Origin of the sequence: Brachybacterium sp. AOP42-C2-15, from assembly GCF_052377065.1 — a bacterium.
GTDB lineage: Bacteria > Actinomycetota > Actinomycetes > Actinomycetales > Dermabacteraceae > Brachybacterium.
This window is the reverse complement of sequence record NZ_JBQSWK010000004.1, coordinates 1-57,671: the sequence shown is the minus strand read 5'-3', so window position 1 is coordinate 57,671 and position 57,671 is coordinate 1. Positions and strand designations below refer to the sequence as shown.

The window sequence follows — 57,671 nt, the reverse complement described above, 5'->3', positions numbered from 1 at the left end:
GCTCCCCGTTATGCTCCTCCAGCCGCTGCTGCTGCTGGAAGAACGGATCCTGCTCATCCCCGTGCTCGGGCTGGGCCGCACTGTGGTCCGACCTGCCAGCGGTGTCCTGCGGCATCGACCCGTCCTGCACGCGCGAGTCCCGTCCGGCCAGGTGATCCTGGCGGACGTCCTGCTGAGCGCCCAGCTGGTCATGCTGACCGAACTGCTGGTCATCCTGATGGCGCTGGCCGTGCTGACCGTGCTGATCGCGCTGATCGTGCTGCCGGTCGTGCTGGCCGAACTGCTGATCGGCCGGCGGGGTCTGCTGTTCGCCGTACGTTCGCGAGTGCCCGAACTGCTGCTCCGCGGGCGGGGTCTGCTGCTCGTACGAGTGCTCGGCACCTGCGGAGTGCTCCTGGCGTCCCGTGCGGGACACGTCGGAGTGCTGCTCGAAACGGTCCTCGTTGACGGGGCGGCCGAAGCCTCCATCAGAACGCGGCTGGTCGTGGTCATGTTCTCCGGCCGCGCCAGCGCCCATGCCTGCGGCGGCTCCTGCGCCAGCACCTGCACCTGCTCCTGCACCAGCTCCTGCAGCGGGGCCGGCTCCAGCACCGGTGCTCGTATCAGACGAGGTCCGGGGATCGGTGCCTGCCCGGTTCCCATCCACCGCGTGAGTCTCAGGGGTCGATGCGGCGGCCGGAGTGCGGTCCGGTGCATCGCCGGTCAGCGGCTCCTCATGAGCCGGGCGCGCTGCGCGACGACCATGGTTCGCGCCGCGGGCACCGGCGTCGTCAGTCGCAGTGCCGTCCTCGTGATCGGCGGCTCCCGCAATACCCGCGCCAGCCGCACCGGCGCCGACAGCACCAGCTCCGACGGCGCCCGCTGTTGCAGCACCGGAGCCATGGCGATCATCGCTATCACGGCGGTCGTGCGCTGCATGATCGGGATCTCGCGTCGTACGACCATGGTCCGCAGTCCGGTCCTCGCGGACACCCTCGCGCCCATGGTCGGGCTGTCCGTTCACGCTCTCACGGTGCGCATCGCGGTCACGGCCCGCGCCGTGCTCGCTGTGCTCGCGGTGTTCGCGATGCTCGTGGTGATCACGGCCGTCACGGCTGTCACGGCTGTCACGGCTGTCACGGCTGTCATGACCGTCATGCCGGTCATGGTCTTCGCGAACGTTGCGGCCGTCGTGATCGTCGCGATGCTCACGGTGAGCGTCGGTCGCCACGGCGGAGCCGTCACGGTCGCGCCGGGCGGCGTCGTCGGGGGTGTCGGGATCAAGGCGGTCAGCCTCGGCGAGGCGCTCCTGCACGGTGCTGCGCTCCTGATCGACCTCGGCGCGCTCTCGCTCCACTTCCGAACGGCGGCGTTCGGCGGCCAGCTGCTCCTGCTCGGCCTCCTTGGCCTTCCGCTCGGCTTCCAGCCGCGCGCGGTCAGCCTCGAGCTCGGTCTCGCGCACCTTCAGATCGCGCTCCTGGACCAGCTGCTCCTGCTTCGAGGCCTCGTCCCGCAGCTGCGCGGCACGCCGCCGGTCCTCCTCCTGCTGCTGCGCCTTGCGACGCTTCGAGGCCATCACTCCCACCGCGATCAGCACGATCACGAGGATGATCGCCAGCACGACGATCCCGATGATGACGGGCGTGGACAGTTCCATGGTCGGCTCCTTGCGGTCGACTCCTCCGCACGGATGCACGAAGGTCTTCCAGCGTGTAGGTCGATTGCACCAGATCTGAGCCCGCCATGGGGGCATTTCCCGCCGACTGTCATGACGGGCGGCGCGGAATCGACGAATCCCGCCCCGGTAAGGTACGTGGTCGTGAGCAGCTCCGTAACCCGCACCGATGCCGACGTCCTCCCCCAGGCCGAAGCCGGCAGCCCTTCCGCCTCCGGCACCGCCTTGGTCGACGAGTCCCGACGGGTGCTCGTGCACCTGCTCCAAGGACCCTTCCTGGACGGTCGGCGGGACGCCAACCGCTACGCCCAGCTGTTGCGTGACCGCGCCGCGATCGAATCCCGGCTGGCGGACCTCTTCCTCGAGCTGATCGTCGACGATGACGCTCAGGTCGCCTTCGTGCGCCAGAGCGAGGACGATCCTGATGCGCCGAAGCTCCTGCGCCGCCTGACCGGCATGAATCGCCTGGACTCGGTGCTGCTGCTGGTGCTGCGCCAGATGCTGCTGACCCAGTCCTCGCGCGGGCAGCGCACCGTCGTCTCCGAGGCGGAGCTGCAGCAGGCGCTGGCCGCCTACCGCCGCACCACCTCCACCGACGAGGCTGGATTCGCGAAGGAGGTCCGGGCCTCGATCGCGAAGGTTCAGCGCACCGGTCTGCTGGACGAGCAGGGGGATGACTACGAGGTCTCTCCCGTGCTGCGCCTGATGATCGGCCCCGATACCGCGCGGGAGTTCATCGCCCTGTACCGCGAGGCAGGGGTGAGCGGTCTCGAGGACCCCAGCGATGACACCGAGGACGACCCCGAGGACGAGGCTGCCGAGACGAAGGCCTGACCCTTCGGTCGGCCGGTCGGCCGGTCACTCGGCCAGTCAGCCAGTCAGCCAGTCGGCCAGTCAGCCGGTCAGCCGGTCAGCCGGTCAGCCGGTCAGCCGGTCAGCCGGTCGGCCAGTCGGTCGGTCGGGCGTGTCGCGGCGGGGTGCCGCGCAGTGCCGGACCTCGAGTCGCTGGGTGCCACTGCCGAGCGGCTCGAGGGCGACCGTTCACGCCCTGTCGCCGCGCCGCGCGGGCCATGGTCCTCCCCGCTGCGCTCCTCTTCTTCCCGCCTCAGCCCGCCCGGCGTCTCCCCGCACTTCCCGGTGTCGCCCCGGCCCTCCCGCGCCTCTGCGCACCTCCCCGCGTCGCCCCGCGGGGCGCTCTTGCGCGCTCTTCTGCCGGGTCGACGATGAACAGCGGGTGTATATGAAAGGCCATTTCATAAAACCCTCTTGTTGAGCCGACTGCTTCGTGGAATAACTGTCGTAGCAGGTCAGTGGGGTGCCGCCGTGCCCGGTTGCGGGAAGGCGGGCCCTCGCGACGTGCTCCCCAAGGTCGCCATGCGGGTGAAGATCCTCGCCTCGGTCCGCGGCCTCACGGGAGCGCTCCCACGCCTGCTGATTCCCCGTGGAGAGACGCGTTCGGGAGACGAGCGCCGAGCAGGAGGCAGTCCAGTGAGAGGACCCGAACGATGACCGCGCCACCGGTGGCCGCAGCCACCGGAGCGCCGGAGGTGGAGCGGCCACCGGCTCCGGGGGGACCGGCGGTTGCGGCCCCGCGGAGGCGCCGTGTCCTGCGCGCTGTGCGCAACAGCTGGCAGCTCTATCTGCTGGTCGCTCCCGCCGTCGTTTTCTTCCTGATCTTCAACTACGTCCCGATGTACGGGGCGCAGATCGCCTTCCGCGATTTCATCGCCTCCGACGGGATCTGGGGGAGTCGCTGGGTGGGTCTCGAGCACTTCGAGCGCTTCTTCGACTCCTACTACTTCTGGCGCCTGCTGCGGAACACGCTGATCCTGAGCCTCTACCAGCTGGCCCTGTTCCCGCTCCCGATCATCCTGGCGCTCTCCCTCAACGAGGTGAAGAACCACCTCTTCAAGCGATTCGCGCAGACGCTCACCTACGCGCCGCATTTCGTCTCGCTGGTGGTCGTCGTCGGCATGCTGTTCGCGTTCCTCGATCCGCGCCTCGGGCTCGTCAACCACCTCATCGAGCTGGTCGGCCTCGCACCGATCCAGTTCATGCAGGATCCGGGCTGGTTCCGGCATCTCTACGTGTGGTCGGGGGTCTGGCAGTCCCTGGGCTGGAGCACGATCATCTACCTGGCGGCGCTCTCCGGTGTGAACCCTGAGCTCCATCAGGCCGCCCAGGTCGACGGCGCGAATCGTCTCCAGCGGATCCGACACGTCAACATCCCGGCGATCATGCCGACCGTCGTGATCCTGTTCATCCTCGACTTCGGCAGCTTCATGGCAGTGGGCTTCGAGAAGGCCCTGCTGATGAACAACTCGCTCAACGCCGAGGCCTCGGACATCATCCAGACCTTCGTCTACGAGACCGGGCTCCTGGAGGGGCAGTACAGCTACGCCGCGGCCGTCGGGCTCTTCGACTCCGTCATCAACATCCTCCTGCTGGTCGGCGTCAATCAGCTCGCCCGCCGTTTCTCAGAGAACAGCCTGTGGTGATCCCGTGACCTCCTCCCCTTCCCAGAGCCCGCAGGCCCTGCAGAGCCCTCAAACCGTGCAGAGCCCGCAGGCCGTGCGGAGCCCTCAGTCGTCAGGGCCCGGCCCCGCCTCGCGGCGCCCGAAGCGGCGCCCGCTCACCTCTCGCGAGGATCGCTGGTTCGACCGCCTCAACACCGTCTTCCTGCTCGCAGTGGTCGCCGTGATCGGGTATCCGCTGTGGTTCGTGCTCATCGCCTCGGTGAGCGATCCGCATGCCGTGCAGACGGGCCAGGTGTGGCTCTGGCCGGTCGACCTGAACCTGGACGGCTATGCGCGGGTGTTCTCCCAGGGGTCCATCTGGACCGGATACCGCAACACCGTCATCTACACGATCGTCGGAGTTGCCCTGCACCTGCTGATCGTGCTGCCCTGCTCCTACGCGCTCTCGCGGCGGAATATGGCGGGCCGCACCGGGGTGACCTGGTACATCCTGATCACGATGCTCTTCTCGGGCGGCATCATCCCCACCTACCTGGTCGTCAAGGACCTGGGCATGCTGGACACCATCTGGGCCGTGGTGGTGCCGGGGGCGGCCGGGGCCTGGTCGATCCTCGTCGGCCGAGCATTCTTCACCCAGAGTGTCCCTGAGGAGCTGGCCGAGGCGGCGACCGTCGACGGCGCGGGTGACATCCAGATCTTCCTGCGCATCGCGATTCCGCTCTCCGCACCGATCATCGCCACGCTCGCCCTGTTCCATGGGGTCGGGCTGTGGAATGAGTACTTCAAGGCGCTCATCTACCTCTCCGATCGGGACAAGTACACCCTCCAGCTGGTCCTGCGCGAGCTGCTGGTGGTCTCGCAGGAGACCTCCCAGGGCGGGGCGGGTGCGGCCGGCTCGCTGATCGAGCAGCAGCGACTGGCCGCCCTGATCAAGTACGCGGTGATGATCGTCGCTTCGCTCCCGCTGCTGGTGATCTACCCCTTCCTGCAGCGCTTCTTCACCCAGGGCGTGCTCGTCGGCTCGGTCAAGGGGTGAGGGCGCGATGCTGACCCGCCTCGACGGCGCCCTGCACTGGCTGGTGCGGCTGGTGTGGCTGAACACCTGCTGGCTCGGGCTCACAGCGGCCGGCGGGATCGTGCTCGGCGTCGGCCCCGCCACCTTCGCCGCGCTCGAAGTGGCGCAGCGCTGGATGCGCGGCGAGAGGGACCTGCCCATCGGCCGCGCCATGTGGCAGCAGTGGCGCCAGGGCTGGCGGCTCACCAACGCCGTCACCCTGCTCGCCCTCACGCTGTGCGGAGCCCTGATCGTCACCTGGTGGCTCTCGCGCGGCCTGCCGCCCGTCCCGGCCGCACTCACGCAGGGGCCTGCGCTGCTGGGCCTGCTCCTGATGGTCGCGCTGATGCCGCATCTGCTCTGGATCGCAGGGCGGGAGGTCGACGGTGCCCCGCCGCGCCTGGCCGTCGTGTTCACCGCGGCGCTCGCGGTCGGCCTCGGGCGCCCCGTGCTGACCCTCTGCCTGCTGGCTCCTCTGATCGCCTGGCCGATGGCGCTGATCGCCAGCGGCTGGCCGGGACTGCTGCCCGTCTGCGGGATCAGCATCCCTCTCGTGGCCGCCGCCTGGTGCCTGCGGCGCACCTTCCCCTGAACCTGCCACCCCTCGACCCCACAAACCCTGAACTGGTCACTCGCCTGGTTCAGTCACGTCCCGAAAGGATCCCTGCACCATGTCCCACCACCCCTTCACCCGCCGTGCCGCGCTGGCGTCAGGCGCCGCCCTCGCCTCCGCTGCGGTCCTCGCCTCCTGCGGCGACGACAGCGAAGAGATCGACACCCTCGACCAGATCGAGAACCCCGACGAGAACATCACCCCCGAGGGCATGCCGATCGCGAACGAACTGATCACGATCGACTTCCTCAGCGCCCGCCCCTCGACCACCGCAGAGGACTGGAACGAGGTCTCCGTCATCCAGGCGACCGAGGAGCTCACCAACGTCCACATCGACTTCGGCCTGGTCCCCCAGGATGGAGCGACCGAGCGCCGCAACCTCGTGCTGAGCAGCGGCGACTACCCCAGCGCGTTCTACCGCACGGGGGTCGGAACCGGGGACATCGCCACCTACGGGGAGCGAGGCACCTTCATCGCGCTGAACGATCTGCTCGAGAAGCACATGCCGAACCTGACCGCGCTGATGGAGAAGAGCCCCCAGATCCGCGAGGGGCTGACCTTCCCGGACGGGAACATCTACTCCACGCCCCAGATCTACGACCCGAGCTTCCTGGGCCTGCGATACATGTTCAAGCTCTGGGCCCGGCAGGACTGGCTGGACCAGTTCGGCATGGCCGTGCCCGAGACGACCGAGGAGTTCCAGGCCTATCTCGAGGAGTCCGTCAACACGATCGACGGCGCGATCGGCCTCACCGACCCCGTGAACCTGGGAGAGACCTACCCGACGCTCTACGGCGCCTTCGGGGTGGCGAACCAGGGCACCGCCGGGGGACAGATCGATCTGGATCCGGACACGGGGAAGGTGCGCTACTTCCCCATCACCGACGGCTACCGCGAGATGATGGAGTACCTCAACGGGCTCTACAGCAAGGGACTGATCCCGGCAGACATCTTCTCCTCGGACCGGGCGACCTTCACCGCCCAGGGCAGCGAGGGGATCGTGGCCGCCTGCGGGACGCCCGCCCCTGCCGGATACTTCGGCGAGGTGGGCGAGAAGTACGTCGTCGTGCCCCCGCTGACCCGCAATGCGGGGGAGACCCCGGTGTGGCATGCGGTGCGCTCCGAGCTCGCCTCGATCTGCCACTTCGTGATGACCGACCGCTGCGAGCATCCCGTGGCGCTCGCCCGCTGGATGGACTACTGGTACAGCGAGGAGGGTGCTCGTCAGTTCTTCCTCGGCAACCAGGGGGACAGCTGGGAAGAGGTGGGCGGCGAGTACAAGCTGCTGCCCGAGATCACCGAGGGGCAGTCCGTCGATGACGGCCTCAAGCCGCACTCGATCTTCATGGGCGGCAGCTACCCGGGCTGGGTGACCGAGCGCTGGTTCGGGGGTGTGGAGAGCATGCCGCAGGCCATGGAGAGCTCGAAGGCCATGGAGCCGTACGCGATCCCCGAGGTGTGGTCCGCCTTCACCTTCACCCCGGAGGAGTCCGACGTGCTCGGCACCGTCGGCACCGAGATCGGCAAGTACCTCGGCGAGGCGCGAGCAGGCTTCATCACCGGCCAGCTGCCGCTGTCCGAGTGGGGCACCTTCGTGGAGACCCTCGAGAGCATCGGGCTGAGCGAGTTCTTGGAGATCCAGCAGACGGCGTACGACCGCAGGCAGTGACCCGGCCCCCGGGCCTCCCTGCACAGGGCGGCCCGGGGTGCGCGGACGGAGCGGCCCCGGGGTCTGCGGCCAGCGTGATCTGGCTCGCTTTCCCGGGGTCGCCCCGTGCCTGAGCGGTCCCCAGCGGAGAGCTCTCGCCCCGGACGGCAATTGCGCACCATCGGCATTACGGAATAAGGTCAGGCTCGCCTAACCACCGGTTCCCGGTGGTCTCGAACCTGGAGGACCCGCTGTGAAGCTTTCCCGCCGTGCACTCGTCCTAGCGGCGCTCGCCGTCCCCGCGCTCGCCGCCTGCTCCGGGGAGGCAGGGACCAGCACGGCTCCCACCGCGGGCGGCGGCGCGGCCGACGGGTCCTTCCCCGTCACCCTCACCCACCTCTACGGCGAGACCGTGATCGAGGCGGAGCCCGTCACCATCGCGACCGTCTCCTGGGTCAACGCCGACACCCTGCTCGCGCTCGATGTGGTGCCGGCCGGGATTCCGACCGTCACCTGGGGCGGCAACGACAACGGCTCCACCGACTGGATCGATGCGAAGCTCACCGAGCTCGGTGCCGACTGGGGCACCGAGAACGCCCCCACCCAGTACGACGAGTCCGACGGCATCAACTACGACGAGATCGCGGCGCTGCTCCCGGACCTCATCATCGCCGCCTATTCCGGCCTCACCGAGGAGGAGTACACGCAGCTGAGCAAGATCGCGCCGACCATCGGCCCGCTGGCGGCGAACTACACCGCCGGCTGGGAGGACGTCCTGACCGCCGTCGGCACCGCCACCGGTCGCTCCGAGCAGGCCACGAGCCTCGTCGAGCAGATCACCGCGGATCTCGCCGCCGTCGGCGAGGAGAACCCGGCCGTCGCGGGCGCCACCTTCATCGCCGGCACCCTGGGCCTCGCGGACAACTCGATCAATCTCTACGTCGGCGAGGACACCCGCCCGCGCTTCTTCACCGCGCTGGGGATGACCCAGGCGGAGGTCATCGACGAGAACACCCCCGGGGCGGACAGCTTCTACCTCGAATGGTCCGCCGAGCGCGCCGACGAGCTGGTCTCAGACCTCTTCTACACCTGGGCCGCGCCCGGCACCACGGTCGAGGACTTCCAGGCGAATCCGCTGTTCGCGCAGATCCCCGCGGTGGCCTCCGGCGGGGTGGTGCTCACCGACGACGACCACCTCACGCTGTCGATCTCCGCAGCCAATGCGCTGAGCCTGCCCTGGGCGCTCGAGCACCTGGTGCCGTCCATCGTCGAGACCGCTCAGCACGTCCGGGGCTGAGCAGCCACGGTGCGACGCTCCACCCCGCTGGCGATCGCCGGAGGCCTCCTGGCCCTGGCGATCGCCAGCCTGCTCTCCCTCATGATCGGCGCCCGCACCGTCGCCCCGAGCACCGTGTGGGATGCGCTGACCGCCTACGACGCAGGCTTCGCGGACCACGCCGTGATCCATGCCCGGCTGCTGCGCACCGCCGCCGGGGTCGCCGTCGGTGCGGCGCTCGCCGTGGCCGGCGCCGCGATGCAGGGAGTGACCCGCAACCCGCTCGCGGACCCCGGCATCCTGGGGATCAACGCAGGCGCCACCACCAGCGTGGTGATCGGGGTGTTCCTCCTGGATGCATCCGCCGTCGCCGAGTTCATGGTGCTCGCCCTGATCGGCGCCGCCGTCGGCACCGTCGTCGTCTACGCCGTCGCCTCGCTCGGACGCGACGGCGCCACCCCGGTGAAGCTCGCGCTCGCCGGGGCGGCGGTCACCGCCGGTCTCGGCTCGGTGATCAACGCACTGGTGCTTCTCGACGACGCGTCCCTGGACCGGCTGCGGTTCTGGCAGGTGGGCACCCTCGGCGCCCGCAGCCTCTCCGATATCGCGGTCGTCGCGGCGCTGATGGCGATCGGGGCGGTGCTGATCACGGGGACCACCGGTGTGCTCAACGCCCTCGCCCTCGGCGACGACGCCGCGGTGGGCCTCGGCGTGAGGGTGGCACGGGCACGGATCGTGCTGGGGATCGCGATCATCCTGCTGTGCGGGGCGGCGGTCGCGCTCGCCGGGCCCGTCGGCTTCCTCGGCCTGGTGGTCCCGCATGCCGCACGGCTGCTGGTAGGCGGCGACTACCGGCGCATCGTCCCGCTGTGCCTGCTGGGCGGCCCGGTGCTGATCCTGCTGGCCGACACCGTGGGCAGGGTGGTCGCCCCGCCCGCCGAGGTGCAGGTCGGCGTGATGACCGCCCTGATCGGAGTGCCCGTCTTCGTGGTGCTGCTGCGCACCCGGCGGCAGGTGGGGCTGTGAACGCCGCTCCCGCTCCCGCTCCCGAGCCCGCGCCGCGCGCCTCCCGCCCGGGCCCCGGCTCCCGCCCGCGCTCTCCCGGCCGTTCCCGCCGCACTGCGCTGACCGCCCTGGTCGCCGGGGTGATCGTGCTGGCCCTGGTCGCGGCCCGCGTGCTGCTGGGCACCCCGATGGTGCCGCTGGACCAGGCGCTGCGGGTGATCGGCGGCGAGGCGATCCCCGGCATCTCCTTCATCGTGATGGAGAACCGCCTGCCCACCGCGGTGGTCGCGCTGCTGGCCGGCATCGCCTTCGGGCTCTCCGGCACCATCTTCCAGACCCTGCTGCGGAACCCGCTGGCCAGCCCTGACGTGATCGGGGTGACCCTCGGCGCCTCGGCCGGGGCGGTGATCGCGATGAGCTTCTTCGAGACCGACGGCCGCGCGCTGTTCTGGTTCACGCTGCTGGGCGGCGTGCTGACGGCGCTGCTGATCCTCGCGGTGGCCGGAGCGGGCCGCCCGGGCGCGACCGGCGCGGTGGACAACCGCTTCGTGCTGGTGGGCATCGGGGTCGCCGCGGCGCTCAGCGCCCTGGTCTCCTACCTGCTCACCCGGCTCACCCTGCAATCCGCCGGGGACGCGATGCACTGGCTGGTCGGCTCGCTGTCCACCTCCACCTGGGACCGAGTGGTGGTGCTCGCGATCGCTCTGGCGGTGCTGCTTCCGGTCCTCGCACTGCTGGTGCCCCGGCTGCGGATCCTGCAGCTGGGCGATGAGACCGCCACCGGGCTCGGCCTCGCGGTGCCCCGCACCCGGATCTGGCTGATCATGGTCGCGGTGATCCTCTGCGCGTTGACGGTCGCGGTCACCGGCCCGCTCTCCTTCGTGGCCTTCCTCGCCGGGCCGATCGCCCGGATGCTCGCCGGCCGGCCCAGCTTCGTGCTGTCCGCCGCCGTCGGCGCCGTGATCGTGCTGCTCGCCGACATCGCCGGCCAGAACCTCTTCGGCTCCACCGAGCTGCCCGCCGGAGTCATCACCGGCGCGCTCGGTGCCCCGTTCCTGCTGTGGATGCTCACCCGCACCACGTTCTCCGGACCCGGAAGGTGACCTCGCCACGATGGCACTGATCGAGACCCGCAACCTGCACCTGGCCTATGACCGTCGGGACATCGTCCGCGACCTCAGCCTGAGCCTGCCCGAAGGGCAGATCACGATCATCGTGGGCGCCAACGGCAGCGGGAAGTCGACCCTGCTGCGCGGGATGTCACGCCTGCTCACTCCGCGCAGCGGCACCGTGCTGCTGGACGGCCGTGATCTCCATTCCCTGCGCGGCAAGGAGCTCGCCCGCCGCCTCGGCCTGCTCCCGCAGACTCCGATCGCCCCCGACGGCGTCACCGTGAGGGAGCTGGTCACCCGCGGCCGCTTCCCCCACCAGGGCCTGTTCCCGCAATGGTCCGACCAGGACGAGCTGGCGGTGGCCGAGGCGCTCGCCGCCACTCGCACCGACGCGCTGCAGGACCGGCTGCTCGAGGAGCTCTCCGGCGGGCAGCGCCAGCGGGTCTGGATCGCGATGGCGCTCGCCCAGCAGACGGAGGTGCTGCTGCTGGACGAACCCACCACCTACCTCGATGTCACCCACCAGCTCGAGGTGCTCGACGTGGTCAGGGACCTGCAGCGGGAGCGCGGCACCACCGTGGGGATCGTGCTGCATGACCTGAACCTCGCCGCGCGCTACGCCGATCACCTGGTCGCCATGCGCTCCGGCGAGATCCATTCCCAGGGCACGCCGGCCGAGGTCATCACCCGCCAGATGGCGCATGAGGTCTTCGCCCTGGATGCCCACATCGCCCCCGATCCGGTCACCGGCACCCCGATGGTGCTGCCGCTGGGCCGTGACCGCACCGCCCCCGGTGCACACCACCACCACGAGGAGGACCCCATCTCGACCACCGCCGAGACCGCCCCGACCGAGACCGCCTTGAGCGCGACTGCCCCTACCGCGACTGCCCCGACCGAGGCTGCCCCGACCGAGACTCCCGCTGCGACCGACACGCGCGTCTCCGCCCTGGACCACAGCTCGATGCTCGCCTTCGAGCTGGAGGTCGCCGCACGCCGCAGCCTCGGCCCCTCGCTGGTGCGCTTCACCCTGACCGGCCCTGAGCTCGAGCACTTCGGCACCAACTCCCATGTGCTGGACCTGCGGATCAAGCTGATCATCCCCGGGCCTGCCGCGAGCGCAGACCACTTCGCCCCGGTGCGTCCCGGTGCGCTGCTCGACCCCGTCATCCACTCCGACTGGTACCGCAGCTGGCTGCAGATCGATCCCACCGACCGCGGCTGGATGCGCACCTACACGGTGCGTGAGCATCGCGCCGCCGGCCATCCCGGGAACCACACCGCGAACCCCGAGATCGACATCGACGTGGTCCTGCACCTCGACCCCGTCGAGGTCCCCGGCCAGGGCGTCGCCGCCCGCTGGGCCCGGGATGCGAGGGTCGGTGACACGCTCACGATGCTCGGTCCCAACCGGCATCTGGTGGGCCCCGAGTACGGCGGCATCGAGTTCCGGCCCGGCACCGCCCGCACCGTGCTGCTGGTGGGCGACGAGACCGCGCTGCCGGCCGTCGGCTCGATCCTCGAGGCGCTGCCCGCCTCGATCAGCGGTCACGCTCTGCTCGAGGTGCCCGAGGCCGGTGACCAGCAGCAGCTGCTGACCCGCTCCGGGGTGCAGGTGACCTGGCTGCCCCGCGAGGGCCGCCCGCACGGCGAGCTGCTCGACGCCGCGGTGCGGGAGCTGATGAGCGCGAACGCCCAGGCATTCCGGGGCACGGCGGGGGATGATCCCGCAGCGCCTGAGGGCTCCGCGGGGGCCGATGGCTTCGCAGGGGCCGACGGGTCCGCTGCAGCCGCGTCACCGGAGCTCGAGGACGTCGACGTCGACGAGACCATGCTGTGGGAGACGACCACCGGGCACGGCGCCTTCTACGCCTGGCTGGCGGGGGAGGCCGGGGTGATCAAGACCCTGCGCCGACACCTGGTCAGCGAGCTGGGGCTGGACCGGAAGCAGGTCTCCTTCATGGGGTACTGGCGCCTGGGCCGGCCCGAGCACTGAGCGGAGCGGACGCGAAGAAGACGCAAGAAGACCCGGCGAAGAGGCGGCGAAGACGCGGAGGGGACGCAGAGCGGAGACGGAGCGGACGCGGGCTGCCCTGGCCGCACCGGCCGCACCAGCACCCGCCTCACTGCCGCACGATGATGTTCTCCGAATCGATGTAGGCGCCCACCGGGGAGGTCAGCGCGCCGATCACCTCGGCGACATGCTCGGGCTGCATGATCGTGCGCGGATCCTCGTCCGGGGCGAGCACGCGCCGCAGCTCGGTCGCGGTGCGCCCGGGGGAGATGCACGCGACCCGGGTGCCGTAGATCGAGAGCTCCTCCCGCATCACCTCGCTCATGGTGATCAGCGCGGACTTCGACGCCGAATAGGTCAGCCAGCCCGAACGCCCGGTGACCCCGGCGGTGGAGGCCACGTTCACGATCAGGTCGAAGACGTTGCCGCGATTGAGGAGAGTCTTCACCAGCAGGAACGGTGCATAGAGGTTCACCTCCATGGTGCGCTCGAAGTCCGGCATCCTGACCTGCTGCAGCGGCACCGGGTTCGTGTAACCGGCGTTGTTCACCAGCAGATGGATGTGGCCCACCTCGTCGTAGAGCCGCTTCGCGGCGCGCTTGAGGGCGGAGCGGTCGCCGACGTCGAGCACGCAGGACAGGAAGCGGGTGCTGCCGTCATCCTCCTCGCGCAGCAGCCCGGCGGCCTGGTCGAGGTCCTCGGCGCTGCGGGAGACGAGGATGATCGTGGAGATGTCCGGCTCCTGCGCGAGCCGGCGGGCGGTCGCCAGTCCGATCCCGCGGGAGGCGCCGGTGATCAGGGCGGTGCGGCCGGGAAGCTCTGGCTGAGCACTGCGCGCGGTGGTCTGCTCAGACATCTCGATCCCTCTCTCCCTGCAGCAGCACGGTGGCCATGCGGACGTCGGTCGGGGAGGTCACCTTGAGGTTGGTGTCGCTGCCATCGAGGAAGTGCACCGGGAAGCCGGCGTCGGCGACCAGGGTCGCGTCCTCCGTGTACTCGATGCCCTCGGACAGGGCCTTCTCGTGGGCGGCGACCAGATCGGTGCGCCGGAACTTCTGGGGCAGCTGCACATTGCGCAGCCGGTCCCGGTCCAGCGAGCCGGTGACCTGGTGGGTCTCGGGATCCACGGGCGCGACGGTGAAGGGGATCGGTGACATCAGCGCGACGTTCTGCCAGGGCGAGTCGATCAGGCGCGTGAAGTCCGCGGCGGTCGCCAGCGGGCGGGCGGACTCGTGCAGGAGGATCTGGTCGTACTCGCAGTGCGGGAGCATCTCGCGCACCGAGGAATGACGCGTCGGCGCTCCCGGCACCAGCGTGATCGGGGTGGAGATCGCGTAGGCCTCGAGCACCTCCTCGATCTCCTTCCGCCAGCCCTCGGGGAAGTTCACCACGATCTGCCCTACCTGCGGCAGGCGATCCGCGGTGACCAGGGTGTACACGAGGATCGGGATGCCGCGCAGCTTGAGCAGCTGCTTGGGCTGTCCCGCTCCGACCCGGGCCCCCACCCCGCCGTTGAGCAGGACCAGCGAGAACGTCGCAGCGGCCGTCGTCATGGGTGTCTCCTCTCTGCTGGTGTCATCTCTTCTGGTCTCATCGCCGACTCAGGATTCCTTCTCGTAGGCGGTGAGCACCTCGCGGATCGGTCCGTCCTGGACCAGCTGTCCCTGGCGCAGGTAGAGCCCTCGGGTGCAGAAGCGGCGCAGGTCGTTGTCCTTGTGGGAGACCAGGAAGAGGGTGCGGTTCGCGGCCAGCAGCTCCTCGATCCGCATGTAGCACTTGGTGCGGAAGGCCTTGTCGCCGACCGCGAGCACCTCGTCGACCAGGATGATCGGCTCATCGAGCTGCGAGATCACGGAGAACGCGAGCCGGACCTTCATCCCGGAGGAGAAGTGCCGGAACGGCGTGTCCAGGAACTTCTCCATCTCCGCGAAGTCGACGATCTCGTCGAACTTCGCCGCGATGGTCTCCTTCCGCATCCCGTGCAGGCCGGCGGCGAGATGGATGTTCTCCCGCCCGGTGAGGTCCGGGGCGAAACCGCCGGTGATCTCGATCAGCGGTGCCACGCCGCCGGTCACCGAGACCCGGCCCGCATCGGGCAGCAGCACCCCCGCCACCACCTTCAGCAGCGTGGACTTGCCCTGCCCGTTGCGGCCCACGACGCCGACCGCCTCGCCCTGACCCACCTCGAAGGAGATGTCCTTGAGGCCCCAGAAGGCGTCGCCGTCGGGGCCCTTGTCGCGGCGGAAGAGCATCGAGCGCAGGCTCAGGTCGCGACGCTTGCGGGAGAACTCGACTCCCACCCCGTCCAGCGAGATCACGGGGGCGGCAGGGCTCCCGGCGGGCCCCCCGGTGGGGGAGTCGGCAGCGGGGAGAATGTTCGTGTCGTTCATCAGACCTCCTTCAGCACCTGACGCTCCATGCGACCGAACACCGTCCAGCCGATCACCAGAATGGCGGCAGAGATGGTGGCGGCCACGAGGATCGCGTCCCAGTGCACCGGACCGGGGAAGAGCCCGGCGCGATAGCACTCCAGGATCCCGGTGAGCGGATTGAACTTGTAGAGCCCGACGACCACCGGCGGCAGTGACGTGACCACCACGTCGTTCAGGCTGTAGATGATCGGGGAGGCGTAGAACAGCGCACGCGTGGCCACCCGGATCAGCGGCTCCACGTCCCGCACCAGCATGGTGATCGGGGAGAACAGGAGGGCGAGTCCCAGCAGCAGCATCAGCTGGATCAGGATGCCGACGGGGAAGAGCACCAGCTGCAGATCGAACTGCGGCCGGTAGAACACCGCGAAGACGGCGAGCACCGGGATCGACAGCAGGAACTCCACGCCCTTCGCGCCGGTGCTGCGCAGCACCCAGATCTGGCGCGGCAGGGAGGTCGAGGCGATCAGCCGCCGCTGGGAGGCCAGCGACTGGATGCCCTCGTTGATCCCGTTGGTGAACCACATGAACGGCAGCAGCCCGGAGAGCAGGAAGATGATGTACGGCTCCGCGCCCACCGTGCGATGGAAGATCACCGTGAACACGAACCAGTAGATCGAGCCCATCATCAGCGGCTCGAGCACGGTCCAGACATAGCCGAGCATCGAATCGGCGTAGCGCAGCTTGAGGTCGCGCCGGATCAGCACCGCGAGGATCTTCCGGGTGCGCACCAGCTCCCGGAGGGTCTGCGCGGTCGAGGTGCGGGTCCCGGCGGTGTAGGGGACGGGCCGGCTCACGGGGTCGTGACCCGGCTGCTCGGAGCGGACGGCGCCTCGTCCGTCGGCGGAGCGGGAGCGGGCGGGTCGGGCGGGCTCGGATCGGGCCCGCCGATCCGCGCCCACTGCTCGTCCCGCTGCGCTGCGAGGTCGCGGCAGGTGGTGAGGAAGCGGTCGAGGGACGCCCCCGGGGTGGTGTCCCCGAGGTAGTACTCGCTCAGGCGCAGTCGCTCCTCACGGCCCGGATCGCGGGAGATCGCCTCCATGGCGAGCCGCCCGGCGGCCGACGCCTCCTGAACGGTGAGACGGGGGAGCACATCGAGCATCCGGGTACCGGCCTCCTGAGCAGTTCCTTCGGCGGGGGTGGTGATGATCAGCGGCTTGCCGGTGGCGAGCCAGTCGTTCGCGACGGCGGAGACGTCGCAGATCAGCAGATCCGCCTCCGCGACGTCGAGCGACAGCGGGCGGTCGTCGGAGATGGTGTGCCCGCCCTCGGCGAGCAGCTCCCGCACCGTCCGGTCCGCTTCGCCGAACTCCGGCACCCGCACCCCGGTCAGCGGATGGGGGCGATAGATGATCCGGGCCCCCTCCTCCTGCACGGCGCGCAGCAGCGTCTCGGCGTGGGTGCGCAGCGAGCTGTAGGCGACAGAGGCCTGGCCGCCCTCCCAGGTGGGCGCGTAGAGCACGACCGGTCGTTCATCCCGGCGCTCCGGGACGGCGACCGCCTCCCGGTCGGTGTCCAGGGCGGGGCGGCCGACGGGGAGGCAGCGGGCGGCGGCGTCGAACAGGGAGGTGTACCGCGCATAGCGGTCGATCGCCGCCTGCCCCGCCACGAAGGAGTAGTCGTAGGCCTTCACCTGGTTGGAGACCGAGACGCCCTTGTCCGAGTCCCCGTGCAGCAGGGACACGTGGATGACCGATCGGGAGCGCAGCGGCGCCGTGTTCATCGGGTTGTAGTTCACGTACAGGATCAGCTTGGTGTCGCTGCGGGCGATCAGCCCGTCGAGGGTGGCGTCCAGGGCGACCGTCACCACCGGCATGTCCATCTCGTCCCGCAGCACCTCCGCGACCCGGGAGTCCATGCACACCACGGTCACGCCCAGCTCCGCATGGAGTGCTCGGAGCGGGCCGTACCAGCCGCGCAGCTGGTAGATGCTCTCTATGGTGTCGGCGAAGTAGACGATGACGTCGCCGTGCAGGGACTGGTCCTGGAGGTCCTCGTCGTCGCCGAGGCCGTCGGGCATTCCGCCGGGCAGCAGGTGGTAGCGGCGCAGGAGCCGCCCGCCCATGCTGCGCAGTCGGCGGTTCAGGGTGTTCTCTCGAGGCTGCAAGGCCTGCTCCCTTCGCGGGGCGAGGTGGTCGGGTCGGTGCAGTCGAACAGCTGCGACCAGGCCTGGGTGGTGGTGGTCAGGGGCAGGGCACGGCGATAGCTGCGGCGCAGGGGCCCCCAGCGCAAGGCCATCCGCAGGTGGCGCCGCGCCGTGCCGAGCAGGAGGCGGCGTCCTGTCGAGCCGCGCACCGGGTGGGCCATCAGGGCCCGGCCGGTCGCGTCGGTGATCACGATCGCGTCCGCCCCGAGGGCGGTGCGCCAGGTCAGGCGGTCCTCCCGCACACCCATCACCAGGCGCGGCGGCCGGTCCGGGCGCAGCAGGCGCAGCGTCGCGCGGGTGAGGGCGCGCAGCAGCGGCAGCGGGCGGTGGCGGGTGATCGCGAGGGGCTCGGCTGCGCGATCGGCATCCGTCCGGGCCGTCCAGTCGGCGCCCGCCTGCGTCGTCCAGTCGGCACCCGCCTGCATCGTCCACTCGGCGATCACTTTCCCGCCGTCGGCCCGGGCCCGTGCGAGGTCCCGTCCGAGCCAGGAGTCGGGGCCGGCGAGGAAGGACCCGATGCCGTCGTCCCACAGCGCGGTGGTCAGGTGCAGCCCGGAGAGGATGTGCTTGCCCTGGTGCAGCAGGGAGGAGGCGATCACGCCGCGGCCGGAGCCGTGCGCGGCGGCGGTCGCCAGCCGGTTGCGGTGCAGCACCCGTGCGGTCCAGGTCATCTGGGTGCGGTACATGGTCCAGGGCGGGTGATGGACGCTGGTCCCGGGCAGCACCACGTGGTGGTACCCGTGCTCGGTGGCCCGCAGCCCGTACTCGGCGTCGTCCCATTTCAGGAAGTAGGGGGCCGGCAGTCCCAGCTCCGCTGCCGTGCCGGGCGGGAACAGGGTCGCCCACCAGCCGGTGTAGTTGGCCTCGCCATGGGCGCGCAGGAAGCTCCACTGCTCGGGGGTGGTGCCCGACAGCTCGACGGGCCGCCGGATGCCGTCCGTGGCATGCCACTGGAAGTCCCCGCCCCGCACCGCCTCCGACACGGCGATCAGGCGGTCCGGCTGCTCGGAGGAGAACAGCGGGGTGCCCAGGATGGTGGGGACCGCGCACAGCGCCTGGAAGGTGACCATGCGGCGCAGGGACTCCTCGGACAGCACCGCATCATCGTCGGAGAACAGCACCGCGTGGCCGGGGGAGGCGGCGGTCTCGAGCATCCCGCGGGCATAGCCGCCGGAACCACCGAGGTTCGGCTGGGTGATCAGCCGGATCTCCGGCCGCTCGGCGAGCAGCCGGGTGACGGCGGGCAGCTGGGCGAGGGTGTGGCCCTGATCGACGACGATCACCTCATCGACGCAGTGCATCCGGGCGAAGCGCTCGGCCTGGGTGATCGCATCCTGCTCGCGGCCCCGGGTGGGCATCACCACCGTGACGGGCGGCAGCTCGACCGCACGCTCGACGCTCCAGGTGACGGTGCCGACCGGCCCCTCGATCCAGAGCCACTGCGGCCCTCGGGCGGAGAGCCGCACCTGGTGGCCGCCGACGATATCGACGGCGAGCGGCCAGCGCTGCCCGGAACGGGCCGCCCACAGGGTGGCGGGCCCGCCCTCGAACTCGAGGGTCACCGCCGCATCGCCCAGCACGGTCCGCCAGACCGAGGCCGGCAATGCCTGCCCCCAGAGGGGAGCGCCGGCGGCGGCGGAATCGGGAGCCCGCCAGGTGCCCAGGATCAGGGAAGCGCGGTGGGCCGTGCTCATGCCCGCCCCGGGATCTCGAAGGAGCTGGCATCGGGGAAGCGGCGCCGCAGGAAGGCGCGCACCTGGGCGTCGATCACCGCAGCATCGAGCTCCTGGGTGGACTCGTTGAGGCAGAAGGTCTCCAGCACGTCCCGGTCCTGCTCGAGGCCGGCCAGCCGCTCGGCCGCGTCGGGAGCGCCGACGTTCACGTAGCGGTAGCGGATGCCGCGGGTGACCGCACGCCCGGTGGCGTGGGCGTAGTTCATGTGCAGGGCGCCGGAGAGCGTCACGTCGTCGATGCGGCGGAACTGGGCGTCGCGGGTCGCGGCGACGACCTCCGGCCAGCGCTCCTCGATCTCCTGCGAGATCGTGCGGCGCAGGGCGAACGGGGTGTGGAAGAGCTTGCGGGAGACCCGCTTCCCGGTCGCCTCGTGCACGAGCGCCCGGGCGTTCTTCCCGGCGGAGTCGGAGGCGGGCTCTCCCTGGGCCGGCGCGCCGGGGGCGACATGCGCGCGGGACATGTACATCGACGCGATCCCGTTGGGGTTGAAGAAGAGCTCGGGGGCGACGGGGGAGGAGAGGAAGACGTCGTCGTTGAAGTACAGGAAGTGCTCGCTGAGCCCTTCGATCCGGTGCAGGTTCGCCTCGATCGCCTGCGAGTTGAAGGTCGGCAGCCTGGTCCCGGCCGGAGCGATGTCCGCGTGGTCGACGACCGTGAGCCGCGGATGGTCCGTTCGCAGCCAGGTGGGGCGCTGGCGGTCCGTGACCAGGTAGACGTGGCGCACCCACGGTGCGTACTGCTCGAGGGAGCGCAGGGAATGGCGCAGCTCATCGTGCGCCACGAAGCGCAGATCGGCGGCGGCATGCTCGGTCATCCCGTGCCCCGTATCGGCCTCGAGGGCCGTGCGCTTGCGGGCCAGCCAGTCCGGGTCGGTGCCGTCGACCCAGGTGTAGACCACGTCGATCGGGAAGCCGACCTCGAGCAGCGCGGTCTGCTGCAGCGGGGCGAGCGCGTCCTGCGCGGTGGTCCCGAGTGCGGGCGAGGGGGTCGCCGAGGGGACGCCGGGCGGGGCGGGGAGGTCTGCTGCCGCCGTCGCCGGCTGGAAGGCCTCCTCCTCGAGGAGCTCCGTGAACTTGTTCCAGACGGCGGCGGTGAAGCGGCCGCCGTCGGCCCGGTCCCAGCGCTCGAGGCGCACGGCCGTCTCGAAGCCGTAGCGGGCGATGACGCGGCCCTCGTGGAGCGTGACGGCGGGGGCCAGGAGATGGAGGGTGGAGGCGCCCTCGACATCTTCGGTGGGGGGTGCGGCGCTGTAGACGGCGCAGCCCGCGGCAGCATCACCGCTGCCCAGCAGCACGTGGTCGAGATCGCGGGTGAGGACCGCGGCCGCGCGCCCCCAGTCCTCCCGGCGCACGCCCAGCACAGCGGAGGCGGCAGTGGGCGACCGGACGGCGACCGCGGTGATCCCTTCCGCGCCGAGGGCCTCTCGCACGTGCCCCAGCAGCTCGTGCGCGTGCTCCTGTGAGGAGCGCAGGGGGACTGCCCGCACCGGAAGGTCTCGCGCACGGAAGGGAAGAGGGGCGTCCAGCACGGCTCGTGCGGCGCTCCCTGAGGCGGAGCTCTCTGACAAGGTGAGCGCGCTGTCGAGGGTGCGCATCCGCCGCTTCGTCCGATCGCGACGGGCTGTCTCCGCCACCAGGCTCTCCAGGTGGCGAATACGGCGCCAGACGGTGCGCAGCGGCATGGCCTGGTGGGCTCCCTCCGGGACGGGGACAGGGACGATGGCGTCATCAGCGCATAGGGACGAGCTGCCGGACGACGACGCCGTCCAAGGGTCAGAACCCGAGAACGGCGAGTTCCCGGACTATAGCAATGTGAACCGCCGATGAACGCGAGGTGTACTGCGATGGGCGCGTCTGACCGTACACTCGGCGACCGTGGGAGAGACCCGGCGCATCGCAGCGAAACTGCATCGAGGGGATGTGGTCCGTCAGCTGAGGCTGTCGGGCCGTGGCCTCCTGCCCGCGGCAGCGCCGGGGAACGTCTGGACAGGCCTGCGCGCGCGGCCGCGCCAGGCCCGCCTGGTCGCCGCCCCGGACCTGCACCGACTTCGCGGCGAGCTGCTGGAGGGCGTGCTCGCGACGATCTCCCCGATCGTGCCTCTCCTCGCCCCTCCCGTCCCGCGCCATCCGTGGCGACTCGCCATCCGCGCGCAGGACGCAGCCGCCCTGCTCGACGCGCTGCAGGATCTGCCGCCGCACTGGGAGGTCACGCCCGCCCGCAACGGCAGGTCAGTGGCCCTGCGAGAACGGTTCGCCGTCGCCGGCCGCGAGCTGGAGCGCACGGCCGACCTCGAGCTGAGGGTGGATGTGCTGCGGCGGGAGGGGGAGACGCACCGCGGCGCCGCCCCCGGCACCCCGGGAAGGATCCCCGCCGCGACCTGGGAGGAGATGGCTCTCGAGAGCCTCTCGGCCTCACATCGCGAGCCGGGTCCTCCCGCGATCAGGGGACCGATCGACGTGGTCTACACCTGGGTCGACGGCGGCGATGCGGGATGGCGGGCGCGTCGCGACGCCGCGCTGGCGGCGACAGCGGGCGTGGACGGCACGACCGCCCGGCACCCCTCGGCGAGCGACGAGGGCCGGTTCGAGAACTCCGATGAGCTGCGCTACTCCCTGCGCTCTCTGCACCGCTGCGCGAACTGGGTGCGCCGCATCCACCTGGTCACCGACGGCCAGGTCCCGGACTGGCTGCGTCCGGACGACCCGCGGATCCAGGTCGTGGATCACCGTGAGCTGCTCGGCGGCAGCCGGTTCAACTCCCATGCGATCGAATCAGCGCTGCACCGCATCCCCGACCTCACCGAGCACTACCTCTACCTCAACGATGACGTGCTCTTCGGCCGGATCGCGCACCCGGGCGACTTCTTCGCGGCGGAGGGGGTCGCCCGTTTCTTCCCCTCGGACCTGCCGATCGACCCCGGGCCCCCGACGCCCGCCGATCCACCGCTCATGGCGTCTGCCAAGAACGGTCGGGAGCTGCTGGCAGACCGCTTCGGGATCGAGGTGCGCACGAAGATCCGTCACACCGTCCATCCGCAGCTGCGCAGCGTGGCCGCCCAGATCGAGGCGGAGAACCCCGAGGCGATCGCCCGGACCCGTGCGGCGCTGTTCCGTTCCCCGCAGGACCTCTCGGTGGCGTCCTCCCTCCATCACTGGTACGCGCATGCGCAGGGACGGTCCGTGCCGTCGACCCCGAACTACCTGTATCTCGACCTGTCGGCCCCGCATGCGCCACAGGCGCTCGACGCCCTGGGGTCGCTGCGCCGCTACGACACCTTCTGCCTGAACACCGAGGAGAGAGCACTGACCCCGACCATGCGCACCGAGCTGAGCAGCTTCCTGGAGGGCTATTACCCCGATCCCGCGCCCTGGGAGGTCGGTTCCCCGGAGGTGCCGGGACGGACGCCGACCGAGCGCCCCGAGCGGAGGGCGCCGTGACGGCGCGCTCCGCGCTCCGTACCCTGCTGGTCCGCGGTTCTCGATCCCCGCGCGCCGTGCTTCGTCGTGTCCGCGCCCTGGTGCGGGACGCCCGTCGCGCGAGCGCCGTCCCGGTGCAGATCACCCTGGACGGCCACGACCTCCTGAACTGGCGTTCGCCCGATCCCTCCGTGCTGGGACTCGTGCTGTGCGACAGGCGGGGAGCGGCCGTGAGCAGCGAAGCCCTCGCCGCAGCGGGGCCGCCGCACGGAGTGCATGCCCTGAACGGCCTCGAGCAGGACACCTATGAGCTCCGGACCCGCACCGCCCGCGGAGAGCGTGAGGTCCGGCTGCTCACCGCAGGCGACGGCACCCTCAACGAGGCGCGCACCTCGGAGGCCGGGGTGTGGCGATTGGAGACTGAGCCGACCCCGCGGCTCGTCCACCGCCCCGCGGAGGCGGAGCCCCCCGGACTGCTTGCCCTCGAGGCCGCGCACGGACTCGTCGCGCTCGACATCGGTCCCGTTCAGGGGGCGTGGGACCTCACCGTGGAACGCAGGGGCGGGACCCGACGGATTCCGGTGGAGCCACGCCCGGACCGGACCGGGGCCGTGCGCGTCTATCGGCTGGGCCGCGCGCAGTGGGGTGCCGCGGGGCTCCCCCTGACCGGGGAGACCACGATCTGGGATGTGATCCTGCGCCCCGGCGCGGAGCCGGATCGTCGGGTGCGGGTGGCCTGGCGCGGAAGCGGCATCGCACGCCCCCGGGATGCGATCCGCCTGCGCGCCGTGGTGTCGTACTCCGTCGCCGGTCAGCGGATCGTCGTGCGTCCGTACTGGACGAAGGACCAGCATCTCGCCCTCGAACTGACAGCGACCCCCAGCATCGGAGGAGACCCCGGATGAAGCTCACCTACCTGCTGACCACCGCCGATGCGCGCGCCGGTACGGAGAAGGCCTTCGCGGACCAGACCAGGGCCATGGCCGCCCGCGGGCACCGGGTCGAGGTGCTGAGCCTCTACCGGCTGCCGGAACCCGGGTTCGACTTCGGTGACGGCGTGCGGATCGTGCACCTCACGGACCTCGCCGGTCCCGAGGGCGCGCCCAGCCTGATCATCCCCGCCGAATGGGACGACCAGTTCTGCGAGAGCGCGGACTCGGCACTGATGACCTGGCTGGGACGGTGCGATGCCGATGTGGTGATCACCTCGACCCCTGCGCTCACGGTGATGGCGCTGCTCGCCTGCCCCGACCGGGTGCGCATCGTCGAGCAGGAGCACCGGGCCTCGATGCGCCGCGGGATCACCGCCGCCCCGCTGCTCCGCCACGGACCGAGGGTCGACGCGCTGGTCTCCCTGACGGCGCGGAACGCCGAATGGCTGCGCGAGCAGTGGGGAGCGCGCTCGCCGCGGATGGAGGTCATCCCCAATGCGCTGCCGGCGACGGGACGGCCTGTCAGCGGCGGTGGCCAGAAGGTCGTGATGTCTGCTGGACGCATGGTGCGCTCCAAGGGCTTCGGTGACCTGATCCGCGCTTTCGCACAGGTCGCGAACGAATTCCCGGAGTGGCGACTGCGGATCTTCGGTGACGGCCCGCAGCGGGGCGAGCTGCTGCGCACGGCCCGGGATCTCGGGATCGCCGGTCGGGTCGAGCTGATGCCGCCCACCACCGACATCGAGGCCGAATGGGCGCGCGCCTCGCTCGGTGCGCTCGCCTCGAGCAGCGAGGGGCTGCCACTGGTGCTGCTCGAAGCCCGCGGTGCGGGCCTGCCGGTGATCGCCTACGACTGCGAGACCGGACCGCGGGAGGTCATCGAGAGCGGGAAGGACGGGTTCCTGGTCCCAGTCGGGCACGTGCAGGGCCTCGCGTCGTCCCTGCGTCTGCTGATGGGGGACGAGGGGCGCCGTGAGGCGATGAGCGCACGAGCCGCCGAGTCGCTGCGCCGCTTCTCCCCGGACGTCGTGGCGGAGCAGTGGCACACGCTGCTGGAGGATCTCGTCGGAGAAGGCCCCTCGGCCCGTCGGCGCGAGGGAGGCGCGGGAGCTCACGGCGCGGTCGGGGCCGGTGACGGGGCGCTCGACGGCGCGGAGCGCCTCGAACGGCAGGAGAGCCTCGGCTCCGCAGGGGGCGAGGACCACCGCGGTCCCGAGGAAGGAGCTGACGGTGAGGACCGGACCGAGGACGGCATTCTCCGCGTCGGCCCGGAGGACGTGCTCCCGCACCGGGCGCGGGAGCGCAATCGCACGGCGCTGGCGGAGCTGTTCTCCTCCTGCCCCGTCCGCTGCCGGCCGCTGCGCTCCGCAGGGGCGACGTCCTGGGCGGTCCCGAGCTCGGACCGCGAGCACGTGCTCCAGTACCTGGTCGACCACCACGAGGACCTCGGCGCGCTCGAGGTCCGGCTGTACGGCGGGGCGGCTCGACTCGACGAGGACGGCCGCTCCTGGTGCCGGGACCTCGAGGAGGTCGCCTGGTCCGATGTCACCCGCGCCTATCTCTTCCAGCACTTCGAGGTGGGCGGCACCGGGGTGCACATCGGCTACGCCGCCGGGATCACCCTCGAGTTCTGGGACGAGGACGAGCGCCGCCCGGGCCTGATGAGATCCCGGCATGTCAACGACGAGGTCGAGGTGCTGGCTCCCGAGCAGTTCGACAGCCCCCTCTTCGGGCCGTGGACCCCGATGCGCGGGCGGACGCTGTGGTCCTCGATCGAATTCCCCATCGACGTCGTCTACACGTGGGTGGACGGCGCGGACCCTGCCTGGCGGCGCAAGCGCGCCGCGGTCGAGGCGGGCGGCGAGGGGCAGGTCGATGCCGCCGGCCTGGCCCGCGCCGAACTCGCCGCCGGGGAGATCCGCTTCTTGAACCGGGACGAACTGCGGTTCTCGCTGCGCTCCCTGGCCGCGCATCTGCCCTGGGTACGGCGCATCCATCTGGTCACCGACGCCCAGCGCCCCGGGTGGCTGGTGGAGGACGAGCGGCTGCGGATCGTGGACCACCGGGAACTGTTCCCTGACGCCTCGGTGCTGCCGGTCTTCAACTCCCACGCGATCGAGACCGTGCTGCACCGGATCCCCGGCCTCTCCGAGCACTTCCTCTATCTCAACGACGATGGGTTCTTCCTGCGTGAGCAGACGCCGCAGCAGTACTTCACCGCCGCCGGTGCGGCGCGGTTCTTCCCCTCGCCGACCAAGATCAATGATCTCGGAGACCGGGCCGAGCCGCACGAGGCGGCGGCGATGAACAACCGCGACCTGCTCGAGGAGCGCTTCGGCGTGACGATCACCCAGGGGATGCTGCATTCGCCCCATCCGCATCGTCGCAGCTATCTCGAGGAGCTCACGGAGCGTCACGCACCTCAGATCGGCCGCACCCGGGCCGCGCGCTTCCGCAGCCCCGCAGACGTCTCCCTGGTCTCCTCTCTCGCCCAGCACTCCGGGCATCTCGACGGCAGGTATGTGCAGTCCGGGCTCCGGGTCGCCTTCGTCCCCCTCGGCGCCCCGGACAGCGCCGCCCGGCTCACCCGGGTCCGTGCCGGTGCGCTGGACTACCTGACCCTCGGGGAGGCGGGGGACGATCCCGACCCCGAGTACACGGTGGAGCTGATGACCAACTATCTCGCGAAGCGGTTCCCGATCCCGTCCCCCTGGGAGCGCCGCTGAGCGCCACCTGCCGGGGTCACGGAGCAGGAGCACGTGGAAGGCGCCCGGACTCGGTACCCTGACCGGGTGCCTTCGACGACTGAGACCGTGACCCCGCAGCGGCAGGATGGACTGGATCTGCCCGGCGTCCCGACCGAGCCCGCGCCCGCGGGGACGGTCACCGACCCCGACCACCCCCATCCGGGGCAGTGGCGGCTGGTCGCTGTCCAAGTCTCCAACTGGGGGACCTTCCACGGCACGCACGATCTGAAGATCTCGCCCAAGGGCTACTTCCTCACCGGCGGTCCGGGCACCGGCAAGTCGACCCTGCTGGACGCGATCAGCGCGCTGCTGACCCCGCCCCGCACCCTGCAGTTCAACGCCGCGGCCTCGGACGCCGGGCCGCAGCGCTCGAAGTACCGCCGCACCGTGGCCAGCTATGTGCGCGGCGCCTGGGCGATGCACTACGACCAGGCCACCGGGGAGTTCAGCCAGGAGGTGCTGCGGGAGAAGACCACTCTGTCGGTGCTGACCCTGCGCTACAGCGACGGCCAGGGCGGCACCGTCCAGCTCTCGCGCCTGCTCCTGCTGCACGCCGGGCACTCCGCGGACTCCGACGTCAAGAGCCTGTACATCATCGCGCGGACCCCGCTGGACGTCACCGACCTGCGCCAGTTCGTCTCCACCCAGATCGAGGGCAAGGCCCTCGAGGCAGCGCATCCGGGCACCCAGACCTTCCGCCAGTTCCGCGAGTACCGCGCCGCGTTCAGCCAGCTGCTGGGGATCCCGGACGAGAAGGCGCTGGGCCTGCTGCACAAGATCCAGTCCGCCAAGGAGCTCGGGGACGTCAACGGGCTGCTGCGCGACTACATGCTCGACGCGCCGCGCACCTTCGAACTGGCCGATCAGGCGCTCGCGAACTTCCACAACCTCTCCGAGGTGTACGAGGCGCTGGTGACCGCCCGCGAGCAGCGGGATCTGCTGCGCGGCCTGCGCGGGAACCACGAGGACTGGACCGCGATGCGCTCCCGGGGCGGAGAGCTGGTGGACCGCCGCGCCGATATCGACGTCTTCGCCGCCCAGCACCTGGTGCGGCTGCTCGGCGACGAGACCGACCGGCTCCAGCTCGAGCGCGACCGGCTCGCCGCGCAGCAGCGCCGCCTCGGCCAGGACGTCACCGAGGCCCGCTCCGACCTCGCCCAGCTCAAGGAGCAGCGCAAGCGCGCCGGCGGCGGGGAGATCGACGACTGGAAGCAGCAGATCGCGGGCCTCGAGGTCGAACGCGAGCGGCGGCGCGAGCGCGGCACCGAGTTCGCCGCCCAGCTGGCGACCGTCGAGCTGCGCACCCCGGCGGGGGAGGACATGTTCCTGGCCCTGCAGCGAGAGGTCCTGGCGCTGCGTGAGAATCTCGAGACCGAGGAGAAGGGCGCCGACGCGGCCCGCTGGGAGGCCGAGGCGGCCGTCCGCGAGCTCGGTCAGACCCTCGCCCGTACCCGCGAGGAGCTCGCCTCCCTCACCTCCCGCGCCTCGAACCTCCACTCCGAGGATGTGGCCCTGCGCGACCACATCGCCGCCGAGGTGGGCATCTCGCCCGCGGAGCTGCCCTTCGCCGCCGAGCTGCTGCAGGTGCGCACCGGTGAGGAGGAGTGGACCGCCGCGGCCGAGCAGGCACTGCGCGGCCTGGCCCGCTCCATCCTGGTCCCGGACCGGGTGTACCGAGAGGTCGCCACGGTCATCGACCGCACGAAGCTGCGCCGTCGGATCTCCTACAACCGGGTCAACACCGACCTGCGCCGCCCGGCGAAGAGCATCGACGAGCGCTCCCTCGCCGCGAAGCTCGACGTCAAGGACGGTGAGTTCCATGTGTGGCTGTCCCACGAGATCGCCTCCCGCATGGACTACACCTGCGCGGAGACCCTCGAGGAGTTCACCCGCCTGAACCGGGCGGTGCTGCGCTCGGGGCAGATCAAGCATTCCTCCACGCGGCACGAGAAGAACGCCGACAGGCAGATCAACGACCGCTCCCAGTGGGTGCTCGGCTTCGATAACCGCGCCAAGCGGGCGGTCTTCGAGTCCGAGCGCACCCGGGCCGAGCAGGCGCTCTTCGAGGCGCAGGCCCGACGCAAGGATGTCGAGGGTGAGCGGGAGCGGCGCCAGGAGCGCCTCTACGCGCTGCAGCTGATCAGCGCCGTCACCTGGGACGACATCGACGCGGCGTCGGTGGCCCGGCGGGTGGCGAACCTGCGCGACATGGTGCGCGCCGCTGAGGACGGCTCGTCCGCGCTCACCGAGCTGGCCCACCAGATCGACGAGGTCGAGCGGTCCATCGCGGACAGCGACGAGGAGCTGCTGGAGGTGGTGCGCACCGCCGGCAAGCTCGCCGAGCAGGCAGAACGCGCCGAGGAGCGCCTCACCGCGGCGCGCGAGCGGGTCGCCGATTCCGCGCTCGATCCCGAGGTCGAGCAGGAGCTGGCCGAGCGCTTCGCCGCGATCGCCCCCACTCTGGTGCTGTCCACGATCGACCAGGTCACCAAGGACGCCTCCGCGACCCTGGATGCGGAGCTGATGGACCTCACCCGCCGCACCTCCCGCGCCGAGGAGGACATGCGCACCGCCATGCGCGAGTTCTCCCGCCGCTGGCCCGCCCGGGCCGGCGACACGGCGCCCACGCTCGAGGGGGCCGACGACTACCTCGCGATCCTGCAGCGGATCGAGGAGGAGAAGCTGCCCGAGGTCGAGGACCGCTTCTTCGAGTTCTTCACCGGCAACACCCTCGGCGACGTGCAGGCCCTCGCCACCGCGATCGCCCGTGAGCCCGCGGAGATCCGCAAGCGCCTGCAGCGGATCAACGCCCTGCTCGCGCAGGTCGAGTTCCACTCCGGCCGCTATCTGCAGCTGTCGATGCGCCCTGTGCACCTGGCAGCGCTGGACGAGTTCAAGCGTGCGCTCGAGGAGGCGGTGGCCGGCTCCGCACTGCATGACATCTCCCGCGACCGCGAGCTGGCCGAGGAGCGCTTCCTCTCGCTGCGGCACCTGATGGACATGATCGGCTCGGCCCGCACCCGCGACGACCAGGTCTCCCGGGTGATCCTCGATGTGCGCCGGCACGTGCACTTCCACGCCGAGGAGGTCGACGCCGAGGGCACGGTGGTCCACGCCCACGAATCCGGCGGTCCGCTCTCGGGCGGTCAGAACGAGCGGCTGGCCACCTTCTGCCTGGCGGCGGCTCTGCGCTACCAGCTGGCTGGTACCGGTCAGGAGGCGCCGCGCTACGCCCCGATCATCATCGACGAGGCCTTCTCCAAGGGCGCCGGCAAGTTCATCACCGCGGCCATGGAGTCCTTCCGTCACTTCGGCTTCCAGGTGATCCTCGCCAACCCTGGCAAGAACCCGCAGGCCCTGGCCCCGTTCATCGGCGGTGTGGGTGTGGTCTCGATCCGTCAGGATCGCTATTCCTCCGTGGCCCCGGTGGAGTTCGTGCCCGTCTCGGAGTGAGGGACGGGGCGGGGTCGATCTGGGCTGCTCGCGTCGACCGGGGTGCTGACCAGACGACGGGGCGGATCAACCCTCGTTACCATTCAGTAGCGTCTGAGTGCATGGGGAGTTCTCCCCATCGGCAGCGGGGCCCGGGATCGGTACCCTGGTCGCCAACCGTTCCAGTCCGGCGGTGCAATGGCACGTCGTCGCCGAGGCGGCACGACAGGGGAGGGTGGGCGATGATGTCAGCGCTCCCGGTGCACTCTTCGGACTCGATCCCGGGCCAGGACGAGACCCACGGACGGATCCACGAGCTGCTCAGCGCGGTCACCACCGCAGTGCTCGAGCAGCAGCCGGGGCTGATCACCTTCGGGGATCACCGTCCCCAGCGCGACCGCTCCTCCGGGAACTCCTGGCATGGCCTCCAGACTCTCTGCCACGTCAGTGCTCTGCTGACCAGCTCGGGCCTGCCGGAGGACTCCGCAGCCGCCGCCACGGAGCTGCTGGACGCCGCCGACACCATCGCCCGGTCCCGCGGCATGCGTCGCCGCTCCGAGCAGCAGGGATGCGGGATCATCGGGCGCACCTGGATCGATGCGACCGGGGATCTGCTCGAGGTGATCGTCGGGGTGCGGGTGGCCGTGCGCGCGATCAGCGCGCCGTTCCTGCCAGGCTCCCTGTCCCCGAGGGCCACCACCAGTCCGACCTCGGCGCTCAGCCCGCTGACCCCGCCTCCGCGCCTGGTGCGCTGATCCGCTCGAGCGCCGCCAGCGGGATCGGCAGCCAGTCGGGGCGGTTCCGCGCCTCGTACAGCGCCTCGTAGACGGCTTTGTCCGCCTCGAATGCGGCCAGCAGCACCGGTGCTGCGGAGTCCTCGCCATCCTCTCCCGCGGCCTGCGCATAGCCCTCGAGGAAGGCGGCGCGGGCGTCTGCTGCCCAGGCGGTGGCATCTGTCCCGTGCTCGGCGTGCACCGCTCCCACCACGTAGTCGAGGCTGCGCAGCATCCCCGCCACGTCCCGCAGCGGCGAGTCGGGAAGGTTGCGCTGGGCCAGCGGGCGCAGCGGCTCGCCCTCGAAGTCCACCAGCACCCAGCCCCGGTCGGGCACCAGCAGCACCTGGCCCAGGTGCAGGTCACCGTGGATGCGCTGCAGCGCGGGCCACGGCACCTCGGCGGCGGCCGCCAGCAGACTCGCGATCCGCTCATGATGGACGGCCACCTGGGGGACCTCGGCGGAGATCTCGGAGAGCCGCCTCCGCATCTGCTCGATGGTCTCCCGCACCAGGGAGTCATCTGCGGGAGTGGTGCCGAGCGAATCGGCGAGATCTCGGTGGACCTCCGCCACGGCGGCGCCCAGCTGGCGGGCGGCCTCCCGGAAGTCCTCTCCGGCGGCTGCCAGGCGCAGCGCCACCCGCCAGGCGTCCTCGACCCCGGGCAGGAACTCCTGGGCGAACAGGGAGTGGGTGCGGAGCCCCGCCACCGCCACCGTCGCGGATCCCACCATCGCCGGCACCCGTCGGCTGCCAGCGGCGGTCAGCGCACCCTGCAGCACCACGTCGGGGTTCTGACCGTCCTGGAGCACCCTGAACAGCTTGAGGATCAGCGGCGAGGCACCCTCCGTCTCGACGATCAGCGAGGTGTTGGACTGCTCCCCGGAGAGCAGGCGGCTGCGCATCGCGCGGCCCAGCGGGAGCGGGGCATCGGGGGCGGTGCGGTGGGAGGCGAGGCTCAGCGAAGGCCCGAGCGCGCCCTCCCCGGAGACCAGGGTCGCGATGATCGCCGCGCGGCCATCGGCATCTCGGGCGGCGTCATCCACCCGCAGCGGCCCGCCGGGCACCGCGAGCACCCCCACCTCGGATCCCTCGTCCCGCGCCCCGGAGGGCGCTCCGGGCCGTCGCAGCACCAACGGGACCTGATAGAGGGCTTCGGCGTCACGGGGGAGGGAGACTGCGACCGCGACCAGCGCCACCACGTGATCCGGAGCCACCCGCAGCGGCGCCCACCCGCGGATCGAGACCCGGGGGGCCCCGGCACCCTTGTGCGCGTACCAGCGCTGGGCCAGCATCCAGGCCGCCAGCTGCTCGGTGAGCTGCTCGAGCACCTCGCCCAGCGGCGGCAGCGCAGAGACGTCCAGCAACGGGGAGACGTCGAGCGGGGGAGAGCCGTCGAGCAGGGCAGAGCCGACGTCCTGCGCGGCGGCTCCTGAGCCGTCAGGTACCGCCTCGGCATCCGGAGCAGGAGAGGAGGTGGTGTGCGTCTCATCCATGCGCTCACTCTACGGTCGCGAGCCCGAGACCGCGCGGGATCACCGGGTTCCCGGCAGGCGTTGCTACCCTGGCCCGATGCCTGAGCTGTGGTCGCGTCGCCCCTCGCGCGCGCATCCGGGGATCCTGGTCGCGCGCGTCTCCGCGCTGTGCGCCGCCGGGATGCTCGCGCTCTCGACGGCGCTGCCCGCCGCCGCCCTGGGCGAGGACGGTCCGTTCGCCTTCCCGGCCGAGACCCGCACGCTGGACATGGTCCCTGGCGCGGTCACCCGGATCCCGCTGATCGCGCTGATCGAGGACGATCTCGAACCCCAGGTCTCTCTCGGATCGGCGCGCCTGGCCGTGCCCCAGGACGCCGATGAGGGGCTGCGCGCCCAGATGGCGCTGGGGGAGGACTCCCGGAGCATCGTGATCGCGGGGGAGGGCACCTGGACCCTGCTCGGCGATGACCTGGTGTTCCAGCCCCAGATCGGGGTCGACGCGCCGAGCACCCCGATCGCGCTGACCATCGGCGGCTTCCACGACAGCCGCTCGCTCCCGGTGGTCCTCACCCCGGAGGCTCTCGAGCTCGAGGAGGTCGGGGCGCACGGCTCGGCGGGGGTGCCGATCCGGATCGACGTCGAGGGATCCGTCCCGGCCGACGGGTCCGTGCGGCTCGAGCTGGCCGGGCTCCCGGCCGGTTCCACGGTGCTGTCCGACGGCAGCCGGGCCACCGTTCCCGATCAGGGCGTCTGGCAGCTCTCGGCCGACGGCGACGCGCTGACGCACACTCCGTCCGGGGTCGGGCTCGGCCGTCAGCTCGATCCGATCCGCTTCGTCGTCGAGGACGGGGAGGGGGCAGCGGTACGGGCGGGACAGGTGATGCTCACCGTGCCGATCATCTCCGACCTCAGCTGGTCCGCGCCCTATGGCGAGGACATCCTGTTCGTGGTGGGCGAGGGACAGCAGTTCGTGGACCCGTCGACCCTGCGCCTGCAGCCGCTGGGAGACCCGGCATCCTATGAGACCTCTGCGGATGGCGCGCGGGTGCTGGTGCCGGGAGAGGGCACCTGGGTGCTGGACCGGGCCGCGGCCACGGTGCGCTTCTCGCCGGAGAGTGCGGAGGTGCGCAAGACCGCGCCGATGGGGATCACCGGCGGTGACGGCGAAGGCGCGACGGCCGCGACCGCACTGCTCAGCACCGCCTATCCGATCCTGCTGTCGCGAGCCCAGGCCGGCCTGCCGGGGGAGCCGATCAGCTTCGACCTCGGCAGCGGGATCCGGGACGTCCGCTCCGACTCCCTGCAGTTCGATCCGGGGCTGATTCCCGAGCAGGCCCGGGACTCGGCCGACGGCACCACGCTCACGATCCCCGGTCAGGGGATCTGGCAGATCGACGTGGCCTCCGGCATCGTGGTGATGACTCCCGAGGAAGGATTCGCCGGGGCGGCGATCCCGGTGGACGTCACCGCTCGAGGTGTCTACGCCGACAACCCGGTCGACGCCACCCTCGAGGCAGTCTTCTCCCCGGTCATCGCGACCCTGCGAGATGACGAGTCGCGCACCGCCCCGCAGTCTCCGGTCACCGTGGATGTGCTGGGCAACGACACCGCCGGCAGCAGCTCCCAGCCCCTGGTGCCGGAGTCGGTCCAGATCAGCTCGCTGGCGGCCACGAATCTCTCCCAGCTCGAGGAAAGTCGCGGCACGCGGCTGCTGATCCCCGGGGAGGGCGAGTACACCGTCGCGGGCAACGGCGCGGTGACCTTCGTTCCCGAGGAGGGGTTCACCGGCCGCACCACTGTGATCACCTACCACGTGGTCGACAGCGAGGGGATCCCGGTGCAGGCGAATCTGGTGATCGACGTGGATCCGGATCTCACTGCGGCAGCGGAGGCGGGGTCGGAGGTCAGCGGCATCAACAGCCTGCTGATCGGTCTGATGCCGTCCTCTCCGAGCACCGCGGCAGTGTTCGGCACCGTGGTGATGCTGCTGATCTTCGGCGGAGGGGTCAGCCTGTGGATCGGCATGCGCATGGAGGCCGACCGCCGCGCCTGGGAGGACTGAATTCCCGGGCCGACCGAGCGTCGGGACCGGGAGAGCAACCGCCTGGGCTGAGCCCGAGCGGCGATCCGCTCAGCAGCCTTCGGGCGTTTCCACCGGCTGCTCACGAGCTGCTGCGGCCGCCGACTCGTCCTCGAGACCGGTGAAGCCGTCACCGATCAGCAGAGCCACGGAGGTGCCTTCACGGGCCTCGTCCAGAAGCAGCTGGGATCCCTGGACCTGGATCCGGACCGACTGCGCGGCGAGGTACCCGGCGGGGCCGTGGACGATCGTGGCGGGACCGTTGGCCTTGCGGGTGTTGCCCGCGCTCTCGAGCGTGAAGCCGCGTGCGGCGAGGTCATCTGAGACCTCCCCGGCCAGTCCGCCGCGGGTGGTCCCGTTCAGCACCGTCACGGTGACCTCGCCAGGCGGCAGGGGGACCGCACCGGGCTCAGGGCAGACGAGGGCGACGGGATCCGGTCCGAAGGACTTCGGGGCGATCTGGCCCGGCTCGGCAGCAGGTTCCCGCAGCTCGCCGACGGCATAGACTCCGATCCCGATCAGCACCACTGCGAGGATCGAGAAGATCGTCAGCTGGGTCGCGCGCATCCTCCGGGTGCGGCGGAGGCGCTGGTCGCGGCGGCGGACGTCATCGGCGGAACGCCCGTAGGGGTGGGCATCGCGGTGGGAGGAGCTCATCTCAGTCCAAAGGGCGGTAGCGGATGCCGAAGGCGTCCAGGCGGGGGAGATGGGCACGCAGCCGCTCCTCGAACTCCTCCCAGCTCTGCTCCGGGGAGCCCCAGGCGCGCTCGGCGAGGGCGCACAGGCGGGGGAAGGCCATGTACTGGAAGCTCGCGGCATCGGGCAGGTATTCGGACCAGAGCTGGGCCTGGATGCCGAGCAGCAGCGCGCGCTTCTCCTCCGTGAGCCTGGCGGGCTCGAGCCGAGCGGTGTAGACGTTCTTGAGCGTGTTCGGGCGGCCCAGCGCCACCGGCTCGTCCTTCGGATCAGCCTGGTAGTAGTTCAGGTAGGTCTGATCGTGGGTGGAGATGATGGTCTGGAACCCACGGTCCACCGACGTCTTCACCCCGGCGGAATCGCGCCAGTTCATGATGATGGTGTCGTCGGGCAGGTGGGTCTCGAGCACCTCGTCCCAGGCGATCACCCGCTTGCCCTGCTCGCGCAGCACGTCCGAGGCGAACTGGGTGAAGTGGCCCTGGATCTCGGAGACCCGGGTCAGCCCCCATTCGTTGAGCCGGACGCGGGCGGCCGAGGAACGCTCCCACTCCACCCGCGGGCACTCGTCGCCGCCGATGTGCACATAGGGGGCGGGGAAGATCGCAGCGACCTGGCTCAGCACATCCCGCAGGAAGTCGAAGACGGTGTCGGAGACTCCCAGGACGTGATCGGAAATGCCCCACACCTCACGCACCCCGACCTGCTTCTCGGGGAAGTTCCCGAGCTCGGGGTACGCGGCGATCGCGGCCTGCATGTGTCCGGGCAGGTCCACCTCGGGAACGATCATGATGCCGCGCCGTCGCGCGTAGTCGACCAGTCCCTTCAGCTCGTCCTGAGTGTAGTGGCCGCCGTGGCGGGTCCCATCGAACGTCCAGGTCTCCTCCGGGCTCTGCATCGAGCCGACCAGGGTCTGCTCCCGCCAGCCACCGACCTCGGTGAGACGCGGGTAGCCCTTGATCTCGACGCGCCATCCCTGGTCATCGGTGAGATGGAGGTGCAGCACGTTCAGCCGGTGCAGGGCCATCGCATCGATGAAGGTCTCGATCTCCTCCACCGGGAGGAAATGACGGGCCACGTCGAGGTGGAGACCGCGCCAGGCGTACTTCGGATGATCCGAGATGGTCACGCAGGGAATCTCTCCGCCCGCGCCGGTCACGATCTGGGCGAAGGTGTTGCGGCCGTCGGCCAGCGCTGCCTCGCTGCCGGCGCTGAGCGCCGCGCCGGCCGGGGAGATCGACAGCGCATACTCCGTCGGTGCCAGGGAGTCGTTCAGACCGACGGACAGCCCCTCCCAGGGATCGTTCGTCGTCCACACGCCTTCCGACCACACGACGGACTGGGGCAGGGGGACGAGGGCGATGGGGTCGGACATGGACTCTCCTGGAACGACGACGGCGATCGTGGTCTGCACCAGTTTGCCACGGAGACCTGGCTCACGGCGCCACCCGGTGGATGCGCAGGGGTGGATGCGCAGGGGCCCGGTCGGCGATGCCGACCGGGCCCCTTCACGTCGCCCTGCTCCTTCCCGTGGACGCTTTCGCGTCGAGCAGGCCGTCGTGGCCTTATATCCGTCTGCTGCCTACTGAGCGGGTGCTCAGCGGTAGGTGACGAACACGTGCGGTGCGTTCCAGAGGGAGCGCTCGACGACCTGCTGGCGTGAGCCGGAGGCGTCGATGATCTTCCCGTTGCCCACATAGACGCCTATGTGGCCGTAGTTGTTGCCGGTGAAGGCGACGAGGTCGCCGGGCTTCGCCTCCGACTGGGAGATGATCCGGCCGCCGAAGGTGTAGCCCTTCGCCGTCTTGCGCGGCAGGTTCACCCCGGCCTGGTTGTAGGCGTGGTACACCAGCCCTGAGCAGTCGAAGCCGCTGGCCGGCGAGGAGCCGCCCCACTTGTACCGGGTCCCGATCTGGGCCCGAGCCGCGCTGATCACGGCCTGGCCGTTGATCGAGGTGCCGCTGCTGGAGCCGCGGTCCTCGTCACGGCTGCCCGCGTTGTCGGAGATGCGGACGTTGCTGCCCAGCGCGCTCCAGGTCTTGGGCCCGACCACGCCGTCCACGCCGATCCCGGCGGCGGACTGCAGCGAGCGCACTGCCGAGTAGGTGGCAGATCCGAAGACCCCGTCGGCCTTGACTGATGCGCCGGCGGAGCGGAGCTGGTTCTGCAGGGTGGTCACGGACGAGCCGCGATCACCGGAGCGGAGCTTGGGCTGCGAGCTGCCTGTGGACGGCTTCGCCGGCGCAGCAGCGGCACCCGTCAGGGAGCTCCAGGTCTTCGGCCCGACCACGCCGTCCACTCCGATCCCGGCGCCGGACTGCTGGCTCTTCACGGCCCGCAGGGTCGCGGATCCGAAGACGCCGTCGACCCCGATCGAGGCGCCGTGGGAGTTCAGCTGCTGCTGGAGGTAGCTCACGGCCGCGCCGCGAGCGCCGAGGCGCAGCTTGACGGAGGTGTACTGGGACTGGGACGCCGGGGCGACGCTCGGGGCGGTGGCGCGCACGGTCCCGAAGACGGGAGCGGCGGGTGCCTGGGCAGTGGCCGAGGCTCCACCGGCGAGTGCGGCGGTCGCGGAGACGGCGCCGATCACGGCGGCACCTCCGACACCCCGGCCCACCGGGGCGGCGAGGCCTCGGTAGTCGATCACGGCACGGCCGGCGGCCCGGTGCGTGCCTCGTGGAACTGTGCGGAACATCGTGGGGCAATCACTTTCTCCGTCGCCACGCAGAGATCCCGAGCGGCGGCGTGGACGGCGCGCGCGCGAGGCCTGCACCCGTCACCCAGGGAAGTGGAGGAAGCGACCGGGCCGGTGACGGGAAGGCGGCAGCCCGGTGAGCACCACCCGACCAGGGCGGTACCGTCCGCCACTGTATGTGCAGGTCATGCCGGGCCCACAGGGGAGTTTGCCTGCCAGCTTCAAGGCTTTTGCCAAGATTTTGCTAAAAACCATGAAATTGCCCCGTGTTCCCGCCGGGAATGAAGATTCCACTGTGGTAGTTACACGACTGTTATTCGGCGGGGTGCCTTCATGTCCCGCGCTTCCGGCGGCACTCGGGGTGCCGGATGGCTGGTCAGGGCCCGATCGGTATGTCTGTATTGTCCATTTCTCGACGAATATGTCGGGCGGAACAATCGTCGCGGGAATGCGCGGAACACCTCCGGATCTCGACGACGAGAAGGGCCGTGAGATCTCGCGATCTCACGGCCCTTCTCTCCGGTCGGGGTGACAGGATTTGAACCTGCGACCTCCTCGTCCCGAACGAGGCGCGCTACCAAGCTGCGCCACACCCCGGAGGTGCCGCACCGAAGTGGAGCACCGAGGAGAAACTTTAGCAGGCCTCGAGCGTGCTCACTTCCTCGGAGCGGGCTTCGGTGCGCGCAACGTGAGCAAGGTCGCCTCCGGAGGGGTCAGGAACCGGTAGTCCGAATAGGGGCTCGCGCCCATGCCGGCGCTCACATGCAACGGGACGCCCTGCCACGCGGACAGGCCGCGCGCCTGCTGACGCGGAAGATCGCAGTTGGTCACCAGGGCGCCGATCCCCGGCAGTCGCAGCTGCCCGCCGTGGGTGTGCCCGGCCAGGATCAGGTCGGCACCGTCGGCCACGAAGGAGTCCAGCACCCTCCGGTACGGGGCGTGCGCGACCCCCAGGCGCAGCACATTGCCGTGCTCGGGCAGAGCCGGGGGCACGGCGGCCGGAGCCGGCATCTCATCGCGCTCGAGATGCGGGTCATCGACACCCACCAGGCGGATCTCGAGCCCGCCGAGCTCGATGCTCGCGCGGCTGTTGGTGAGGTCCTTCCACCCGTGGGCGGAGAGCCTCTGCGCGAGCTCCGCGGTGGGCAGCGTGAGCTCCTTGGGGGCGGTCATGCCCTCGGGGCGCGGGTCCGGCAGCAGGTACCGCGCGGGGTTCTTCGGGCCGGGCTCGAACATGTCGTTGGAGCCCATCACGAAGGCGCCGGGACGCCGTAGCAGCGGCTCGAGCGCCTCGGCCAGCACCGGCACCGCTGCTGCGGAGGCGATGTTGTCCCCGGTGTCGATGACGAGGTGCGGCCGGAGCATCCCCAGGTGCTCGAGGAAATCCAGCTTGCGCTTCTGGTCAGGCAGCAGATGGATGTCGCTGATGTGCAGCACCCTGATGGTGCGGCTGCCGGGCGGCAGGATCCGCAGCTCCAGCTCGCGCAGCGTGTACCGGTGGATCTCGACGTGGCGGGCCCAGATGTGCGCCGCCGCTCCGGCCCCGAGGCCCAGGGCCCCCAGGGCTCCGATGGTCCAACCGGCAGCGGATTCCAGCCGCATCTCAGCCCTCACCGGAGGACTGGCGGATGACCACGGTCTCGTTCTCCGGCAGCTTGGTGCCGGGGGCGGGGTCGGTGCCGATCACGTACCACTTGCCGACGTCCGAGCTCGACTGGTTGCGCACCTCGACTTTGTAGCCGGCTGACTCCACCGTGGCCTGCGCCTGGCTGAGCACCATGCCCGAGACGTCGGGCACGACGCCCTTCTGGACGATGTCCGAGGTGGGCTTCGACGGGGGCTTCGGTGCGGCCGGGAACGGCTCGCTGGGCAGCCCCTGGTGAACGCGGTTCATGTACTCCTGCCAGGTGGGCAGGGAGACCGTGTTGCCCCAGACGCTGCCGCTGCGGAGCATCTGACCGTCGACATCGAAGCCGCCCGGACGGATGTTCGCCTGCGGATGCCCGAACCAGACCGCCGTGGACATCTGGCGGGTGAAGCCGACGTACCAGGTGTGGAACTGCTCGCCCGAGGTTCCCGTCTTGCCGCCGGCGGGATGGCCGTCGATGATCTTGCCCTTGCCGGTGGCCTTCGGATCCTCGAGGTCCTGCTGGAGGGTCCACGCCATCGCGTCGGCGACATCTTTCTCGACCGCCTGGTGGCACTCGGCGCCGGAGATCTCCATCGGATCGCCGTTGCGGTCCTTGACCTCGGTGATCGCCTGCGGCTTGCAGTAGGTGCCGCCCGAGGCGTAGGTCGCGTAGGCGCTCGCCATGTCCAGCGCCGAGATCCGCAGCTCGCCGAGGACCAGCACCGCCGGAGCGAGCTCGGTGCCGTACATGTCCTCGATCGGCATCTCCCAGGTGGCGGAATCGTACGGGTTGAAGGTCGCCGGGACGACCCCGATATTGCGGGCGGTGTTCGCGATGTTGCACAGGTCCAGCTGGCTGGCCATGTCCGTGTAGCCGGTGTTGATCGAGAACTTGGTCGAGTTCAGGACCGTCTCCATCGGGGCGATCTTCACCGAGACCGCGTTATCGGGGTTCCACCCCTTGCTCTCGCGCCAGGCCCCGCCGCCGAGGCACTTCGCGGGGGCGTACGTGATCGGTTTGCGGACCGTGCTGACCCTGTCGTAGATCGACCGGTCGTTCTCGAGCCACTCCTGGAGCACGAAGGGCTTGAAGGTCGAGCCGACGGGGAAGCCGCTGCCGCCGCCGAGCGCCTGGGGAACGTTGTAGTTGATCGCGGTCTCGCCCGGGCCCACCTCCTGGTGGGGGTTGAAGGAGCGGTTCTCCGCCATCGTGAGGATCTTCCCGGTGCCCGGCTCGACCGTCACGATCGAGTGGCCGAAGCCGTGCTGGGCATCGGCCGGAACCTTGCGCTGCAGGATCTCGCTGGCCGCAGCCTGGGTGCTCGGATCCAGGGTGGTGCGGATCGTGAGCCCGCCGCCGTAGAGCAGCTTGCGCCGCTCCTCATAGGTGGGGGCGAAGGATGGATCATTCAGCAGTGAACGGGTCACGTAATCGCAGAAGAAACCGCTGGTGCCCGCATCGGCGCAGCCCGCGCGCACGTTCTGGATCTTCAGCATCTCGCCGACCGGCTGGGCGGTGTACTGCTCGTACTCCGCATCGGTGATGTACCCCTCGCGGCGCATATCGCCCAGCACCTCGTTGCGACGCTTCTGGCCGGCTTCGGGGTGCGAGACGGGATCGTACTGGTTGGGGCCGTTGGTGATGCCGGCCAGCAGCGCGGCCTCACCCGGGTTGAGGTCTACTGCGCTCTTCGAGAAGTAATGCCGGGCGCCGGTCTCGACCCCGTACTGGGAGGGCCCGAACTGCGCCACGTTCAGGTAGGCGTTGAGGATCTGCTCCTTGGACCACTGTTTCTCGAGCGACAGTGCGAGCTTCGCCTCGCGCAGCTTGCGGCCGTAGGTCTGCTCCGTGGCGGTGCTGATGTCCTCCTGGTCGCCCCGCTGGACCGCGTCCATCAGCAGCGCGTTCTTCACGTACTGCTGGGTGAGGGTCGATCCGCCCTGGGTGGCCCCGCCGGCCGCGTTCGAGGCGAAGGCACGGAACATGCCCTTGGGATCCACGCCTCCGTGCTCGAAGAAGCGGCGGTCCTCGACCGCGACCACGGCATGCTGGATGTGCGGCGAGATCTCCTCGAGCGGCACCATGATGCGGTTCTCGGTGTAGAACGTGGCCAGCAGCGACCCGTCGGCCGCTTCGATGCGACTGGCCTCATTCAGCGGCTCGACCTCGAGCTCGGTCGGGTACGACTCGAACAGATCCACCCCGTCCTTGGCGACGGCCGAACCTGCAGAGACCATCGGCAGGAAGAAGGCGGCCAGCAGCACACCGGCGAGGGCTGAGACGGCGAGCATCCCCAGCAGCAGGTAGACGGTCTGCAGCAGTGCAACGGGGAGTGAGCGTCCGGACGCGGACGCAGGCGTGGTGCGGGGCATGGTCACACAGTACGGGGCGGTCCGGCGCGGGGGCCATGAGGCATGCCACGCATGCGGGATCTTCACCAACCCGATGCGTCCTCGAGACCTGCGCGACCCGGCGGAGCAGCTGCGGTGGGCCTGGCGGATCGCGAACGCCTTATCACAGTCTGGCTCGCAAGGCTCGGAACATCTCCGGTTTTGCCATGTGGCGACGGTCTCCATACAGTTGGGCACATGTACGAATCAACGTCGATTCGGGACCTGGGAAGGGGACGAGGATGACTATTGCGGCAACGCCGATCACCGAAGACTCAAGTTGGGCGACACGAGGTGCCTGCGTGAGCATGGATCCCGATGGGTTCTTCGTGCAGGGCGCCGAGCAGCATGCGGTCAAGCTCGCCTGCGGTGCGTGCCCGGTGCGCACCGAGTGCCTGGCCGACGCTCTGGACAATCGAGTCGACTTCGGGGTGTGGGGCGGCATGACGGAACGGGAGCGGCGACGCATGCTGCGCCGCCATCCCGATGTGCGCGACTGGTCGGAGGCGCTGCGCCGGGCCCAGCGCCAGGCCGTGGGCAGCTGACCAGGCCGTGGGCAGCTGACCAGGCCGTGGGCAGCTGAGAGGGGCAGACCAGCGCTATCGGCGCGGCCGGACTGCTCCGCCGTCGCCGACCCCTCGGGACGAGGGGGCATCTCACGGCCGCGCTGCCACCGGTAGGCTCGCGCCATGAGCACTTACACCCGCTGGGAGTACCTGACCGTCCCGCTGCTGATCCACGCGACCAAGCAGATCCTCGACAACTACGGCGAGGAGGGGTGGGAGCTGGTCCAGGTCGTGCCCGGCCCGAACCCGGAGAACCTGGTCGCGTACCTCAAGCGTCCGTTGGGCGAGGGCTGAGCCGATGACGGTCGCCTCGGGCCGCAGCGCTCGCATCCGTGCCCGGCTCGATGAGCTCGGGCTGTCTCTGCCGGCCGTTGCCGCGCCGGTCGCGGCCTATGTGCCAGCCGTCGCGAGCGGTCGCCACGTGCACACCTCCGGACAGCTGCCCTTCGTCGACGGGACGCTGCCGCTGACCGGCAAGGTCGGCGCAGAGGTCACCGCGGAGCAGGCCTCCGAGCTCGCCGCCACCTGCTGCCTCAACGCGCTGGCGGCCATCGAGGCGCTCGTGGGGGACCTGGATCGGGTGGTGCGCGTGGTCAAGCTGACCGGTTATGTCGCCTCGGACCCGTCCTTCACCGCCCAGCCCGCCGTGATCAACGGGGCGAGCACCCTGCTCGGCGAGATCTTCGGCGAGGCTGGCCAGCACGCTCGTGCCGCCGTCGGCGTCGCGGTGCTCCCGATGGATGCACCGGTCGAGCTCGACCTGCTGGTGGAGCTCGACGACGCCGAGCTCCCGAACGCCTGAGCGGCACGCCGTGAGTGAGCACGTCCCGCAGCGGGACCCGGCGGCCCCTGCCGTCGAGCTGATCACGGTCCGCGCCGACAACCCGGGGCCGATGACCCTCGCCGGCACCAACAGCTATCTGGTGCGCGACGGGGACGAGGTCTGGATCGTCGATCCCGGGCCGAAGGATCCCGAGCATCTCGCCGAGCTCCTGCTGAGCTGCGGCGACGGTGCGCGCCCCCGGGGGGTGCTGGTGACTCACCGGCATCAGGATCACACCGCCGGTGCCGCCACCCTGGCGAGACAGCTGGCCGCCCGCAGCGGGCACGAGGTGCCGTTGTGGGCCGCGGACCAGTCCGGGGTACCCGGCTCACGTCCGCTGCCCTCCACCCTCGAGAGCGACCAGGGGACCGTGGGGCACGTGATCCACCTGCCCGGGCACACCTCCGACTCCGTCGGGGTGCTGATCGACGGCGGTCGGCTGCTCAGCGGCGACACCCTGCTGGGCGGCTCCTCGACCGTGATCATCCCGGACGACGGAGGCTCGCTCACCGACTACCTCCAGTCGCTCGCGATCCTGCGCGCGATGACGGTGGACGGGCGGATCGGCTCGATCCATCCCGGCCACGGGCCCGCCTACGACTCGCCGCTCGACGTGCTCGAGGCGCTCGACGAGGCGATCGCCCACCGCCGCGAACGCATCGAGCAGGTGCGCCGGGCACGGACAGCGGGAGTGCTGACCATGGACCGGCTGCTGCGGGTGATCTACGGTGCAGAGCTTCCCGCGCAGCTGCAGAATGCAGCCCGCTGGAACCTCCGCGCCGCGCTCGACCACCTCGCCGAAGGGCATTGAGCCGGGGTGTTCGGCCGCGCCGCGGGGAGTCCGTGCTGCCCCCAAGCGAGGACTGCACGCCCCGACACGCGAGCTTGACCCGGCCTGACCCGACCCGACACGTGGGCCTGACCCGGCCTGACCCGACCTGACCCGGCACGTGGACCTGGCCTGACCCGACACGCGGGCCTGCAACGCCGAGACCACTGATCCCTTCCATATTCGGAAGGGATCAGTGGTCTCGATGCGCGTGTTTCGCCACGGCGGGCGCCGGCCGACCTAGCGCAGGCCCGAACGGGCGCGGGCCCGACCTAGCGCAGGCCCGACCAAGCGGGGACGACTCAGCGGGCGCGGCGGCGCAGACGCTCGACGTCTGAGATCAGGACCGCGCGGGCCTCGAGGCGGATCCAGCCGCGAGAGGCGAAGTCCGCGAGCGCCTTGTTGACCGTCTCACGGGAGGCGCCGACCAGCTGGGCGAGCTCCTCCTGGGTGAGGCCGTGGGCGACCATCACGCCGTCGTCCGTCTGGCGACCGAAGCGCTGGGCGAGGTCGAGGACGTTCTTGGCGACGCGGCCGGGGACGTCCGCGAAGACCAGGTCGGCGAGCGACTCGTTGGTCTTGCGCAGGCGGCGGGCCAGTGAGGCGAGCAGATGGCGGGCGACCTCCGGACGCTGGGCGAGGACCCGGTAGAGGTCCTGCTGCGAGAGCGAGAAGAGGGTCGACTCGGCGACCACGGTGGCGGTCGCGTTGCGCGGCGCCGGGTCGAAGAGGGACAGCTCGCCGAGCGTCTCGCCCGGGCCGAGCACCGCGAGCAGGTTCTCGCGGCCATCGCCCGAGGCGTGGCCCACCTTCACCTTGCCCGAACCGATGATGAACAGACGGTCGCCCGGATCCCCCTCACGGAAGATGATGGCGCTGCGGTGGTAGTCCTCCTGCTTCATCGACGCCAGCACGGCCTGCTTGCCGTCCTCGTCGAGCGCAGCGAACAACGGTGATGACCGTACGATGTTCTCGTCCACGGAACCTCCTGAGTGTGGGGCCCCGACTGCCGGGGCCGTGCTGTGAGACGCCTGTAACGGACGCCACGAAGACCGGTGGCGACTGTCACATGATGGTCAAACACTATCGTGCTCGCGGCGCAGAGGCCCGCCACCGGCCTGAGGAGGTGCTGTTCAGATGTCGAGGTCGGTTCTTCATGCGGACGACGGAGGCGACGCCGTGGCCGCTGCTGCCCGGGCTGACGGGGCGCTCGTCGCGGCCGCTCTGCAGGATCTCTACCCGGGGGCCCGCACTGAGCTCGACCACCGAGACGCACTGGAACTGCTGGTCGCGACGGTGCTTTCGGCACAGACCACCGACGTCCGCGTCAATCAGATCACCCCGGAGCTGTTCTCGCGCTGGCCCGATGCGACGGCACTCGCCGAAGCGGACGAGGCGGCGCTCACCGAGGTGGTGCGCCCGCTCGGAATGGGTGCGACACGGGCGCGTCGCCTGATCGGGCTGGGCCGGGGACTGGTCGAGCGGCATGACGGCGAGGTCCCTGACGACCAGACCGCGCTCGAGGAGCTGCCCGGTGTGGGCCGCAAGACCGCCCACGTGGTGCGCGGTGCGTGGTTCGGCCACTCGCTGCTGGCCGTCGACACGCATGTGGGTCGGCTCGCCCGGCGCCTGGGATGGTCCACGGCCGACAATCCGCGCAAGGTCGAGGAGGATCTGGTGGCTCACCTCGAGGCAGACGGCACCGGCGCCGAGGCCGAGGACCTGACCGTCCTCGGACTGCGCCTGATCCTCCACGGCCGCCGGGTCTGCATCGCACGGGCGCCCCGCTGCGGGGACTGCACCCTGCTCGAGCTCTGCCCCCAGGTGGGGGTCGCATGAGCGGCGCACCCCGTTCTGCTCTCCATCTCCCGGGAGATGCGCAGTTCCTCGCCCCTCTCGCGGCGCGCGCCGCGGCGGGCGAAGTGCTGGTCAGCCGCGACCCGGACCCGCGGGACCCGGACCCCCGCGGGCGAGCGGTGCGCCGCAGCGCCGTGCTGATACACATCGCCGGCACGGGGCTCGACGATGCCCGAGTGGTGCTCGAGGAGCGCGGGCATGCGCTGCGCTCGCAGCCCGGGCAGTTCTCACTGCCCGGCGGGGGCCGTGACCCCGGGGACCGTGACGACGTCCACACCGCACTGCGGGAGGCGCAGGAGGAGACCGGACTGGATCCGGCCGACGCGCACGTGCTCGGCGCCTTCGCCCCGATCCCGATGCCCTGGCGCATCCAGCGCGTCACCCCGGTGCTGAGCTGGTCGCGGTCGGTGCCGCAGCTGGGCGTGCAGGACCCGCTCGAGGTCGAACGGCTGGTCTGGGCGCCGCTGACCGGCCCGGGCTCTCTGACCGATCCGGCGCACCGGCTCCGCGGACTGCTGGGCGGCCAGCGGGTGGGGCCGGCCTTCGATCTCCCCGGCGATGCGTTCGTCTGGGGCTTCACCGCGATGATCCTGGAGAAGGTGCTCACCGGGCTCGGGCTGGACCCGGTCTCCGACACCGCCCCGACCCGCGAGATCCCGCCCGAACGGCGCCGCTGACCCCGACGGCGGTGGCTGTCGTCACCTCGCGAGAATCCGCTCGCCAACCGCGGGTCAGGGCACGATAGACTCGAGTGTTGCCGGACGGTCTCCGGCAGCACCTCGGGGTGCAGCAGGAGCGGCCGGCACGGACGCTCCGCGGGCCCCGGACACCAGTACCAGCAGACCGATGAGCAGCAGACAAGGAATGGGATCCACGTGCCACGCGGCAAGGTGAAGTTCTACGACGCCGAGAAGGGGTTCGGCTTCATCCTCGACGACGAGGATGGTCAGAGTGTCTACGTGCACGCCTCGAATCTGCCCGAAGGGGTCAGCGCCCTCCGGCCCGGCGCCCGGGTCGACTTCGACATGGTCGATGGCCGCCGTGGCCCGCAGGTGCTCTCGATGCAGCTGCTCGAGCCGGCCCCTTCCGTCAGCCGCGCACGGCGCCAGAAGCCCGAGGAGATGGCGGGGATGGTGGAGGACCTGATCCGCCTGCTCGACGACGCCTCCAACGGGCTGCGTCAGGGTCGTTACCCCGATCGCGGGCATTCCCAGAAGATCGCCACCGTCCTCCGTGCCGTTGCCGACAACTTCGAGGCCTGAGAAATGACGTCACCGACCACCGCCCCACGCCGCGCCCGCACCGCTCGGCCGAAGCTGGACGCGATCGCGTCCGCTGCCATCGAGCTCGCGCATGAGGCGCTGCTCGAGGTCACCGAGCCCGGCCAGGTCGGCGAGCACCTGCGGGCCGAGGCGAGCGGGGAACGGCTGGTCACCCACGTCTTCGAGTGCACCATGCCCGGCTACCGCGGCTGGTCCTGGGTGGTGGTGCTGACCCGCGCCTCCCGCGCCAAGGCCGCGACCGTCGCCGAGACCGCGCTGCTGCCCGGCGAGGATGCGATCCTCGCTCCGGACTGGGAGCCCTGGTCCGAGCGGCTGAAGCCCTCGGATGTCGGTGCGGATGATCTGCTTCCCTACCGTGATGACGATGAGCGGCTCGAACAGGGCTACGAGGCCACCGGGGACGAGGACGCCGATCGTGTCGCCCTGTGGGAGCTGGGCCTGGGTCGTACCCGGGTGCTCTCCTCAGGGGGTCGCAGCGAGGCCGCTGAGCGGTGGATCGAGGGCGACTTCGGGCCGCGGGAGACCTCCGGTCGTGGCCGTCGTGGGACCGTGGCGGCCAACTGCACCAGCTGCGGCTTCCTCTCCAAGCTCTCCGGTTCGCTGCGCGGCGAGTTCGGCGTCTGCACGAACGAGTGGTCCCCGGCGGACGGTCGCGTCGTGCACCTCAACTTCGGATGCGGTGCACATTCCGAGACCGGTCAGCAGGAAGAGGACCGGGAGATCCCCCGCAGCAGCGGTGTGATCGTCGACGAGCTCGACGTCGAATTCCAGCACGTCGCACCGGCCGGTCAGGACGCACCGGCCGACGCCGCGGCGCCGGTGGTTGCTGAAGTCGCCGAGGTCACTGAGGCTGCTGAGGTGGACTCCCCCGAAGCGCCCGCGACTCCCGACGCGGACTCGCCCGAGGACTGACCCGCACTCGCGGTCCGTCCTTGCAGTCATGTGCGCTTCTGTTCCACGTCCTGGAACGGAAGCGCACATGACTGCGTGGTGGCCGGGCCTGTGGGTGGTCTGAACCTGTGCGGTGGCCGGGCCTGATCGGCAGCACGGAGCTGGCGCCGGTGTGGGCGGCGTCTTAGAGCCTGTCGCCGTCAGTGCAGGGAGACGGCGACGCGGGCCAGGAGGGCCTCGATCGCGAGCAGCGGAGGCACGTTCCCGCTGATGCGCTCCCGTGCTTCCTGCACCGCCTCGAGCAGACCCAGCGTGATCCGCCCGGAGCCCCGCGCGGCAGCCTGCTCGATCTCGGAGGTCACGTCGATATTGACCAGCTCCGAGCCGGTGCCCAGCTGACGGCTCAGCACATCGCGGAGCACGGAGTGTGCATCCAGCAGGTAGCGGTCCAGCACATCGCGGACCAGACGGGTCTGCCGCCGCTTGGCATCTTCTTCGAGCTGACGCAACTGTGAGCGCAGGGACGGTGGCACCTTGCCATCCTCGATCCCGGCCGAGTGCAGGAAGCGCTCCTTCTCCTCCGCGGCGACCAGGTCCGCATGCTCCTTCGCCTCGGCGGTGGCGCGGTCCACCAGCGTCTGGGCAGCGAGCACCGCCTGACCGGCACCGCGCAGGGAGAGTAGGGTGCGCGCGGACTCCTCGCGGGCCGCCAGCGCGCCCTGCTGGGTGGCGTAGCGCAGCGCCAGCCCGATGTGCCCCTGGGCGGCGCGCGCAGCGCGCACCGCAAGGGCCTCGTCGACACCGTCACGGCGTCGCAGGAGCTCGGCGACCACAGCCGAGGACGGCACCGAGAGCGACACCAGGCGGCAGCGGGAACGGATGGTGGGCGCGAGGTCCTCGGCGGAGGGGGCGCACAGCATCCACACGGTCGACGGCGGCGGCTCCTCGATGGATTTGAGCAGCACGTTGAAGGTGCCGGCGGTCATCCGGTCGGCGTCCTCCACGATCAGCACCCGATGGCGACCGGTGGCGGGAGATCGCTGGGCGGTCATCACCAGCGCGCGCACCTCCTCCTTCGCGATCGAGAGCTTGTCGGTGGCGACCACAGTGACGTCCGGGTGGGTACCGGCGAGGGTGGTGCGGCAGGCGCGGCACTGCCCGCAGCCGCTGCCCTGCTCGCACTGCAGGGTGGCTGCGAAGGCGCGGGCGGCGGTCGAACGGCCCGAGCCAGGGGGCCCGGTCACCAGCCAGGCCTGCGCGAGGGAACCCTCGGGAGAGGCGGCACGACGGAACTGGGCGACGGCAGCTTCCTGCCCCACGACGTCGGCCCACACCCCACCGCGAGTGCCGAAACCGGTCGCGGTCACTGCTCGTCCCGGTGCCGGGTGGGCGGAGCCGGTTCGAAGGTGGGATCGAACAGGCCCAGCACCTCGGCGACGGCCGTGAGCACACGTGCATGGACCTCGTCGCGCGGGAGCGTCCCATCGATCACCGCGTAGCGTGTCGGATCCGCGGCGGCGAGGTCGAGGAACTCCTGGCGCACCGACTCGTGGAAGGCCAGGCCAGCCTCCTCGAGCCGGTCCAGGGTGGCCGGGTCACGACGCTCATCGAGGGTCTGGGTCGGCACATCCAGCAGGATCGTGCGGTGGGGGAGCAGACCCTCGACCGCCCAGAGCGACAGCGAGGTGATCTCGTCGGCATCCAGGTCACGCCCGGCACCCTGGTACGCGACCGAGGAGTCGAGATAGCGATCGCTGAGCACCAGCCCACCGCGCGCCAGATGCGGACGCACCACGGTGGAGATGTGGTGTGCACGGTCCGCGGCGTACAGCAGCGCCTCCGCACGGGGCTCCACATGCTCGCCGTGCAGCAGCAGCTCACGGATGCTCTCGCCGAGCGGAGTGCCGCCCGGCTCCCGGGTGGTGAGGATGAGGTCCTCAGCGACGGAGCGCTCGGTGACCAGGTGGTCCCGCAGCATCTGCATCTGGGTGGACTTCCCGGCGCCGTCACCTCCCTCGAAGGAGATGAACACTCCGCGCCGTGGCGGATGCGGTGAAGGGATGCGCAGGCCACGCACCGGTTCCAGGAGGCTCATGCGGTCACCTCGCCGGGATAGACCACTCCCAGCTCCGTTCGCATCGCGTCCATCGTGGACATCACGCTGAGGGTGTCCGCCCAGCTCATCAGCGGGGATTCGAGCTCGCCGGCGGTGATCCGACGGGCCGCCTCGGCGATCTCGTAGGCCATGCCGTCTCCGCGCGCACCGGGATGTTCGAATTGGGCCGAGCGCCCGTCATGGAGGGACACTGTCAGGGTGCCGGGAGCGAAGAACGGACCGGACAGCCGGGCCGTTCCCGCGGTGCCGCTGACGAAGGCCTCGGTGGGGGTGCGGGCCAGCAACGTCGCGGACAGGCGCGCGCGGCCGCTCTGCTGGCCCTGGGCGAGGACCGCGATGTAGGCGTCGACTGCGGTGTCGGTGAGGTGGCCGCGCACGGCGAGGTCGGAGAGATCACCGAGCACCATCTGCGCGAAGGAGACCGGGTAGACACCGAGATCGAGCAGAGCACCGCCGCCGAGCTCGGGAGCGAACATGCGATGCGTGGGATCCGCGGGGAAGGTCTGTCCGTGGTCCGCGGTGACCTCGATGATCTCGCCGAGCAGACCGGAAGCGATCACCTGACGGAGCACGTCGTACTGCGGCAGGAAGCGAGCCCACATCGCCTCCATCGCGAACACTCCGCGCTCACGGGCGAGGTCCAGCAGATCGCGGGCCTCGCCCACGTTGAGGGTGAAGGCCTTCTCCACGAGCACGGGGATGCCCGCCTCGAGCACCGGCCGGGTCAGGGCATGGTGCTGGGCATGGGGGGAGGCGACGTAGACGGCATCCAGCCCGCCCGCGGCGAGCATCTCCTCGACGGAGTCGAAGGCTCGCTCGATGCCGTGCTTCTGCGCGAACTCCTCGGCGCGCTGCGAAGAGCGGGAGACGACGGAGACCACCCGGGAGGCGGTGGCACGGTACGCGGTGGCCGTGAACTGGTCAGCGATATGGCCCGGAGAGATCACGCCCCAGCGCAGACCCGGCGCGGCGGCCGGGTCGAGGACGGTGGTGGGCGGCAGCGTCAGCGAGGGTGCTGCCGCAGGCGCTTCGGATGCGTCGGTCTCGGTCATGGGTCCAATCTATCGGTCGGGCTGGCACCCGGTCCGCTCTCGGCGAATCCACAGGTGATGGGGTCTGTGGAGGGAGCGCAGTCGGTGCTCGATCGGTACCTGAACCCCTCCCGGATGCTCCTACACTGGTGACATCGAGCACACGTGGTGCTCGCGTCAGAACAAAGGAGTTTCGGCATGCTCAACAGCACTTCTCGTCCTCTCGCCTCGCGGCGCACGGTCCTCGCCGCCGGCGGCGTGACGACGGCGGCCGCGGCGCTGGCCGCGTGTTCCGGTGGGTCCTCCGATGGTGGTGGCGGCGGTGGCGATGCGCCCGCCGCGGACTTCGAGGAGCGGGGCCCGATCACCCTGGCCAAGGGCAAGGACACCACGGGCAAGCTCGCCGAGTTCCTGGAGACCTGGAACTCGGAGCACCCGGATGAGGAGGTGACGCTCATCGAGCTGCCCGAGTCCTCCGACGAGCAGCGCCGTCAGATGATCAACAACGCGCAGGCGAAATCCGATGCGTACACCGTGCTCGGGCTGGACGTGGTCTGGACCGCCGAGTTCGCGGCGAACCAGTGGGTTGTCGAGCTGCCGCAGGACAAGTTCCCGCTCGATGACCTGATCCCCGCCACGGTGACGACCGCCACCTACTTCGACAAGCTCTACGGGGTCCCCTTCATCACGAACGCGGAGCTGCTGTTCTCCCGCACCGACCTGCTCGAGCAGGCAGGGCTCGACGGCCCTCCCGAGACCTTCGAAGAGATGTACGCCGCGATCGAGACGCTCCAGAAGGAGGATCCGGAACTGCTCGGCTTCGGCTCCCAGTACTCCAAGTACGAGGGGCTGACCGTCCAGGCGGCCGGACTCGTGGCGTCGGCGGGTGGCGAGCTCTTCGACGCCGAGGGCAAGCCCCACGCCGATTCGGCGGAGGCGCTCACCGGGATCCAGACCGTCCGTGACGGTTTCGATAAGGGCTTCATCCCCCAGGAGGCGCTGACCTACAAGGAGGAGGAGTCCCGCGCGGCCTACCAGGACGGCCGCCTCGCCTTCTTGCAGAACTGGCCGTACGTCTGGGCGCTGGGCCAGGCAGAGGACGGCTCCTCGTCGGTCAACGGGAAGATGGTCGCCAGCCTGGTGCCCGGGTTCGACGGGCCCGGCAGCTCGACGCTCGGCGGGCTGAACCTCGGGGTGAGCGCCTTCGCGAAGAACAAGGGCACCGCCGTCGACTTCATCTCCTTCATGGTCGATGCCGTCCAGCAGAAGGAATGGGGTCTCGCGACCGCGCAGGCTCCGGCGAACGTCGGCGTCTACGAGGATGCGGACATGCTCGAGGCGTTCCCGTTCCTGCCGCAGCTGAAGGAGGCGATCGACAACGGGGCCAGCCGTCCCGCCGTCGTCCAGTACGGCGAGGTGACCCAGGCGATCCAGGAGGCGGCCTACGCCTGCTTCTCCGGTGAGACGGATGCCGAGCCAGCGATGAAGGATCTGCAGACCAAGCTGACCGAGCTCACGGCGCAATGACTTCCACCGCCGCTCGCTCCGCGACGATCGGCGGCAGGCGTGGGAAGAGAATCGGCGGCGACCACGGCAGGATGGCGTACCTCCTCCTGCTCCCCACGCTGGTCCTGCTCGCGCTCGTCGTCGGCTTCCCGCTGGTGCTGTCTGCCTGGCAGTCCCTGATGCAGTCGGGCCAGGGGATCGACCCGGCCACCGGACTGATCATCAAGGGCGACACGTTCGTCGGACTGGACAACTACATCGACGCGGTCACCGGCACGGGCGCCGGGGCAGGGTTCTGGAACGCGTTCTGGAACACCACCCTGTTCACCGTCGTCGGTGTGAGCATCGAGACCGTGCTCGGCGTCGCGATGGCGCTGATCATGGCCAAGGCGATGCGCGCGACCGGGCTGGTGCGCGCCTCGATCCTGATCCCGTGGGCGATCCCCACGGTGGTCTCGGCCCTGATGTGGCAGCTGATCTTCGATGCGAACGGCATCGCGAACCGGCTGCTCGACTACCAGGTGCTGTGGACCACCGAGGGCTGGCAGGCCAAGGCCGCGGTGCTCATCGCCGACATCTGGAAGACGGCCCCGTACATCGGTCTGCTCACCCTTGCCGGGCTGCAGACCATCGACAAGCAGGTCTACGAGGCGGCGACCGTCGACGGCGCGAATCGCTGGCAGACCTTCTGGAGGATCACCCTCCCGCTGGTGCGCCCGGTGCTCGTGGTGGCGGTGCTGTTCCGGCTCCTCGACGCGATGCGCATGTTCGACCTGCCGTACGTGCTGCTGGGGACCCTGGACTCTGGCCAGACCCTCTCCATGCTCGCCACCGACGCCGCCGCCAAGACGAACTTCGGTGCCGCCTCCGCGTACTCGATGGTGCTGTTCGCCTACATCTGCCTGGTGGCGTTCCTGTTCATCAAACTGCTCGGGGCCGACGTCATCGGTGATCAGAACCGTCCGCCGAAGAAGAGGCGAGTCCCGCGCCGCCTGCGCACGACCTCCGAAGGGAGCATGCCATGAGCACCGCCACCACCACCGAGGTCGTCTCCCGCACGGGCGAGGTGCTGAAGCCCAAGAAACACAAGGGCCGGATCCTCGGCTCCGTCGTCATCGCGCTGGGCATCGCGTTCATCCTGGTGTACTGCCTCGCGCCGTTCTACTGGATGATCGTCTCCGCGCTGCGCCGGCCCAGCGAGGGCCGCTCGACGGAGCTGATCCCGAGCCCGATCAGCGTCGAGAACTTCATCGCGGTCTTCGACCCGTCGAACCACTTCGCCCGCGCTCTGCTGAACTCGCTGATCGTCGCCGGCAGCACCACACTGCTGGTCCTCGTGCTGGGCGTGTTCGGCGCCTACGCGCTGGCCCGGCTCGATTTCCGCGGCAAGGTGCTGGTCATGTTCCTCATCGTGGCGACCTCGATGTTCCCGGTCGTCACGCTCGTGGTCCCGCTGTTGAAGCTGTTCAGCGGCGGTTTCGTGTGGTTCCCTTTCAACTGGATCAACACCTACCAGGCGATGATCCTGCCGACGATCTCGTTCGCGCTGCCACTGGCGGTGTGGAACCTCAACGCGTTCTTCCGGCAGCTGCCGGTCGAGCTCGAGCAGGCGGCGATGATCGATGGGACCACCCGCTTCGGGGCGTTCCGCAGGGTCATCCTGCCGCTGGCCGCGCCCGGGGTGTTCACCACGGCGATCATCACCTTCATCGCGGCGTGGAACGAGTTCCTCATCGCGCTGACGATGGTGAACGCGCCGCTGATGCAGACCGCGAACGTCGCGATCTCGAAGTTCACCGGCATCTCGCAATTCGACACCCCGTACGGCACGAAGATGGCCGCCGGCGTGATCGTGACGGTGCCGCTGATCATCATGGTGCTGATCTTCCAGCGCCGCATCATCGGCGGTCTCGCCGCCGGATCGGTCAAGTGACCGGGAGGCGCAGAGAGGCACGGGGATCCGTGGTGATCCGCTGAGCAGCGGACGACGACAGACGGGGCGGGGCGACATCGGTCGCCCCGCCCCGTCCGTGGTTCTGCGGGCTACCCCTTCACGGAGCCTGCTGTCATGCCGCGCACCAGGAAGCGCTGGAGGCCGAAGAAGACCAGCATCGGGATCACCATCGAGACGAAGGCGCCGGCGGTCAGGAGCTCGGCGCCCTGACCCTGGGTGCCCAGCATCTGCTGCAGGTTCACGATGATGGTCTTGTTCTCGCCGCCGCCCAGGAACAGCTTGGCGATGAGCAGGTCGTTCCACACCCACAGGAACTGCAGGGTGGCGAAGGCGGCGATCGCGGGGGAGGACATCGGAGCGACCAGGCGCCAGAACGTCTGGAAGTGCGAGGCTCCGTCGATCTTCGCGCTCTCCACGACCGAGCCCGGCAGGGTGGCCATGTAGTTGCGCAGGATGTACACCGCCAGCGGCATGCCGAAGCCGGTGTGCAGCATCCACACCGCCACGAACTGTCCGTTGATCCCGAGCCCTCGCGGGCCGAGCATGTCCAGCATCGGCTGGAAGGCGACCTGGATCGGGACCACCATCAGCGCGACGATGACGATGAACAGCACGTCCTTGCCGGGGAACTGGATGAACGTGAACGCATACGCGGCGAAGGCCGCGAACATGATCGGCAGCACCGTCGCCGGCACCGCCACCACGACCGAGTTGACCAGCGAGCTGGTCGTCGAGGAGTTCGAGAGCACGGCCGTGTAGTTGTCCAGCGTCCACCCGCCCTCCCACAGCGAGGTCCACCAGCCGGTGGAGGCCGCGGCCTCGCGCGTGCGCAGGCTCGTCACCAGCAGACCGATCGTGGGGATCGTCCACAGCAGCGCCAGCAGCGGCATCGCGATCATGGCCAGGGGGGAGCGCTTGCGTCCGTCCTTCATGGTGCCGTTCATCGGTTCGCCTCCTGCTGCCTGAAGCTCTTGACCTGGTAGATCAGGATCGGGATCACCAGGATCAGGAGCACGACCACGATGGCCGAGGCCTGCCCGGCCTGCTGATCGGTGAACAGCTTGCGGAAGAAGAGGTTCGCGATCACGTCGGAGTCGTACAGACCGTTGGTGGTGACGTAGATCAGATCGAACACCTTCAGCACCAGGATCAGCACCGTGATCAGCACGGCGAGGAGGGTGGGCCGCACCTGCGGGAAGATGATCTGCCAGAAGATGCGCATCTCACCGGCGCCGTCCATCCGCCCCGCCTCGACGGTGTCCTCGGGGACGCCCTTGATCGCGGAGCTGATCAGCACCATCGCGAAGCCCGTCTGCATCCAGATCAGGATCACCATCAGCGCGATCGAGTTCAGCCGACCTGTCTCGATCTGGTACCACGGCTGCGGATCCCCGCCGAGGGTGGTGACGATGGCGTTCAGGAGCCCGGTCTGGGCGTCGCCGGGGGAGTTGTAGGCGTAGACCAGGATCCAGATCGTCGCCGCTCCCACGAAGCTGATCGCCATCGGCAGGAAGATCATCGACTTCGCGGCGTTCTCCCCGGCCGGGGAGAGCTTGTCCGCGAGCACCGCGACGGCCAGGCCGAAGGCGACCGTGACCACCGGGACGATGAGGATCCACAGGAAGTTGTTCAGCAGCGTGGACCAGAAGTGCCCGCTGGAGAAGATCGCCTCGTAGTTGGCCAGCCCCACCCACGCCGTCGAGTCGTCGTTGGCGAAGGAGTACACGATCGTCTGCACGGTCGGGTACAGCAGGAACAGGGCGATCAGGCTGAACCCCGGGAGCAGGAACGCGTAGGGGATGAGCCCGGCCGCGAACCGGGTGGGGAAGCCCTCGATGCAGATGTTCAGGAAGTAGAAGAACACCACCGAACCGCCGATGCCGACGATCAGCCCCAGCAGCCCGATGAGGATCCCGGAGTTCGCGAACCAGTCCGGGTAGTAGGCGAAGGCGAGGAAGGCGTTGCAGACGACCCAGGCGGTCACCGCCATCCCGATGATGCCCACGAGCACGCGCACCGGGCGTGCGCCGCCGCGTCCCCGGTCCTCGGCCTCCGTCGGTCCCTCCGACCCCGTGCGGGTCGCGGTCGCGGTGGTCATTCCGGCCACCCGTTCTCGATCTCGTCGCAGACCTCCTGGGAGGTCTTCGCGCCCTGCAGCCACTCGACCATGCCCTTCCAGAAGGAGCCCGAGCCGACGGCCGTCGGCATCAGGTCCGAGGCGTCGTAGCGGAAGACCGCCGCTCCGGAGGCGATCTCGGCGACCTGCCGGGTGATCTCGTCGGAGTACTGCGAGAGGTCGAAGGTGCGGTGAGGGCTCAGCCAGCCGCCGGCCTGTGCCCACTCGGCCCCGAAGGCGTCCGAGGCCATGAACTCCATGACCTTCACGGTGTCGTCGTTAAGGGTGAACAGGGCGGCCAGATCGCCGCCGCCCAGGATCGGCTGGCCGTCGAAGCCGTCCTCCCAGGTGGGCATCGCGTAGACGCCGACCTCCTCGTCCATGTTCGCCATGACGTCCTCGGGGAAGAAGCCGGTGACGAAGTTGCCCTGGCGCACGAGCATCGCCTTCGGCGGATCCTCGAACAGGGGCAGCGGCGCCTCGGAGAAGGGGGTGTTGATGATGGCGTCGGTGCCGCCGAGCACATTGCCCTCGGTCTTCAGCAGATCGCCGACCAGATCGAAGACCTGCACGACCTCCTCGGAGTTGAAGGGGAGGCGGTGCTTGACCCAGTCGTCGTAGACCACCGGGCCGTGGACGCGGAGCATGAACTCCTCGATCCAGTCCGTGCCCACCCAGCCCGTCGCCTGGTCGGCGCCCCAGCCGTCGGACCACGGCGCGATGCCGTCGGCCTTGATCTGCTCGGTGATCTCGTAGAGCTCCTGCATGGTGGCGGGCTTGTCGCCGTAGCCGCCCTCCTCGTAGGCCTTCTTCGGGAACCACAGCAGCGACTTGCACGCCATGCGCATCGGGGCGCCGTAGACGCGGCCCTGCAGCCGGGCAGAGTCGAGGAAGCCCGGGATCAGGGTCGAGTTCAGCTGGTCGTAGTCCAGGAACACGTCGATCGGGGTGATCATCCCCTTCGCGGCCAGATCGAACATGCCGCCGGGCTGGGGGAACAGGGCGATATCGGGGGCGTCGCCCGCTCCCGCGCGCTGCTGGATGGTGTTGGTGAAGTCGGTGTCCGGGGTGTAGGCGATGGTGATGCCGGAGTCGGACTGGAACTTCTCGAGCGAGGCGAGGAACGCCTCCTCCTCCTGGCCGCCGAAGGCGCCGAGGATGCTCACCGTGCCCGAGCCGGGGGTGTCTCCCGGGGTGTACCGCTCGACCGGACCGCTGCCACCGCCACCGGCAGGGTCGGGATTCTGGAGGCATCCGGTCATCCCGAGGGCGGC

The 57,671-nt window shown here is 70.2% G+C and carries 47 protein-coding genes and 1 tRNA gene (1 of these 48 running past the window's edge); 26 read left to right on the top strand and 22 right to left on the bottom strand.

What is annotated here, in order from left to right:
• Positions 1-1,636: the 5' portion of a hypothetical protein gene (locus tag ACT3SQ_RS03375; protein WP_441443671.1), read on the bottom strand. 116 nt of this gene lie to the left of the window's left edge; the window shows 1,636 of its 1,752 coding nt (coding positions 1-1,636); the start codon lies at positions 1,634-1,636; its stop codon lies beyond the left edge, outside the window.
• Between the two features lie 162 nt (positions 1,637-1,798).
• On the opposite strand from ACT3SQ_RS03375, the gene ACT3SQ_RS03370 reads away from it, so the two are divergent.
• From ACT3SQ_RS03370 to ACT3SQ_RS03330, 9 genes are all read left to right on the top strand, one after another.
• The gene (locus ACT3SQ_RS03370; RefSeq protein WP_441443672.1) at positions 1,799-2,488 is read left to right on the top strand and encodes a DUF4194 domain-containing protein; all 690 of its coding nucleotides are present in this window, start codon (positions 1,799-1,801) and stop codon (positions 2,486-2,488) included.
• Between the two features lie 782 nt (positions 2,489-3,270).
• On the top strand, positions 3,271-4,152 hold the full coding sequence (locus tag ACT3SQ_RS03365; RefSeq protein WP_441443673.1) for an ABC transporter permease: 882 nt from the start codon (positions 3,271-3,273) through the stop codon (positions 4,150-4,152).
• Between the two features lie 4 nt (positions 4,153-4,156).
• Positions 4,157-5,167, top strand: coding sequence for a carbohydrate ABC transporter permease (locus tag ACT3SQ_RS03360; protein ID WP_444502205.1), 1,011 nt, complete (start codon positions 4,157-4,159; stop codon positions 5,165-5,167).
• A gap of 7 nt (positions 5,168-5,174) precedes the next feature.
• Positions 5,175-5,777 (top strand): YesL family protein, encoded by a 603-nt coding sequence (locus ACT3SQ_RS03355; protein ID WP_444502204.1) that lies wholly within the window; start codon positions 5,175-5,177, stop codon positions 5,775-5,777.
• Positions 5,778-5,856: 79 nt separating this feature from the next.
• Positions 5,857-7,467, top strand: a complete 1,611-nt coding sequence (locus ACT3SQ_RS03350) for a hypothetical protein (RefSeq protein ID WP_444502203.1) — start codon at positions 5,857-5,859, stop codon at positions 7,465-7,467.
• 232 nt (positions 7,468-7,699) lie between these two features.
• Complete coding sequence (locus tag ACT3SQ_RS03345; RefSeq protein WP_444502202.1) at positions 7,700-8,743, top strand: ABC transporter substrate-binding protein; 1,044 nt, start codon at positions 7,700-7,702, stop codon at positions 8,741-8,743.
• A gap of 9 nt (positions 8,744-8,752) precedes the next feature.
• Positions 8,753-9,748 carry a FecCD family ABC transporter permease gene (locus ACT3SQ_RS03340; protein ID WP_441443678.1) on the top strand — a complete coding sequence of 332 codons (996 nt, stop codon included), beginning with the start codon at positions 8,753-8,755 and terminating at the stop codon, positions 9,746-9,748.
• A complete protein-coding gene (locus tag ACT3SQ_RS03335) occupies positions 9,745-10,830 on the top strand; it encodes a FecCD family ABC transporter permease (RefSeq protein ID WP_441443679.1) in 1,086 nt (361 codons plus the stop codon). Before ACT3SQ_RS03340 ends, ACT3SQ_RS03335 begins: the two co-directional genes overlap by 4 nt.
• Positions 10,831-10,840: 10 nt before the next feature.
• Positions 10,841-12,835: an SIP domain-containing protein gene (locus ACT3SQ_RS03330; RefSeq protein ID WP_441443680.1), complete on the top strand. Its 1,995-nt coding sequence runs from the start codon at positions 10,841-10,843 to the stop codon at positions 12,833-12,835.
• A 127-nt stretch (positions 12,836-12,962) separates the two neighbouring features.
• Here ACT3SQ_RS03330 and ACT3SQ_RS03325 read toward each other — a convergent pair whose 3' ends face one another.
• The 7 genes from ACT3SQ_RS03325 to ACT3SQ_RS03295 are packed head-to-tail and all read right to left on the bottom strand — an operon-like array spanning position 12,963 to position 20,843.
• A complete protein-coding gene (locus ACT3SQ_RS03325) occupies positions 12,963-13,709 on the bottom strand; it encodes an SDR family NAD(P)-dependent oxidoreductase (protein ID WP_441443681.1) in 747 nt (248 codons plus the stop codon).
• Entirely contained in the window at positions 13,702-14,406 is a 705-nt protein-coding gene (locus ACT3SQ_RS03320) for an IspD/TarI family cytidylyltransferase (RefSeq protein WP_441443682.1), read from the bottom strand. Before ACT3SQ_RS03320 ends, ACT3SQ_RS03325 begins: the two co-directional genes overlap by 8 nt.
• Positions 14,407-14,454: 48 nt before the next feature.
• The gene (locus ACT3SQ_RS03315) at positions 14,455-15,243 is read right to left on the bottom strand and encodes an ABC transporter ATP-binding protein (RefSeq protein ID WP_441443683.1); all 789 of its coding nucleotides are present in this window, start codon (positions 15,241-15,243) and stop codon (positions 14,455-14,457) included.
• On the bottom strand, positions 15,243-16,079 hold the full coding sequence (locus ACT3SQ_RS03310) for an ABC transporter permease (RefSeq protein ID WP_441443684.1): 837 nt from the start codon (positions 16,077-16,079) through the stop codon (positions 15,243-15,245). Before ACT3SQ_RS03310 ends, ACT3SQ_RS03315 begins: the two co-directional genes overlap by 1 nt.
• Positions 16,076-17,389, bottom strand: a complete 1,314-nt coding sequence (locus tag ACT3SQ_RS03305; RefSeq protein ID WP_441443685.1) for a CDP-glycerol glycerophosphotransferase family protein — start codon at positions 17,387-17,389, stop codon at positions 16,076-16,078. Before ACT3SQ_RS03305 ends, ACT3SQ_RS03310 begins: the two co-directional genes overlap by 4 nt.
• Positions 17,365-19,122: a glycosyltransferase gene (locus tag ACT3SQ_RS03300; protein ID WP_441443686.1), complete on the bottom strand. Its 1,758-nt coding sequence runs from the start codon at positions 19,120-19,122 to the stop codon at positions 17,365-17,367. The genes ACT3SQ_RS03305 and ACT3SQ_RS03300 overlap by 25 nt, the downstream gene beginning before the upstream one ends.
• Positions 19,119-20,843 (bottom strand): Stealth CR1 domain-containing protein, encoded by a 1,725-nt coding sequence (locus tag ACT3SQ_RS03295; protein WP_441443687.1) that lies wholly within the window; start codon positions 20,841-20,843, stop codon positions 19,119-19,121. The genes ACT3SQ_RS03300 and ACT3SQ_RS03295 overlap by 4 nt, the downstream gene beginning before the upstream one ends.
• Positions 20,844-21,036: 193 nt before the next feature.
• On the opposite strand from ACT3SQ_RS03295, the gene ACT3SQ_RS03290 reads away from it, so the two are divergent.
• From ACT3SQ_RS03290 to ACT3SQ_RS03270, 5 genes are all read left to right on the top strand, one after another.
• On the top strand, positions 21,037-22,599 hold the full coding sequence (locus ACT3SQ_RS03290; RefSeq protein ID WP_444600829.1) for a stealth conserved region 3 domain-containing protein: 1,563 nt from the start codon (positions 21,037-21,039) through the stop codon (positions 22,597-22,599).
• A complete protein-coding gene (locus tag ACT3SQ_RS03285; RefSeq protein ID WP_444600828.1) occupies positions 22,596-23,483 on the top strand; it encodes a hypothetical protein in 888 nt (295 codons plus the stop codon). Before ACT3SQ_RS03290 ends, ACT3SQ_RS03285 begins: the two co-directional genes overlap by 4 nt.
• Entirely contained in the window at positions 23,480-26,236 is a 2,757-nt protein-coding gene (locus ACT3SQ_RS03280; protein WP_444600827.1) for a Stealth CR1 domain-containing protein, read from the top strand. The genes ACT3SQ_RS03285 and ACT3SQ_RS03280 overlap by 4 nt, the downstream gene beginning before the upstream one ends.
• Before the next feature lie 66 nt (positions 26,237-26,302).
• Positions 26,303-29,710, top strand: coding sequence for an ATP-binding protein (locus ACT3SQ_RS03275; RefSeq protein ID WP_444600826.1), 3,408 nt, complete (start codon positions 26,303-26,305; stop codon positions 29,708-29,710).
• A gap of 221 nt (positions 29,711-29,931) precedes the next feature.
• Positions 29,932-30,444 carry a hypothetical protein gene (locus tag ACT3SQ_RS03270; protein ID WP_441443691.1) on the top strand — a complete coding sequence of 171 codons (513 nt, stop codon included), beginning with the start codon at positions 29,932-29,934 and terminating at the stop codon, positions 30,442-30,444.
• On the opposite strand, the gene ACT3SQ_RS03265 is transcribed toward ACT3SQ_RS03270, so the two are convergent.
• A complete protein-coding gene (locus ACT3SQ_RS03265; RefSeq protein ID WP_441443692.1) occupies positions 30,407-31,957 on the bottom strand; it encodes a maltokinase N-terminal cap-like domain-containing protein in 1,551 nt (516 codons plus the stop codon). The genes ACT3SQ_RS03270 and ACT3SQ_RS03265 overlap by 38 nt on opposite strands.
• Positions 31,958-32,033: 76 nt before the next feature.
• Here ACT3SQ_RS03265 and ACT3SQ_RS03260 point away from each other — a divergent pair, with 76 nt between their 5' ends.
• Entirely contained in the window at positions 32,034-33,998 is a 1,965-nt protein-coding gene (locus ACT3SQ_RS03260) for an Ig-like domain-containing protein (RefSeq protein WP_444600825.1), read from the top strand.
• Between the two features lie 69 nt (positions 33,999-34,067).
• Here the strand turns inward: ACT3SQ_RS03260 and ACT3SQ_RS03255 are convergent, their stop codons facing one another.
• The 6 genes from ACT3SQ_RS03255 to ACT3SQ_RS03230 all read right to left on the bottom strand — a co-directional run bounded on the left by ACT3SQ_RS03255 (position 34,068) and on the right by ACT3SQ_RS03230 (position 41,407).
• On the bottom strand, positions 34,068-34,673 hold the full coding sequence (locus ACT3SQ_RS03255; RefSeq protein WP_441443694.1) for a LytR C-terminal domain-containing protein: 606 nt from the start codon (positions 34,671-34,673) through the stop codon (positions 34,068-34,070).
• Position 34,674: 1 nt separating this feature from the next.
• Positions 34,675-36,084 carry a beta-N-acetylhexosaminidase gene (locus ACT3SQ_RS03250; protein WP_441443695.1) on the bottom strand — a complete coding sequence of 470 codons (1,410 nt, stop codon included), beginning with the start codon at positions 36,082-36,084 and terminating at the stop codon, positions 34,675-34,677.
• A gap of 222 nt (positions 36,085-36,306) precedes the next feature.
• On the bottom strand, positions 36,307-37,404 hold the full coding sequence (locus tag ACT3SQ_RS03245) for a C40 family peptidase (RefSeq protein WP_441443696.1): 1,098 nt from the start codon (positions 37,402-37,404) through the stop codon (positions 36,307-36,309).
• Positions 37,405-37,927: 523 nt separating this feature from the next.
• A tRNA-Pro gene (locus tag ACT3SQ_RS03240) sits at positions 37,928-38,001 on the bottom strand.
• 57 nt (positions 38,002-38,058) lie between these two features.
• Positions 38,059-39,006 carry a metallophosphoesterase gene (locus ACT3SQ_RS03235; protein ID WP_441443697.1) on the bottom strand — a complete coding sequence of 316 codons (948 nt, stop codon included), beginning with the start codon at positions 39,004-39,006 and terminating at the stop codon, positions 38,059-38,061.
• A 1-nt stretch (position 39,007) separates the two neighbouring features.
• Positions 39,008-41,407 carry a penicillin-binding protein gene (locus tag ACT3SQ_RS03230; protein WP_442331783.1) on the bottom strand — a complete coding sequence of 800 codons (2,400 nt, stop codon included), beginning with the start codon at positions 41,405-41,407 and terminating at the stop codon, positions 39,008-39,010.
• Between the two features lie 260 nt (positions 41,408-41,667).
• Between ACT3SQ_RS03230 and ACT3SQ_RS03225 the strand changes: the two genes are divergently transcribed.
• From ACT3SQ_RS03225 to ACT3SQ_RS03210, 4 genes are all read left to right on the top strand, one after another.
• Positions 41,668-41,970, top strand: coding sequence for a WhiB family transcriptional regulator (locus ACT3SQ_RS03225; RefSeq protein WP_441443699.1), 303 nt, complete (start codon positions 41,668-41,670; stop codon positions 41,968-41,970).
• A gap of 144 nt (positions 41,971-42,114) precedes the next feature.
• Positions 42,115-42,285 (top strand): DUF4177 domain-containing protein, encoded by a 171-nt coding sequence (locus ACT3SQ_RS03220; RefSeq protein ID WP_262424549.1) that lies wholly within the window; start codon positions 42,115-42,117, stop codon positions 42,283-42,285.
• 4 nt (positions 42,286-42,289) lie between these two features.
• Positions 42,290-42,793 carry a RidA family protein gene (locus tag ACT3SQ_RS03215; protein WP_442331784.1) on the top strand — a complete coding sequence of 168 codons (504 nt, stop codon included), beginning with the start codon at positions 42,290-42,292 and terminating at the stop codon, positions 42,791-42,793.
• Positions 42,794-42,803: 10 nt separating this feature from the next.
• Entirely contained in the window at positions 42,804-43,625 is an 822-nt protein-coding gene (locus tag ACT3SQ_RS03210) for an MBL fold metallo-hydrolase (protein WP_441443701.1), read from the top strand.
• Positions 43,626-43,945: 320 nt separating this feature from the next.
• Here ACT3SQ_RS03210 and ACT3SQ_RS03205 read toward each other — a convergent pair whose 3' ends face one another.
• A complete protein-coding gene (locus ACT3SQ_RS03205) occupies positions 43,946-44,623 on the bottom strand; it encodes a Crp/Fnr family transcriptional regulator (RefSeq protein ID WP_345076476.1) in 678 nt (225 codons plus the stop codon).
• Between the two features lie 199 nt (positions 44,624-44,822).
• Between ACT3SQ_RS03205 and ACT3SQ_RS03200 the strand changes: the two genes are divergently transcribed.
• The 4 genes from ACT3SQ_RS03200 to ACT3SQ_RS03185 all read left to right on the top strand — a co-directional run bounded on the left by ACT3SQ_RS03200 (position 44,823) and on the right by ACT3SQ_RS03185 (position 47,695).
• Positions 44,823-45,482 (top strand): endonuclease III domain-containing protein, encoded by a 660-nt coding sequence (locus ACT3SQ_RS03200; RefSeq protein ID WP_441443702.1) that lies wholly within the window; start codon positions 44,823-44,825, stop codon positions 45,480-45,482.
• The gene (locus ACT3SQ_RS03195; protein ID WP_441443703.1) at positions 45,479-46,177 is read left to right on the top strand and encodes an NUDIX hydrolase; all 699 of its coding nucleotides are present in this window, start codon (positions 45,479-45,481) and stop codon (positions 46,175-46,177) included. The genes ACT3SQ_RS03200 and ACT3SQ_RS03195 overlap by 4 nt, the downstream gene beginning before the upstream one ends.
• A 198-nt stretch (positions 46,178-46,375) precedes the next feature.
• A complete protein-coding gene (locus ACT3SQ_RS03190) occupies positions 46,376-46,762 on the top strand; it encodes a cold-shock protein (protein WP_441443704.1) in 387 nt (128 codons plus the stop codon).
• Between the two features lie 3 nt (positions 46,763-46,765).
• Positions 46,766-47,695: a DUF3027 domain-containing protein gene (locus ACT3SQ_RS03185; RefSeq protein WP_441443705.1), complete on the top strand. Its 930-nt coding sequence runs from the start codon at positions 46,766-46,768 to the stop codon at positions 47,693-47,695.
• 179 nt (positions 47,696-47,874) lie between these two features.
• Here the strand turns inward: ACT3SQ_RS03185 and ACT3SQ_RS03180 are convergent, their stop codons facing one another.
• Genes ACT3SQ_RS03180 through ACT3SQ_RS03170 form a run of 3 tightly spaced genes read right to left on the bottom strand, consistent with a single transcriptional unit; the run spans position 47,875 to position 50,842 of the window.
• Positions 47,875-49,041, bottom strand: coding sequence for a DNA polymerase III subunit delta' (locus ACT3SQ_RS03180; protein WP_441443706.1), 1,167 nt, complete (start codon positions 49,039-49,041; stop codon positions 47,875-47,877).
• Positions 49,038-49,769 carry a dTMP kinase gene (gene tmk, locus ACT3SQ_RS03175; protein WP_441443707.1) on the bottom strand — a complete coding sequence of 244 codons (732 nt, stop codon included), beginning with the start codon at positions 49,767-49,769 and terminating at the stop codon, positions 49,038-49,040. The genes ACT3SQ_RS03180 and tmk overlap by 4 nt, the downstream gene beginning before the upstream one ends.
• A complete protein-coding gene (locus ACT3SQ_RS03170) occupies positions 49,766-50,842 on the bottom strand; it encodes a Gfo/Idh/MocA family protein (RefSeq protein ID WP_441443708.1) in 1,077 nt (358 codons plus the stop codon). The genes tmk and ACT3SQ_RS03170 overlap by 4 nt, the downstream gene beginning before the upstream one ends.
• A 177-nt stretch (positions 50,843-51,019) precedes the next feature.
• On the opposite strand from ACT3SQ_RS03170, the gene ACT3SQ_RS03165 reads away from it, so the two are divergent.
• The 3 genes from ACT3SQ_RS03165 (at position 51,020) to ACT3SQ_RS03155 (ending at position 54,260) form a co-directional block, all read left to right on the top strand.
• Positions 51,020-52,348, top strand: coding sequence for an ABC transporter substrate-binding protein (locus ACT3SQ_RS03165; protein WP_441443709.1), 1,329 nt, complete (start codon positions 51,020-51,022; stop codon positions 52,346-52,348).
• Positions 52,349-52,419: 71 nt separating this feature from the next.
• Positions 52,420-53,352 carry a carbohydrate ABC transporter permease gene (locus ACT3SQ_RS03160; RefSeq protein ID WP_441443710.1) on the top strand — a complete coding sequence of 311 codons (933 nt, stop codon included), beginning with the start codon at positions 52,420-52,422 and terminating at the stop codon, positions 53,350-53,352.
• Positions 53,349-54,260 (top strand): carbohydrate ABC transporter permease, encoded by a 912-nt coding sequence (locus tag ACT3SQ_RS03155; RefSeq protein ID WP_299299298.1) that lies wholly within the window; start codon positions 53,349-53,351, stop codon positions 54,258-54,260. Before ACT3SQ_RS03160 ends, ACT3SQ_RS03155 begins: the two co-directional genes overlap by 4 nt.
• A 110-nt stretch (positions 54,261-54,370) precedes the next feature.
• Here ACT3SQ_RS03155 and ACT3SQ_RS03150 read toward each other — a convergent pair whose 3' ends face one another.
• The 3 genes from ACT3SQ_RS03150 to ACT3SQ_RS03140 all read right to left on the bottom strand — a co-directional run.
• Positions 54,371-55,225 carry a carbohydrate ABC transporter permease gene (locus tag ACT3SQ_RS03150; protein ID WP_441443711.1) on the bottom strand — a complete coding sequence of 285 codons (855 nt, stop codon included), beginning with the start codon at positions 55,223-55,225 and terminating at the stop codon, positions 54,371-54,373.
• Complete coding sequence (locus ACT3SQ_RS03145; RefSeq protein ID WP_330885706.1) at positions 55,222-56,379, bottom strand: carbohydrate ABC transporter permease; 1,158 nt, start codon at positions 56,377-56,379, stop codon at positions 55,222-55,224. The genes ACT3SQ_RS03150 and ACT3SQ_RS03145 overlap by 4 nt, the downstream gene beginning before the upstream one ends.
• Positions 56,376-57,671 (bottom strand): ABC transporter substrate-binding protein (locus tag ACT3SQ_RS03140; RefSeq protein WP_444600824.1); only part of this gene is annotated, 1,296 nt, incomplete at its 5' end. The genes ACT3SQ_RS03140 and ACT3SQ_RS03145, both read right to left, overlap by 4 nt.

Bases quoted from the DNA above. Each gene is read 5' to 3' on its own strand.
- ACT3SQ_RS03355 (WP_444502204.1), top strand. From the start codon at position 5,175: ATGCTGACCCGCCTCGACGGCGCCCTGCACTGGCTGGTGCGGCTGGTG.
- ACT3SQ_RS03350 (WP_444502203.1), top strand. From the start codon at position 5,857: ATGTCCCACCACCCCTTCACCCGCCGTGCCGCGCTGGCGTCAGGCGCC.
- ACT3SQ_RS03330 (WP_441443680.1), top strand. From the start codon at position 10,841: ATGGCACTGATCGAGACCCGCAACCTGCACCTGGCCTATGACCGTCGG.
- ACT3SQ_RS03325 (WP_441443681.1), bottom strand. From the start codon at position 13,709: ATGTCTGAGCAGACCACCGCGCGCAGTGCTCAGCCAGAGCTTCCCGGC.
- ACT3SQ_RS03320 (WP_441443682.1), bottom strand. From the start codon at position 14,406: ATGACGACGGCCGCTGCGACGTTCTCGCTGGTCCTGCTCAACGGCGGG.
- ACT3SQ_RS03315 (WP_441443683.1), bottom strand. From the start codon at position 15,243: ATGAACGACACGAACATTCTCCCCGCTGCCGACTCCCCCACCGGGGGG.
- ACT3SQ_RS03300 (WP_441443686.1), bottom strand. From the start codon at position 19,122: ATGAGCACGGCCCACCGCGCTTCCCTGATCCTGGGCACCTGGCGGGCT.
- ACT3SQ_RS03295 (WP_441443687.1), bottom strand. From the start codon at position 20,843: ATGCCGCTGCGCACCGTCTGGCGCCGTATTCGCCACCTGGAGAGCCTG.
- ACT3SQ_RS03280 (WP_444600827.1), top strand. From the start codon at position 23,480: ATGAAGCTCACCTACCTGCTGACCACCGCCGATGCGCGCGCCGGTACG.
- ACT3SQ_RS03270 (WP_441443691.1), top strand. From the start codon at position 29,932: ATGATGTCAGCGCTCCCGGTGCACTCTTCGGACTCGATCCCGGGCCAG.
- ACT3SQ_RS03265 (WP_441443692.1), bottom strand. From the start codon at position 31,957: ATGGATGAGACGCACACCACCTCCTCTCCTGCTCCGGATGCCGAGGCG.
- ACT3SQ_RS03260 (WP_444600825.1), top strand. From the start codon at position 32,034: ATGCCTGAGCTGTGGTCGCGTCGCCCCTCGCGCGCGCATCCGGGGATC.
- ACT3SQ_RS03255 (WP_441443694.1), bottom strand. From the start codon at position 34,673: ATGAGCTCCTCCCACCGCGATGCCCACCCCTACGGGCGTTCCGCCGAT.
- ACT3SQ_RS03250 (WP_441443695.1), bottom strand. From the start codon at position 36,084: ATGTCCGACCCCATCGCCCTCGTCCCCCTGCCCCAGTCCGTCGTGTGG.
- ACT3SQ_RS03245 (WP_441443696.1), bottom strand. From the start codon at position 37,404: ATGTTCCGCACAGTTCCACGAGGCACGCACCGGGCCGCCGGCCGTGCC.
- ACT3SQ_RS03235 (WP_441443697.1), bottom strand. From the start codon at position 39,006: ATGCGGCTGGAATCCGCTGCCGGTTGGACCATCGGAGCCCTGGGGGCC.
- ACT3SQ_RS03230 (WP_442331783.1), bottom strand. From the start codon at position 41,407: ATGCCCCGCACCACGCCTGCGTCCGCGTCCGGACGCTCACTCCCCGTT.
- ACT3SQ_RS03225 (WP_441443699.1), top strand. From the start codon at position 41,668: ATGACTATTGCGGCAACGCCGATCACCGAAGACTCAAGTTGGGCGACA.
- ACT3SQ_RS03220 (WP_262424549.1), top strand. From the start codon at position 42,115: ATGAGCACTTACACCCGCTGGGAGTACCTGACCGTCCCGCTGCTGATC.
- ACT3SQ_RS03215 (WP_442331784.1), top strand. From the start codon at position 42,290: ATGACGGTCGCCTCGGGCCGCAGCGCTCGCATCCGTGCCCGGCTCGAT.
- ACT3SQ_RS03195 (WP_441443703.1), top strand. From the start codon at position 45,479: ATGAGCGGCGCACCCCGTTCTGCTCTCCATCTCCCGGGAGATGCGCAG.
- ACT3SQ_RS03185 (WP_441443705.1), top strand. From the start codon at position 46,766: ATGACGTCACCGACCACCGCCCCACGCCGCGCCCGCACCGCTCGGCCG.
- tmk (WP_441443707.1), bottom strand. From the start codon at position 49,769: ATGAGCCTCCTGGAACCGGTGCGTGGCCTGCGCATCCCTTCACCGCAT.
- ACT3SQ_RS03170 (WP_441443708.1), bottom strand. From the start codon at position 50,842: ATGACCGAGACCGACGCATCCGAAGCGCCTGCGGCAGCACCCTCGCTG.
- ACT3SQ_RS03165 (WP_441443709.1), top strand. From the start codon at position 51,020: ATGCTCAACAGCACTTCTCGTCCTCTCGCCTCGCGGCGCACGGTCCTC.
- ACT3SQ_RS03160 (WP_441443710.1), top strand. From the start codon at position 52,420: ATGGCGTACCTCCTCCTGCTCCCCACGCTGGTCCTGCTCGCGCTCGTC.
- ACT3SQ_RS03155 (WP_299299298.1), top strand. From the start codon at position 53,349: ATGAGCACCGCCACCACCACCGAGGTCGTCTCCCGCACGGGCGAGGTG.
- ACT3SQ_RS03150 (WP_441443711.1), bottom strand. From the start codon at position 55,225: ATGAACGGCACCATGAAGGACGGACGCAAGCGCTCCCCCCTGGCCATG.
- ACT3SQ_RS03145 (WP_330885706.1), bottom strand. From the start codon at position 56,379: ATGACCACCGCGACCGCGACCCGCACGGGGTCGGAGGGACCGACGGAG.